Below are 57106 nucleotides of genomic sequence, written 5' to 3' on the forward strand. Positions count from 1 at the left end.
TCCTTGCGGTCGAGCGCGTAGGCGATGTTGGCGGTGAGGAAGCCGAGCTTGGAGCCGGTGTCGTAGGTGCGGCCTTCGTAGTGCATGCCGAAGAAGTCCTGCTCGGCCATCAGCTTGATCATCGCGTCGGTGAGCTGGATCTCGCCGCCCGCGCCCTTCTCGCCATGCTCGAGGATGCCGAAGATCTCCGGCTGGAGGATGTAGCGGCCCGAGATGATGAAGTTCGAAGGCGCGGTGCCCTGCTTCGGCTTCTCGACCATGCCGGTGACCTCGAAGGTCTGGCCGAAGGTCTCGCCGACGCTGACGATGCCGTACTGATGCGTCTCCTCCGGCGCGACCTCCTCGACGGCGACGACGTTGCCGCCGTGGCGCTCGTAGGCAGCGAGCATCTGGCCCATGCAGCCGCGGCTAAGCATGTCCGGCAGCAGCACGGCGAAGGGCTCGTCGCCGACGATCTCGCGGGCGCACCACACCGCGTGGCCGAGGCCGAGCGGCGCCTGCTGACGGGTGAAGCTGGTCTGGCCGGCGGCCGGCAGGTCGCGCTTCAGCTCCTCGTAGGCCGCGGACTTGCCGCGCTCCTGCAGCATCCGGTCGAGCTCGAACGCGATGTCGAAATGGTCCTCGATCACCGCCTTGCCGCGGCCGGTGACGAAGATGAAGTGCTCGATGCCGGCTTCCCGCGCCTCGTCGACCACGTGCTGGACGACCGGCCGGTCGACCACCGTCAGCATCTCTTTCGGGACGGCCTTGGTGGCCGGCAGGAAGCGGGTGCCGAGGCCCGCGACGGGGAGGACGGCCTTTCGGATCGGTTTCATCGAGCAAAAACCCAAACGTGGGAGTTGGACGGGCCGGGCGTTCCGGGCAACACTAGCACGGCAAGCGGACGGCTTCGCGCCGTTGCGCGGCACGATTGAGCATTATCGGTTAAAAGCAAGCTTCCGCTTGCTGGTTGGCGCGGTTTCTTTCAGGGGCAACGATGGCGGTTCTGGTCACGGGTGGTGCCGGTTATATCGGCAGTCACATGGTTCTCGCCCTGCAGGATGCCGGGCGGGAGGAGACGGTCGTCCTCGACGACCTCTCCACCGGGTTCGACTGGGCCCTGCCGCCGGAGGTGAAGCTCGTGCGCGGCGACGTCGGCGACCCCGGCCTCGTCACCGAGACGATTCTGCAGAACCGCGTCGACGCGATCGCCCATTTCGCCGCCCGCATCGTCGTGCCGGACTCGGTCGCCGACCCGCTGCACTACTATCTCGCCAACACGGTGAAGACGCGCGCGCTGATCGAGACCGCGGTGCGCACCGGCGTGAAGCACATCATCTTCTCCTCGACCGCCGCGGTCTACGGCGAGCCGGAGACCGTGCCGGTGCCGGAGGACCTCGCGACCAACCCGATCAATCCCTACGGCCGCTCGAAGCTGATGAGCGAGTGGATGATCCGCGACGCGGCGGCCGCGCACGGCTTCAGCTACGTCATCCTGCGCTACTTCAACGTCGCCGGTGCCGACCCGCGCGGGCGCACCGGGCAGTCCACGCCGAACGCCACCCACCTGATCAAGGTCGCGACGCAGGCGGCCCTCGGCCAGCGCCCGCATCTCGAGGTGTTCGGCACCGACTACCCGACGCCGGACGGATCGTGCCTGCGCGACTACATTCAGGTCTCCGACCTCGCCGAGGCGCACCGGGTCGCCCTCGACCACCTGCGCGCCGGCGGCGAGAGCCTGACGCTGAATTGCGGCTACGGCACCGGCTATTCGGTGCTTGAGGTGATCGACACGGTGAAGCGCGTCTCCGGTCGCGACTTCCCGGTGCGCCTCTCGCCCCGCCGCCCCGGCGATCCGGCGCGGATCGTCGCCGAGGCGTCGCGGATCCGCGAGCAGCTCGGCTGGCGCCCGAAGCACGACGACCTCGACGCGATCGTGCGCCAGGCGCTCGACTGGGAAGACGCCCTGCCCAAGCGCAACCGGCACTGAGGCCGTGCGCCCGATCCGCGCCGCGCTCCTGGCCCTCTGCCTCTCCGCCGCTCCGGGCGGCTCCCTCGCCGAGCCTGCCGCCGTCGGGCAAGCCGGTCGGGCGGACACGTTTGCCGGCTTCGTCGCGGCTCTCCGCGCGGATGCGCTCGCGAAGGGCATCGCGCCGGCGACCTTCGATGCGGCGTTCCGCGGCGTCGTGCCCGACCCCGCGGTGCTCGCCCGCATCAAGGGCCAGAGCGAGTTCGGGCGGCCGGTGTGGGACTATCTCGTCGGGGCGGTCTCGCCGGCGCGGATCGCCCGCGGCCGGGCCCGTGGAGCGGCGCTCGGGCCGACCCTCCCGGCGATCGAGGCGCGCTACGGCGTTCCGGCCTCGGTGCTCCTCGCGATCTGGGGCATCGAGTCGGATTTCGGCGCGAGCGGCGGTTCGGTGCCGACGATCCGCGCGCTGGCGACGCTCGCCGCCGCCCGGCACCGCGGCACGCTGTTTCACGACGAGCTGCTCGCCGCCCTCGCGATCCAGCAGCGCGGCGACGTCGCGCCGGACCGGATGCTGGGCAGCTGGGCCGGCGCGATGGGACAGGTGCAGTTCCTGCCCTCGACGTTCCTGGCGCACGCGGTCGACTTCGACGGGGACGGCCGCAGCGACATCTGGGCGAGCGACGCCGATTCCCTCGCCTCGATCGCCGCCTACCTCAAGGACCTCGGCTGGAATCCCGCGATCGCGTGGGGCTACGCCGTCCGCCTGCCCGAGGGCTTCGACCTGACGCGCTACGCCGCTGACCTGCCTGAATTCTCGCGCCGCGGCGTCAGCCGGATCGATGGTGGCCCGTTGCCGGACAAGGGCGGAGCGTCCGTGTTCCTGCCCGGCGGCGCCGGCGGGCCGGCCTTCCTGATCACCGACAACTTCGAGGTGATCCGCGGCTACAACACCTCGGATTCCTACGCGCTGGCGGTCGGCCATCTCGCCGACCGCCTGGCCGGCGGGCCGCCCCTCGTCGCACCCTGGCCGAGCGCGGCGTCCCGCCTCGACAAGGCCGGCCTTCAGGCCTTGCAGACGGGCCTCGCCGCGCAGGGCCTCTATGCCGGCGAGGCCGACGGCCGCGCCGGGCCGAAGCTGCGCGAGGCGATCCGGCGCTACCAGATCCGCGAAGGCCTGACCGCCGACGGCTACGCCACGCCCGCCCTGCGCGACCGTCTCGCGGGCCGGATCGACGCCAGGCCGCGCTGAGGCCGACCCGTCGAGGCCCGGACCTCGCGCCGCACGGCGGCGGCGTTCCGCCGGGCCTCAGGGATTCCGGTCTATGCGATCCGGCATGACAGCCGTCCCTAAACGTCCGTCGCGCCGTTCTGGACACAGGAGGAGGCTCCGATGATCGGGCGTTTTATGAGGGGCACCCGCGTGTTGCATCGTCGCCCGCGCTTCGCGCGAGCCGGCATCCACCTCGCCTGAAGGCGCTCTCAAGACACGTCCGATCCGAGCGGGCATGACGTCGAACCGTCCGGCGATGCCGGCCGCCAAGGGCGCGGCATCATCGATCGCCGGCCCCGACGGCGCGTCGGCTCGAGATCCACACGATCAGGCGCCACGCCGATCCCTGGTCAAGATCACCCCCGTCATGCCGTCGAGGGTCCCGATGAAATCGATGCCGGCGCCTTCCAGGGCTCGACGCATCGCCAAGCGGGTTCGCGACTGCACCGTCCCGACCTCCTCCTCCAGGCGCCGGATGCTCGAGACCGAGACGCCGGCGGCCCGAGCCAGATCCACGACGGACCAGCGCAGCATCGCGCGGGCTCCGCGCACGAGCGTCCCGGTGATCTCAGGCGACGAGAATCGACCGCTGGGCGGCATCTTCTGCATGATCCCGATCCACTCGCGCACCGAACCATCGGCATCGTGGAGGGGTATGGTGTGGTTGCTGTACCAATGGACCGTGCCGTCCGCGCAGAGAACGCGGTGATCCGCCTCGTAAGGCGTGCCGTGCTCCATCGCCGTTCGCCATGCCGTCTCGATCCGTGCCCGATCCTCCGGGTGGATCGCGGCGAGCCAACCGTCGCCCTGCATCTCCGGGCCCGTCTGCCCGATCAGGACCTGCCATGTCGGGCTTGGCCGCGCCTTCCCGTCCGGAGCCGTCGTCCAGACCACGGCCGCGATGGCATGAACGAGGCCGCGATAGCGTGCGGTGCTCTGCTCGGCGAGCAGACGCGCCTCGTGCGGGCCGGTCACGTCGAAGGCGATGCCCTCGGCACGCATCGGCCGATGGGCGTCGTCGAGAACGATCTGGGCCTTGACCGAAACCCAGCGCACGGTGTGGTCGGGACGCACAAGCCGGACCGTGCGGTCGATCGCCCGGCCGCTGTAGAGCATGTCGAACAGCTCGCCGAGGGCTTCGCGATCGTCCGGGTGGAGAAGTCGGTCGAGCAGGCCGAGGAGGCTCTCGTCCGAAGGCAGGCCGGTGATGTGGGCGAGACCCAGCGAGCCGCTCATTTCGCCGGTCCGCAGGTTGAGGGACCAGACGCCGACCTGGCCGGTCGCCTCGAGAAGGTTGAGCAACTGGTAGGAGGATGCATGGCGTCGGGCGGGCATCGCCCGACTTGGCCAGACGCTCCGTCGGAACGCAACGTCGAGCCGGGGCGAAAGAGTGCAGATCGCTCTTTTATTCATCGCTCGAAGTCGAACCGAGCGGTTTGCGCTCTCGGACGGTGTCGTTCGCAAGCCGGAAACGCGCATTGTGAGACGTGTGGTCAATCATGCATCCATGAAACTCTCCTATCTTCCGAGACGTCCGTGATGGTCGTCGCGATGTCGCGTCGTAGGTCTGTCGTCCGGATTGTTGATGTTCTCAAGAATTCGGGGGATTTGTCATCATGCGTTGGACGATCGGAAAGAAACTTGGTGCTTCGGGCGTGATCGGAGTCCTGCTCGCCACGGCCCTCGTCATGAACCAGTGGATCAGCGCCCAGCATATCATCGACGCCAACGCCGCGGCCGGACGCGAGCAGATCATCCTTGCAGGCATCCAGCAGACCCGCCTCTCGCACGCGGAGCTTCAAGCGGCGGTCGGCGACATCCGCACCGCGGAAACCGCCGAGCAGGTCGCCCGCGTCGCCGAGCGCATCCGCGCCGGCAAGGCTACCGGCGCAGCGGCGCTCGACGAGCCGATCCGGATCGCGCTGATCCCGGGCGTTCTTCAGGACCTTCGGACGAATCTCGTCACCTATGCCGACCTCGCGGCATCGCTGGCCGACGTCAACCGCTTCGAGAATGGCGCGCGGTCCGTCGACGGGAACAGGCTGTCGCGGATCGTCGCCGAGCAGCAGCGCGTGAACACGCTGTTGAACGAGGCGGGAACGGAATCGGTCGCCAATGCCCAGCGCTTCGCGGACGAGGCGCGGCGGAACACGGTCGCGACCGCCGAGTCCGCCAACCGGATCGGGCTCGCCATCGGCGGCACCGTCATCCTCGTCCTGATCGGCTCGGCCGTGTTCTCGGCCCTCATGATCGGCCGCCCGATCCGCCAGCTCGCCGCCTGCGTGAGCGCCATCGCGCGGGGCGACACGGCGACCGAGGTGCCCGCGACCCGGCGCGGCGACGAGCTGGGGGCGATGGCCGTCTCGGTGCAGGTGTTCAAGGAGAACTTGATCCGCACGGAGGCCTTGGAGGAGGAGATGTCCCAGGGGCGGCTGGCGGCGGAGCGGCAGCGCCAAGCCGGGATGCGGCAGATGGCCGACGCCTTTGAAGCGGCCGTCGGCGGCATCGTCGGGCAGGTCTCGTCGGCGGCCACCGAGTTGCAGGCGACGGCCCAGCAGATGACCGCGACCGCCGGCGACACGGCAGCGCAGTCGGGCACCGTGGCAGCGGCGGCCACGCAGGCGGCGGACAACGTGAGCACGGTAGCCATCGCTGCCGAGCAACTCGGATCCTCGGTGCAGGAGATCGGACGGCAGATGTCCAGCTCGTCCGAGCTGGCGCGAGCCGCCGTGGTGGACGCCGATCAGACGGCGCGGCTTGTGCAGGAGCTCAGCCACACCGCCGAGCAGATCGGGGCCATGGTCGGGATGATCTCCAACATCGCCTCGCAGACCAACCTGCTCGCTCTGAACGCCACGATCGAGGCCGCGCGTGCCGGTGAGGCTGGCCGCGGCTTCGCGGTCGTCGCGACGGAGGTGAAGGAGTTGGCCGGCCAGACGGCCAAGGCCACCGAGGAGATCAGCCAGCGCATCGGGCACGTGCAACACGTGACCGATCAGGCCGTGAGCGCGATCGGCGGCATCACGACCCGGATCCGCGAGATCAACGCGGTGGCCGCAACGATCGCGGCGGCCGTCGAGGAGCAGGGAGCGGCGACCCAGGAGATCGTGCGCAACGTTGCGCAGGCCTCGGCCGGTGCGAGCGAGGTCACGGCCCACATCGCGGGCGTGGCGCGCGCGTCGGAGGACACGGGCGCTGCCGCGACCCAGGTCCTGGCGTCGAGTTCCGAGCTGTCGCGCCAATCCGAACGCCTCGGCGCAGAGGTCGCGCACTTCCTGGCCACCGTCCGCGCCGCCTGAAACCCCGTCGACGCGTTCGTCGGCCCGTTTCCCTCATCCTCGCGGTGCCGCTTCGGCGGCTGCGAAGGATGAGGGGGACGAACGATCGTCGGAAGACCGACGCTTTCAGGGTCGAATGGCCGCCCGTCATCCGTCGCAGGACCGCCGTCGCGCCATGCCTGGCACTGGAGACCGCCGGCGCTCGGGAGGTTTTGCGGGAGGCTCTTAGACGCGGCGCGGCCGCTCCGCTATGGTCGCCTGCGGGTCGAGACCCGCGGCACCGGAGGGCGCATGAGACGCGACGCGACAAACCGAGCCGACGCGGCAGCCGCCAAGGCGCGCCGCCTCGTTCTGGCGCTCGGGGCCGGCCTCGCGCTTCCGCTCGTCCTCCTGCCGCCGTCGCCGGCCGAGGCGCAGTGGGGCGACAGCTACGACCAGCCGCGCCGACGCGGCCGCGACGCCTATTACCGCGAGGACGACGGCTATGCCCGCGCGCCGCGCCGCGCCGCGCCGGAGCCCGAGCAGCGCCAATTCTACTGGCCGTGGGAAGACCGGCCGAGCCCGCCGGAGCCGCGGCAGGCGGCCCCGACCTATCGCCCGCCGCGCGTGCGGCCGCCCGCCAGCGCGGAGACCGGCCGCCAGCTTCGGCGTCCGCAGACCCGGCCGGCGCCCACCGTCGCGGTGCCGGCGCCGGCCGTGAAGAAGACCGAGGCGAAGGTCCAGATCGCGGTGTTCGGCGATTCGCTGGCCGACCATCTCAGCCGCGGGCTGGACGACCTGTTTGAGGACACCGCCGACGTCGCGGTGATCGATCGCGCCAAGGCCGACAGCGGCCTCGTGCGCAGGGACGTCGTCGATTGGCCGAAGGCCGCCGAGGACTACCTGAAGGCGAACCCGAAGGTCGGCTATGCCGTGGTCATGCTCGGTGCCAACGATCGCCAGCCGATGCGCGACGGGGACCAGACCCTCGATCCGCTCTCCGACCGCTGGCGCGAGGTCTACCGCACCCGCGTGGACGCCCTGGTGAAGGTCTTCACCGACCGGAAGATTCCGCTCGTCTGGGTCGGCGCCCCGCCGATGCGCAGCGAGAGCCTGACGCGCGACCTCGGCAGCCTCAACGAGATCGTCCGGGATGCCGTGACCAAGGCGGGGGGCACCTACGTCGATGTCGGGCCGGGCTTCTCCGACGACCGCAACCACTACACCGCCACGGGACCGGACCTCGACGGGCAGAGCGCCAAGCTCCGCACCGCCGACGGCGTGCACTTCACCCATGCCGGCGCCCGCAAGCTCGCGCATTTCGCCGACGTGGAGCTGAAGCGCCTGATGGGTGCGACGGCGCCCACCGCGCCCGAGCAGCCGGCCGCCGCCGTCTCGGCCCTGCCCGCGACGCCGCTCGACGGGGCACCGGCGACGACCCTCGACGACGTCACCGCGATCGACAGGCAGATCACGGCGATGCTGCCGAGCCTGCCCGAGCCGCCCGGCGTCCCGGCCCTCCCCGTCAAGCCGGCGGCGGGGCCGGTCGTCCCGCTCGGCCGGATCGAGCTGTCGCCCGGCGGCGTCCTGGTCAGCGGTCGACCGCGCGACGGCGACGCCACCGGCACGGTCGAGCGCGCGCTCCAGCGCGGGGCGGCACCGCTGCCGCAGCCCGGCCGCGCCGACGATTTCCGCTGGCCGCCGGGCTGAACGCCCGGCGAAAACCTCAGCGCGGGAGGATCGAGGCACCCATCAGCGTCTCGTCGATCGAGCGGGCGGCCTGACGGCCCTCGCGGATCGCCCAGACGACGAGGGACTGGCCGCGCCGCATGTCGCCGGCCGCCCAGATCTTCGGGTCGGAGGTGCGGTAATCCTCCTCGTTGGCGGTGACGTTGCCGCGCTTGTCAACCGTGATGCCGGACTGCTCGAGCAGACCCTTCTGGATCGAGCCGGCGAAGCCGATCGCCATGAAGACCAGGTCGGCCGGCAGCACGAACTCGCTGCCCTCGATCGGCTGGCGCTTGGCGTCGACGCGCGCGCAGACGACGCCGGTGAGCCGGCCCTTCTTGTTGCCTTCGAGCCGGAGCGTCGCCGCCTGGAACTCGCGCTCGGCGCCCTCGGCCTGGCTCGACGAGGTCCGCATCTTGGTCGGCCAGTACGGCCAGACCGAGAGCTTGTCCTCGCGCTCGGGGGGCCGCGGCCGGATGTCGAGCTGCGTCACCGACAGGGCGCCCTGCCGGAAGGCGGTTCCTACGCAATCGGACGCGGTGTCGCCGCCGCCGATCACCACCACGTTCTTGCCCGATGCCAGGATCGGCGCCTCGCCGTTGCCGCGCATCGGCTCGGCGCCGACGCGGCGGTTCGACTGGATCAGGTAGGGCATCGCGTAGTGCACGCCCTCCATCTCCTGCCCCGGCAGCTGCGGGTTGCGCGGGTCCTCGGCGCCGCCGGAGAACAGCACCGCGTCGAACTCCGCGGTCAGCTCCTCGACCGGCTTCGTCACGCCGACGTTCTGGTTGTAGTGGAAGACCACGCCCTCGGCTTCCATCTGCTTCACGCGTCGGTCGATGTGGCGCTTCTCCATCTTGAAGTCGGGAATGCCGTAGCGGAGCAGGCCGCCGGCCTTCGGCTCGCGCTCGTAGACGTGCACCGCGTGCCCGACCCGGGCGAGCTGCTGCGCCGCCGCGAGGCCGGCCGGGCCCGACCCGATCACCGCGACCTTCTTGCCGGTGCGGATCGACGACGGCTCGGGCTTGACCCAGCCCATGTTCCAGGCGCGGTCGGCGATGGCCTGCTCGATCGTCTTGATCGCGACCGGCTGGTTCTCGAGGTTCAGCGTGCAGGCTTCCTCGCACGGCGCCGGGCAGATGCGGCCGGTGAATTCCGGGAAGTTGTTGGTGGAGTGCAGGTTGCGGGCGGCTTCTTCCCAATCCGACTGGAACACGAGGTCGTTCCAGTCCGGGATCTGGTTGTGCACCGGGCAGCCGGTCGGCCCGTGGCAGAACGGAATGCCGCAATCCATGCAGCGGGCGGCCTGCTTCTTCAGGTCGTGCTCGTCGAGCGGCAGGGTGAACTCGCGGAAGTGCCGCACGCGGTCGGCCGCTAGCTGGTACTTCTGGTCCTGCCGGTCGAATTCGAGGAAGCCGGTGATCTTGCCCATCGGGATGCTCAGCGTCGGTAGCGAAAAATCGGTGGTGCCGCGATCGGGTCAGCGACCGGCGGCGGTGGCGATAGCGTCGGGTTCGATCCGGAACGCGACCTTGCATCGGTCGAGCCAATCCCGGATCGCGGGCCTCGCGGCCAGATCGAATCCACCCTCGTCGGCCCACTGGGTGTAGGCGAACAGGGCGACGTCGGCGATGGTCGCGTCGTCGCCCACGAACCAGCCCGTTCCGGCGAGATGCCGCTCCATCAGGTCGAGCGCCGCCTCGCCGCGCGCGACCCTGGCGGGATCGCGGGCCTCGCGCGGCACGCCGCGGAACTTCATCTCCGCCCGGCAGACCGCGACCGCCGGCTCGTGGCTGTACTGCTCCCAGAACAGCCACTGGTCGACCGTCGCCGCCGCGAAGGCATCGTACGGCAGCAACGCGCTGCCGCGGGCGAGGTAGCGGATGATCGCGTTTGACTGCGCGAGCCGACGCCCGTCCGCGAACGCCACGCCCGGGATCTGGCCTGCCGGAAACAGGCCGAGGTAGGCGGGCGTCCGGCTCTCGCCCTTCAGCGCGTCGACCGGCACCCATTCGTAGGCGAGGCCGAGCCGATCGGCGACGATCTTGATCTTCAGGCAATTGCCCGAGGTGAGATCGCCGTAGATCCGCATGGCGGCAGGTGGGATCGTCGCAAGCGTCGCCGTCATGTCGTCCCCCCTCGCAATGTCCGCCATCGCTCGCGTGTTTCGTCCGGGCCGTCCGTCGGCCGGCTCAGAGCCGGTCGGAATGCTCGCGCAACCATTCCTTGAGCGCGGTCTCGATCCGTATCTGCCAGCCTGGCCCTCCGGCTCTGAACCGCTCGACGAGATCGGTGGGAAGCACCAACCGTTCAGTCTCGCCGGGACGGTGCCCGCGCTCGATAAGGCGGCCGCCGACGAAACGATCGGCCTTCTCGAACCAAGCCTCGTCCAGTTCCGGCGCGTCGTCCGGGTCCCAGCCGATCTCGTCGGGGTTCAGCGGTCGGTCAGCCGCGTTCGCGATAGCGCGCTTGCTCTCGGTCATTGGCCTTCCTCATGCTGATGATCCGGCGAGTATGATCCCGTTCGGTCCAAACGACGACCACCATCCGTCCGTCGAGCATTCCCACCGTGATCGATCGCGCTTCGCGGTAGTCCATTCGCTCGTCCCGGAAGGTCGTCACCGCGGCGGCGAAGACTTCAGGGGTGCGTGCGAAATCGAGGCCCCTCTTGCGCAACGTCACCAGACGCTTCGCGGGATCGAACGTGATCTCCATCGACCGGCTTGAGGCCGGCGCGCGCCTACTCGGCCGCCACCGGCATCCGTGCCATCTCCATCTCGCGCAACGCCCGGCGGTACTCCACCGGCATCACCTTGACGAACTTGGTGCGGTAGCCCGCCCAGTCGTCGAGGATCGCCTTGGCACGCGGGCTGCCCGTGTATTTCAGGTGATTGGTGATGAGCTGCGACAGGCGCTCCTCGTCGTGGCCGGACATGTCGGCGAGGATGTCGACGCGGCCCTTGGTCTCCAGGTCGCCGTCCTGGTGGAAGCGGCGCATCAGGTCGTCCTCCTCCTCGACCGGCTCGAGATCGACCATCGAGAGGTTGCAGCGCGCCGAGAACGAGCCGTCCTCGTCGAGCACGTAGGCGATGCCGCCGGACATGCCGGCGGCGAAGTTCCGCCCGGTCTCGCCGATCGACACGACCACGCCGCCGGTCATGTACTCGCAGCCATGGTCGCCCATGCCCTCGACGACGGTGATCGCACCGGAGTTGCGCACGGCGAAGCGCTCGCCGGCCGAGCCGCGGACGTAGCACTCGCCGGCGATGGCGCCGTAGAGCACGGTGTTGCCGACCATGATGGTCCTGTCGGCGGGCGCCTTCAGCGCGTCGCTCGGCCGGATGATCAGCTTGCCGCCCGACAGGCCCTTGCCGACGTAGTCGTTGCCGTGGCCGGTGAGCTCGATCGTCACGCCGGCCGCGACCCAGGCGCCGAAGCTCTGGCCGGCCGTGCCGGAGAGCTTCACCACGATGGTGTCGTCGGGCAGGCCCTCGTGACCGTGCGCCTTGGCGACGGCGCCCGAGAGCATCGCGCCCGCGGTGCGGTCGGAATTGCGGATCACGTCGTGGAGCACCACCGGCTCGCCGGTGTCGATCGCGTTCTGCGCGCGGGCGATCAGGCGCCGGTCGAGGACGTGGTCGATCGGGTGCTTCTGCGTCTCGACCCAGCGGATGGCGACCTCCGGCCCGACGTCGGGACGGTGGAACAGCTTCGAGAAGTCGAGCCCGCGCGCCTTCCAGTGCTGGATCGCCTCGACCTTGTCGAGGAAGTCGGAACGCCCGACGAGGTCCTCGAGCTTGGTGAAGCCCATCGTCGCGATCAGCTCGCGCAGCTCCTCGGCGACGTAGAAGAAGTAGTTCACCACGTGCTCGGGGGTGCCCTTGAAGCGCTTGCGCAGCACCGGGTCCTGGGTCGCGACGCCGACCGGGCAGGTGTTGAGGTGGCACTTGCGCATCATGATGCAGCCGGCCGCGATCAGCGGCGCGGTCGAGAAGCCGAACTGGTCGGCGCCGAGCAGGGCCGCGATCAGCACGTCGCGGCCGGTGCGGATGCCGCCGTCGGCCTGCAGCGCGACGCGGCCGCGCAGGTGGTTCATCACCAGCGTCTGCTGCGTCTCGGCGAGGCCGGTCTCCCACGGGCCGCCGGCATGCTTGAGCGAGGTCAGCGGCGCCGCGCCGGTGCCGCCGTCGAAGCCCGAGATGGTGATGTGGTCGGCCCGCGCCTTGGCGACGCCGGTCGCGACCGTGCCGACACCGACCTCGGAGACGAGCTTGACCGAGACGTCGGCCGCCGGGTTCACGTTCTTCAGGTCGAAGATCAGCTGCGCCAGATCCTCGATCGAGTAGATGTCGTGGTGCGGCGGCGGCGAGATCAGGCCGACGCCGGGCGTGGCATAGCGGACCTTGGCGATCTTGGCGTCGACCTTGTGGCCGGGCAGCTGTCCGCCCTCGCCGGGCTTGGCGCCCTGCGCGACCTTGATCTGCATCATGTCGGCGTTGACGAGGTACTCGGTCGTGACGCCGAAGCGGCCGGACGCGACCTGCTTGATCGACGAGCGGCGCGAGCGACCGTCCGGCAGCGGCTTGAAGCGCTCGACCTCCTCGCCGCCCTCGCCCGAGTTCGAGCGACCGCCGAAGGAGTTCAGGGCGATCGCCAGGGTCTCGTGCGCCTCCTTCGAGATCGAGCCGTAGGACATCGCGCCGGTGGCGAAGCGCTTGACGATGTCGGCGGCCGGCTCGACGCTCTCCACGGGCACCGGCTCGCGCCCGATCTCGCCGGCGAGCTTGATCCGGAACAGGCCGCGCAGGGTCTTGAGCTGCTGCTCCTGGTCGTTCACCAGCTTGGCGTATTCGCGGTAGCGCTCGGGCACGCCGAGGCGCACCGCATGCTGCAGCGTCGCAACGGTGTCCGGGGTCCAGGTATGGGCCTCGCCGCGGAGCCGGTAGGCGTACTCGCCGCCGACATCGAGGGCGTTGCGATAGATCGGCGCGTCGCCGAACGCGTCGGCGTGGCGGCGCACGGTCTCCTCGGCGATCTCGGCCATGCCGACGCCCTCGACCATCGTCGCGGTGCCGAAGAAGTCGCGCGCGACGAAGGCCGAGTTCAGCCCGATCGCGTCGAAGATCTGCGCGCCGCAATAGGACTGGTAGGTCGAGATGCCCATCTTCGACATGACCTTCAGCAGGCCCTTATCGATCGACTTGATGTAGCGGTAGATGATCTCCTCGTCGACGAGGTCCGGCGGGAACTCGTGCTTCATCGCCACCAGCGTCTCGAAGGCGAGATACGGGTTGATCGCCTCGGCGCCGTAGCCGGCCAGGCACGCGAAGTGATGGATCTCGCGCGGCTCGCCCGATTCGACCACGAGCCCGACCGAGGTGCGCAGCCCCTTGCGGATCAGGTAGTTGTGCACGGCCGCCGTGGCCAGCAGCGCCGGGATCGGGATGCGGTCGGGGCCGACCGCGCGGTCGGACAGGACGATGATGTTGTAGCCGCCGCGCACCGCGACTTCCGCGCGGTCGCAGAGCCGGTCGAGCGCGCCGTTCATCGCCGCCGCGCCGGTCTCGGCCGGGTAGGTGATGTCCAGCGTCTTGGTGTCGAAGCGGTCCTCGAAATGGCCGATCGAGCGGATCTTCTCGAGATCCGTGTTGGTCAGGATCGGCTGGCGGACTTCCAGGCGCTTGCGGCGCGAGGCACCTTCCATGTCGAGCAGGTTCGGGCGCGGGCCGATGAACGAGACGAGGCTCATCACGGCCTCCTCGCGGATCGGGTCGATCGGCGGGTTGGTGACCTGCGCGAAGTTCTGCTTGAAGTAGGTGTAGAGTGACTTCGACTTGTCGGACAGAGCGGAGAGCGGCGTGTCGGTGCCCATCGAGCCGACCGCCTCCTGGCCGGTCACGGCCATCGGCGCCATAAGCAGCTTGAGGTCTTCCTGGCTGTAGCCGAAGGCCTGCTGCCGATCGAGCAGCGACACGTCGGTGCGGCTCTCGCGGGCGGTGACCGGCTTGAGGTCCTCGAGCACGATCTGGGTGTTCTTCACCCACTCCGCGTAGGGGTGCGCGGCGGCGAGCTCGCCCTTGATCTCCTCGTCGTCGACGATGCGGCCCTTCTCGAGGTCGATCAGCAGCATCCGGCCCGGCTGCAGGCGCCAGGACTGGACGATCTTCTCGTCCGGGATCGGCAGAACGCCCATCTCCGAGGCGAGCACGACGAGGCCGTCGTCGGTGACGACGTAGCGGGCGGGGCGGAGGCCGTTGCGGTCGAGGGTCGCGCCGATCTGCCGGCCGTCGGTGAAGGCGACGGCGGCGGGCCCGTCCCACGGCTCCATCAGCGCGGCATGGTACTCGTAGAACGAGCGCCGATCTTCGCCCATCAAAGGGTTGCCGGCCCAGGCCTCGGGGATGAGCATCATCATCGCGTGGGCCAGCGGGTAGCCGCCCATCACGAGGAACTCGAGCGCGTTGTCGAAGCACGCGGTGTCGGACTGGCCCTCGTAGGAGATCGGCCAGATCTTCGAGATGTCGTTGCCGAACAGCTCCGAATCGACGCTCGCCTGGCGGGCCGACATCCAGTTCACGTTGCCGCGCAGCGTGTTGATCTCGCCGTTATGCGCCACCATCCGGTAGGGGTGCGACAGGCGCCAGGTCGGGAAGGTGTTGGTGGCGAAGCGCTGGTGCACCAGCGCGATTGCCGAGACGAAGCGCTGATCCTTCAGGTCGAGGAAGTAGTTCCCGAGCTGGTTCACCAGGACCATGCCCTTGTAGACGATGGTCCGGCTCGACACGGAGACGGGGTAGAACTCCATCACCCGCGGGTCCTTCAGGCCGTAGACGCGGCCGGAGATCACCTTGCGGGCGACGTAGATGCGCCGCTCGAACGCGTCGCCGTCGGTCGCCGAGGCCGGGCGCCCGATGAAGAGCTGGCGGTGATGCGGCTCGGTCGCCTTCACGGCGATGCCGAGGTCCTCGGGGTCGACCGGCACGTCGCGCCAGCCGAGCAGGGGCAGCCCTTCCGACGCGAGCGCTTCCTCGACGATGGCCTCGATGATCGCGCGCGGCTCGTCGGCCTTCGGCATGAACAGCTGCGCGATGGCGTAGTCGCCGGCCGGGGGCAGCTCGAAGCCGAGGCGCGAGCATTCCTCGGCGAAGAAGGCGTGCGGGATCTGCGTGAGGATGCCGCAGCCGTCGCCCATCTTCGGGTCGGCTCCGACCGCGCCGCGATGGTCGAGGTTCTCCAGGATCTTCAGGCCCTGTTCGACGATGGCGTGGGTGCGCCGGTCGTGCATGTCGGCGACGAAGCCGACGCCGCAGCCGTCCCGCTCGTTGCGGGGATCGTAGGCGCCCTGCGCCACCGGCATCGCCGGATCGCGCACCACCAGCGGCGCGACGCCGTCGCGGGCCGCCGGCGCCGTGTCGGCGTTGAGGTTCCCGCTCACGGCCATGTCCGCATTCCCGAAAGCCGCCATGCCCACCATCCCCGAAAGATCGACCAGACCCGTTCGAACGCCCATGCCCGACAGGCGAGCATGTTTCATGCCCGGCGCTCAAGCGAGGCCGGGCCACTCATCTTGTCTCGTCGGGTCTCGGGAGGGTCCTCGGTGGAGGAAGCGCCCGCTACCCGCGGGCTCGCACCGGCCCGATGTCAGCCGGCGTGGGCCCGGATCGCCTCTGCGGCGACCGGCTCGCGATCTCGTTTCGACGTCACGATGGTCACGTCCCGAAACCCTCTGCCCAGGCCTGAACGGCCCCACCGCGCGGCATCGTTCGCACGCGCGCACCGGAAATGGGACAGTCATACTGTCCTAACGCTGCAAACTGGCAGATTTCAAAAATTCCAGCAAGGGCCCCGCGGGACCAAAAGCGGCGTTTCGATGCCGCATCCCATGACGGATCCCATGTCCGGTCCCATGTCCGCCCCCACGCCGGATCGGCAGGCGACCCAATTCCCCGTCGTGCGAGGGGCGATGCGAACGGGTGGATCGGCGTCGAGATCGGCCCTTCGCTGCCCGCTTTCTCCCGCAATTGCGCCCAAATCCTCCGCTCAAAGGCGAGCGCCGAGCACAAGCGGCATGCGGGGCAACGACCCTGCCGGAATGGCCGAAGGACACGCGGGACGCGGTCCTTCGGCGCGGGGCCCGGGCCGGATCGTCGGCAGGTCCCGATCGGGACTCCCCGGCGCGGGGCGAGCGCCTGCGGAGAATCGGGCGATCTTGAGAATGCGACCGGGAGGTCAGCCGTGAACCGATCCTATCGTCGTCTCCGTGCGGGCCTCGCCGCCTGCGCCCTGCTGATCGGTGCCGCCGACGCGGCGCGGGCGCAATACGCGTACGACGAGGCGATCATGCCGCCGCGCGCCGTCGCATGGCGCCTGAGCGAGCGCGGCTTCAGCGGCATGAGCCGCCCGCGCTTCGACGGACGCGCCTACATCGTCGAGGCCTTCAACCCGATGGGTGCCCGCGTGCGCCTGTTCGTCGATGCCCGGGACGGCGCGATCCTCGGCCGCCAGCGCCTCGACGACGGCCCGATCGCCCTTGCCCGCCCGGCGCCCGGCTACGGCTGGACCGAAGAGGACGAGATGCCGCGCCAGCCGATGCGGCAGGCCGAGCGCCTGCTCCCGCCGGCCGACATCCCGTTGCCCGAGGCGCGCGGAATGCCCCTGCGCCGTGCGCCGGCCGAGGCCGATTATACCCGACCCGACGGATCGAACGGCATGCCGGGGCGCACGCTCGCGGACCCGAACCCGCAGGGCATCAACCCCGATCGGCGCGGCCCCGCCGAATCGCCGCGCAAGCTCGCCCGAGTCGCCAACCCGCCCCGGTTGTCCGAGACCAAAGCGCTCGACGAGAAGGCGCGCGATGGCAAGGCGATCGAAGGAAAAGCGCAGGCGCGCACCGTTCCCGAGGCGCCCAAGCTCCGCCCGGTGGACGCCGCCAAGCCCGAGGCGAAGCCGGAGGCTCCCGTCGCCGCCGTGGATCAGCCGAAGGCCGCGCCGGTTCCCGGCGTCACGCCGACTCCGGCAGCGGTCCAGCCGCCCGCCGACGGGACCTTGGCCAAGTCAGTCGAATCGAAGCCGGGCGAATCGAAGCCGGCGGACGTGAAGACCTCGGAGGTCAAACCCGCCGACCAGAGCTGGAAGAATCCGCCCGAGGCCAAGCGCAACGTCCGCGTCATCGGTGGCGCGACCCTCGTGCCGGGCGCGCCGGACAAGGACGCGCCGACACCCTGATCGGCCGCTACCCTGCGCGGCCGACCACGCGCTCTTCCCCGCAGAACAGCGTGAACGAATCGGCCCGGGCGATGGCGCAGAGCGTCATGTCGTGCAGGCGCGCCCGCTCGATCGCGAGCGAGGTCGGGGCCGAGATCGCGACCAGGACCGACGCGCCGAAATGCGCAGCCTTCTCGACCATCTCGAACGAGCACCGGCTGGTGATCACCAGGAAGCCCGCGGCCGGGTCGGTTCCCGTCCGGATCAGCGCCCCGATCAGCTTGTCCAGCGCGTTGTGCCGGCCGACATCCTCGCGGACCGCCACGAGGCTCCCGTCGAGGCGCGCCCAGGCGGCGGCGTGCACGGCCCGCGTCTCGCGCCCGAGCACCTGGGAATCGCCGAGATCCAACAAGGCCCGCGCGATCGCCTCCGTCCCGACGCGCACGCGGCCCGACGCGGCCCGGGTCTCGGCCCGCGGCAGGGCGGCGAGATCCTCGATCCCGCAGACGCCGCAGCCGGTGCGCCCGCTGATCGCGCGCTTGCGGGCGAGATGCTCGCGCAGGCGCCCGGGCGCCAAATCCACCAGCAGGCGCAGCCCGCCGTCGCCCGGCTCGACCGCGGCGCCGCGAATCTCGTCGGCCGCCGCGACGATGCCTTCGGTCAGGCTGAAGCCGTAGGCGAAATCCTCCAGGTCGGCCGGCGTCGCCATCATCACCGCATAGGGCACGCTGCCGTAGACGAGGTTCACCGGCATCTCGACGGCGAGCGCGCGGTGATCGTCGCGCGGCTCCGGCGCGGCGTAGGCGACGACGCGGGTCGCCACCTGCAAGGCCGTCTCCTGCAAGGCCGTCTCACGCAGGCCCGTCTCCGAAGTGGCCTGAACCGGCCGCCGTCCGTCCGTCATGGGCTGTTCCCGCCGCTCGACCCGAGCACGCCCTATAGCAGGCCGCGGGCCGAGCCGCCCCTGCGGCGATCGCCCGGGTGACGGAGCGGAGCGTCCGGAAAGCGTGCGATGCGACGCTTGTGCGGTTGCGCCTTTCACGACCTTGTGGTCTGACACCGCGATCGGATACCCGGGCCACGCGCCTTCGGGGCGTCCATTCCGTCGAGCGACACCGCAAACCTCGTTCAAGCAAGATGCGGGCGGTCGACGGAGCGTAACGTGACCAAGGGGAGCCACGAGAGGCACATGCGGACGGCGCAGACGAAACACCGCTCCATGAGGGGGCTCGCCGCGTTCGGCGCGCTGCTCCTGACGTCGTCGCAGGCCCTGGCCGCCGGCATCGGCCAGCCCGAGCCCTGGCAGATGGACCGCCAGGTCCCCGTGACCGAGAACGCCCGCGACATCCTCCAGTTCGAGTCGTGGGTGCACTGGCTGTCGCTGGCCATCTGCGTGTTCGTGCTCGGCCTGATCCTGTGGTGCATCTACCGCTTCAGCGAGAAGCGGAACCCGACGCCCTCGAAAACCACCCACAACACCCTGATCGAGGTGGCCTGGACCATCGTCCCGGTGCTCATCCTCGTCGCCGTCGCGATCCCGTCGTTCCGCCTGCTGCGCGTGCAGCTGTCGGATCCGAAGTCCGACGTGATGATCAAGGTCACCGGCCACGCCTGGTACTGGTCCTACGAGTACCCCGCCGACCAGGGCGGCGGCTTCTCGTTCGACGCCAACATCGACGAGGACAAGCAGCCGCGGCTGCTGCAGACCGACAACGAGATGGTCGTTCCGGTGAACAAGATCGTCAAGATCCAGGTCACCGCCGCCGACGTCATGCATTCCTGGGCGATGCCGTCCTTCGGCTTCAAGATCGACGCCGTCCCCGGCCGCCTCAACCAGTTCTGGTTCAAGGCCGACCGCGAGGGCACCTATCACGGCCAGTGCTCCGAGCTCTGCGGCCAGCGCCACGCCTACATGCCGATCGTCGTCCGCGTCGTGAACGACGAGGCCTACGCAGCCTGGCTCGGCGAGGCCAAGACCAAGTACGCCCGCATCGACGACGGGTCCAAGCTCGCCGACGCCCGGTAGCGGGCGCGCCTCGGGCCGGCGCCGCGACGGCGCCGGCCCGACCCACCGAGATCTCGAGAGACACGCACAAGGCTCAGCTCAGATGGCAACCGCCGCAGCGCATGCAGGGGCCCACGAGGCCCACGACCACAAACCCTCGTTCTTCGCCCGCTGGTTCCTGTCGACGAACCACAAGGACATCGGCACGCTCTACCTGCTGTTCGCGTTCTGCGCGGGCATGATCGGTGCGTTCCTGTCCTTCGGCATCCGGATGGAGATGGAGGCGCCCGGCCTCCAGTACTTCTCCAATCCGCAGACCTACAACGTCTTCGTCACCGGCCACGGCCTCATCATGGTATTCTTCATGGTGATGCCCGCGCTGATCGGCGGGTTCGGCAATTGGTTCGTGCCGCTGATGATCGGCGCGCCGGACATGGCCTTCCCGCGCATGAACAACATCTCGTTCTGGCTGACGGTGGCGGGCTTCTGCAGCCTGATCTGCTCGCTGTTCGTCGAGGGCGCGCCCGGCGCGTCCGGCGCCGGCACCGGCTGGACCGTCTACCCGCCGCTCTCCACCGCCGGCCATCCCGGCCCGGCCGTCGACTTCGCGATCTTCGCGCTGCACCTCTCCGGCGCCGGCTCGATCCTCGGGGCGATCAACTTCATCACGACCATCCTCAACATGCGCGCCCCCGGCATGACGCTGCACAAGATGCCGCTCTTCGCCTGGGCCGAGCTCGTCACCGCCTTCCTGCTGCTGCTGTCGCTCCCGGTCCTCGCCGGCGCGATCACCATGCTGCTCACCGACCGCAACTTCGGCACGACCTTCTTCGACCCGGCCGGCGGCGGCGACCCGATCCTGTACCAGCACCTGTTCTGGTTCTTCGGTCACCCCGAAGTGTACATCATGATCCTGCCGGCCTTCGGCATCGTCTCGCACATCATCGCCACGTTCTCGCGCAAGCCGGTCTTCGGCTACCTCGCGATGGCCTACGCGATGGTCGCGATCGGCGTCGTCGGCTTCGTCGTGTGGGCGCACCACATGTACACCGTCGGCCTGTCACTTCAGACGCAATCCTACTTCGTGTTCGCCACCATGGTGATCGCGGTGCCGACCGGCGTGAAGATCTTCTCCTGGATCGCGACGATGTGGGGCGGCTCGATCCGCTTCACCGCGGCGATGCACTGGGCGGTGGGCTTCATCTTCCTGTTCACGGTCGGCGGCGTCACCGGCGTCGTGCTCGCGAACTCGGCGGTCGATAAGTACCTGCACGACACCTACTACGTCGTCGCGCACTTCCACTACGTGCTTTCGCTCGGCGCCGTGTTCATCATCTTCGCCGGCATCTACTACTGGTTCCCGAAGATGACCGGCCACATCATCCCCGAATGGGCCGGCAAGCTGCACTTCTGGCTGGCCTTCATCGGCGCGAACATCCTGTTCTTCCCGATGCACTTCCTCGGGCTCGCCGGCATGCCGCGTCGCTACGCCGACTACCCGGAGGCGTTCGCGGGCTGGCACAAGGTCTCGACCTACGGCGGCCACATCTTCGGCCTCGGCATGATGGTGTTCGTGATCGGCGTCATCCTCGCCTTCCGCTCGAAGGAGCGGGCCGCGGACAACCCCTGGGGTCCCGGCGCGACCACCCTGGAGTGGACGCTGTCGTCGCCGCCGCCCTTCCACCAGTTCGAGACGCTGCCCCGCATCGTCGACGAGCCGGGTCACCACTAACCACTTCGCGGGGGCCGCATCGCGCGGCCCCCGCCCTTCCCCGGATCCTTCCCGCGAAGGGTCCCGGCAAGGGCGGTGCGACGGTCCGGTCTGAGCGGCGCTCGGCAGGATCCCCCCTTTTTCCGGGCGTGCGACGCCCGGACGTTTGGAACTGTTCCGGTTCGCGACTTCCCGTGCCGGATCGAGCGCTCCCGCCGCGCGGGCCCGAGCGCGAAAAGCAGAATGGTTGCGGTGTCCATGACCACCCTGTCGAACAGCCTGCCCGCCGGCGCGACGCCGGTCTCGGTCGTCGGCGGAGACGTGCCCGACTACTTCGCCCTGCTGAAACCGCGGGTGATGGTGCTGGTGATCTTCACCGCCCTCGTCGGCATGGTGGTGTCGCACGGCCACGTGCCGCCGGCCGTCGCGGTGATCTCGCTGCTGATGATCGCCATCGGCGCCGGCGCCTCGGGCTGCCTCAACATGTGGTGGGACGCCGACATCGACGCGATCATGACGCGCACCGCCAAGCGCCCGATCCCCGACGGCCGCATCCAGCCGAACGAAGCCCTAGCCTTCGGCCTCGTGCTCTCGGTCGGCTCGGTGATGGTGCTCGGGCTCGCCGCGAACTGGCTCTCGGCCGGGCTGCTCGCCTTCACCATCGTGTTCTACGCGGTGATCTACTCGATGTGGCTCAAGCGGGCGACCGCTCAGAACATCGTCATCGGCGGCGCCGCCGGTGCCCTCCCCCCGGTGATCGGGCAGGCGGTGGTGACCGGTTCGGTCGGCGTCGAATCGCTGGTTCTGTTCGCGATCATCTTCATCTGGACGCCGCCGCACTTCTGGGCGCTGGCCCTGGTGAAGGCCGGCGAGTACGCCAAGGCCGGAATCCCGATGATGCCGAACACCGCCGGCCCGACCTCGACCCGCCGCCAGATCATCTACTACACGCTGCTGCTCGCGCCGCTCGGCCTCTTGCCGGTCTGGCTCGGCTTCGCCGGCCTGCTCTACGCGGTGGTCGGCGTGCTGGGCGGCCTCGGCATGCTGGCCTTCAGCGTGCAGGTCTATCGCAACCGCGAGGGCGAGGCCGAGAAGAAGGCCGCCATGGGGATGTTCGGCTTCTCGATCCTCTACCTCTTCGTTCTGTTCTCGGCGCTGCTCGCCGAGCAGAGCCTCGGCCTGTTCCGCCCGGTCTTCGCCTGATGGAATACGATCCGCACGGCTTTCCCAAAATCGAGATGCGCCCCCTCACCCCCGAGGAGGAGGCGCGCCGGCGCAAGCGCTCGATCGCGATCGCCCTGGCGCTCGGCGCCATGGTGCTGCTGTTCTTCGTCCTGACGATCGCCAAGCTCGGGCCGCAGATCCTGAACCGGCCGCTCTGATGAGCACACCGAACACCGACAGGACGATGCTGCGCACCGCCTTCGCCTGCGGCGGCATGGCCGTGGGCATGATCGGCCTCGCCTTCGCGTCGGTGCCGCTCTACGACGCGTTCTGCAAGGCGACCGGCTACGACGGCACGCCGCGCCAGGGCCCGGCGCTCACCGCCGGCGTCGCCACCGACGACAGCATGGTCGTCCACTTCGACACCAACGTGTCTTCCTCGCTGCCGTGGCGGTTCAAGGCCGAGTCGCGCCGGGTCCAGGCGCATCTCGGCGAGACGAAGACCGTCTTCTTCCAGGTCAAGAACACCGGCACGACGCCGTCCACCGGCGTGGCGACCTTCAACGTGCAGCCCGGGCTGATGGGCAGCTACTTCGTCAAGATCGAGTGCTTCTGCTTCAAGGAGCAGATGCTCCAGCCGGGCGAGACGCTCGACGTGCCGGTGGTGTTCTACATCGATCCCGAGGTGCGCAAGGATACGAACACCGCGCATCTCTCCGAGATGACGCTGTCCTACACCTATTTCGCCTCGAAGAACGGCGAGCCGGTCACGGCTGCGGTCGCCAACACGAGCACACCCGGAAACAAGCGGGATTTCTGACCGCGCCGGGATTTCCCGGTGCGCGAAGCGTGACAACACGCGCCCGCCTCCGCTAAGGGTGCGGGTAGACCGGACGGGCCGGACGGCCCGAATTCGGCGTTCAGGGTAAGCGGACCGCGAGCCGGCGACGGCGCAGGACCGACGGGGTCGAGGAGAGACGGGTAAGATGGCCGAGGCGCACGCCAAGAATCACGACTTCCACATCCTCGCACCGAGCCCTTGGCCGCTCATCGGCGCCTTCTCCGGCTTCGTGATGGCCTTCGGCGCCGTGTTCTGGATGAAGAGCCTGCAGATCGGCACGCTCACCCCCGGCCCCTACATCTTCGGCGCCGGCTCGCTCGGCGTGCTCTACACCATGTTCTCGTGGTGGAAGGACGTGGTCCACGAGGCCAACCAAGGCGACCACACCCGCGTGGTGCAGCTTCATCACCGCTACGGCATGATGATGTTCATCGCCTCCGAGGTGATGTTCTTCGTCGCGTGGTTCTGGGCCTATTTCGAGGCGGCGCTCTACACCGCCGACCCGATCCAGGCCTCGCGCGTCGGCTTCACCGGCGGCGTCTGGCCGCCGAAGGGGATCGAGGCGTTCGACCCCTGGCACCTGCCGCTGCTCAACACCCTGATCCTGTTGACCTCCGGCACCACCGTGACCTGGGCCCACCACGCGCTGCTCCACGACGACCGCAAGGGCCTGAAGTACGGCCTGTGGCTGACCGTGATCCTCGGCGTGCTGTTCACCGCCTGCCAGGCCTACGAGTACGGCCACGCGCATTTCGGCTTCGCCGGCAGCATCTACTCGTCGACCTTCTTCATGGCGACGGGCTTCCACGGCGCGCACGTCCTCATCGGCACGATCTTCCTCGGGATCTGCCTGTACCGCGCTTATCTCGGCCAGTTCACGGTCAAGCAGCATCTCGGGTTCGAGTTCGCCGCCTGGTACTGGCACTTCGTCGACGTGGTGTGGCTGTTCCTGTTCGCGGCGATATACGTCTGGGGCTCGGGCGCCGGGCACGCGGCGCACTAAGCGCGATCGGGCAGGATCCCCTGTGACGCAGGGGGGACATGCGTCGAAGGGCGGCTCCGGCCGCCCTTTTTCGTGTCCGGGCACCCATATCCTCGGTGAAGCCGACACGTGGTGCATCGCTGCGGGGCTTCACGTCATGCAAGGAACCTGAGCTTGGCCCGGACCTACACGCCACAAGCACCGATCTCGACCGGCCTGCGCGGCCGCTGCCCGCGCTGCGGCGAAGGCCACATGTTCAAGGGGTTCCTCACCGTCGCCCCCGCCTGCGAGGTCTGCAGCCTCGACTACGGCGCGTTCGATTCCGGCGACGGGCCGGCCTTCTTCGTGATGTCGATCGTCGGCATCCTCGTGGTCGGCCTCGCCCTGTGGATGGAGATCACCTACCAGCCGCCGATGTGGGTCCACGCGCTGGTGGCCGGATCGCTCTCGATCGGCCTCAGCCTGATCCTGGTCCGCCCGCTGAAGGGCATGCTGCTGGCCCTGCAATACACCAACAAGGCCGAGCAGGGACGCTTCGAGCCGTGACCGCGGCCGAGACCGCCTCGCGGACGCGCCCCGGCGCGATCCGCGACCTTGTCCCGCCGGCGCTCGCGACGCTGATGGCACTCGCGATCCTCCTCGGCCTCGGAGCGTGGCAGCTCGAGCGCAAGGGCGAGAAGGAGGCGCTGATCGCCCGCATCGTCTCGCGCTCGCAGGCCGAGCCGGTGCCGCCGCCCGCCGACTGGAACCCGGCGCGCGACGAGTTCGAGCATGTCCGCGTCGGCGGCCGCTTCCTCAACGATCGCGAGACGCTGGTCCACGGGCTCGCGGCCGGCGAGACGCCGGGCCGCGCGCTGCAGGGCTACTACGTGATCACGCCGTTCCGGCGCCACGACGGCTCGATGGTGCTGGTCAACCGCGGCTTCGTGCCGACCGAGCTGAAGAACCAGGCCGACCGCCGCGACGGGCTCGTCGAGGGCGACACCACGATCGTCGGCCTGATGCGCGGCAGCGAGCCACGGACGATGTTCGTGCCGGCGCCCGATCCGGTGCGCAACGAGTGGTTCAACCGCGACGTGCCGGGCATCGCCGCGGCGCGCGGCTTCCCGGAGGCCGCCCCCTACCTGATCGAGGCGGATGCCGCGCCCGGCAGCCGGACCTGGCCGCGCGGCGGGCAGCTCCGGGTCGACCTGCCCAACAACCATCTGCAATACGCCTTCACCTGGTTCGGCATCGCCGCCTGCCTGCTCGGCGTCTTTTCCGTGTTTGCCTGGAAGCGCCTGCACGAGCCGGACGCGCCTTCCGGCGCCTGAGGCCGGGCTTGCGGCGGCGGCGACGCCGGCTACACTCGCTGCGTCCCATGGCGGAGTGATCCGATGCGCAGCTGGCTCGCCCTGTTCCTCGCCCTCGCGTTGACGTCGGCGCACGCCGCCGACGACGGCGCCCGCGAGGCGGCCCGCGCGGCGATCACCCGGCAGGCCGAGGCGCTGGTGCGCGACGACGCCGCCACCGCCTACGCCCAGGCCGCCCCGGCGATCCAGGGCATGTTTCCGACCGCCGACGTGTTCCTCGGCATGGTGCGCAACAACTACCGGCCGGTCTATCGGCACCGCACCTTCGTGTTCGGGCAGATGCAGGACCTCGGCGACGGGGCGCTTTCGCAGGACGTTGCGATCCAGGATGAGGACGGCGTCGACTGGACCGCCGTCTACAGCCTCGAGCGCGGCGCCGACGGAGCGTGGCGCATCAGCGGCTGCCGGCTGGTCAAGGCCGAGGGCACGAACGCCTGAACCCGCCTCGGCGGTCTTCGACACGCCCGACCGCATCGTGTAGAGGGGGCGCCTTCCCCGGAGGCCCCCGTGCTGCACGTCTCGACCCGCGGATCCGCCGCGCCGCTCTCGTTCTCCGATGCCCTGCTCGCCGGGCTCGCCCGCGACGGCGGCCTCTACGTGCCGGAGGCGTGGCCGACCTTGTCCGCGAGCGAGATCGCGGGGCTGGCCGGCAAGCGCTACGCCGACGCCGCCAAGCTGGTGCTGCGCCCCCTGATCGACGGCGAGATCGCGGATGCCGACCTCGACCGGATGATTGAGGAGGCCTACGCCACCTTCCGCCACCCGGCGATCTGCCCGCTGACCCAGCTCGACGACAACCTGTTCCTGCTTGAGCTCTTCCACGGCCCGACGCTCGCGTTCAAGGACGTGGCGATGCAGCTGCTTGGGCGGCTGATGGACCACGTGCTCCGCGCCCGCGGCAGCCGCGCCACCATCGTCGGCGCGACCTCGGGCGACACCGGCAGCGCCGCGGTCGAGGCCTTCGGCGGGCTCGACCAGGTCGACATCTTCATCCTGTTCCCGCACGGCCGCGTCTCGGAGGTGCAGCGCCGGCAGATGACCTCGGTCGACGCGCCGAACGTCCACGCGCTCGCGGTCGACGGCAACTTCGACGACTGCCAGAACATGGTGAAGGCCATGTTCCAGCACGCCGACTTCGCCGACGCGGTGAAGCTCTCGGGCGTCAACTCGATCAACTGGGCCCGCGTCGCGGCGCAGGCCGTGTACTACTTCACCAGCGCGGTCGCGCTCGGCGCGCCGCACCGCAAGGTGTCGTTCGCGGTGCCGACCGGCAACTTCGGCGACGTGCTGGCCGGCTGGGTCGCCAAGCGCATGGGGCTGCCGATCGAGCGCCTGATGATCGGCACCAACGCCAACGACATCCTGGCGCGCACCCTCGAGCACGGCGTCTACGAGCTGCGCGGCGTCCAGGCCACGACCTCGCCCTCGATGGACATCCAGATCTCGTCGAACTTCGAGCGGCTGCTGTTCGAGGCGCTCGATCGCGACACCGCCTCGCTCGGCCGCCTCATGTCCGGGCTCAAGCAGTCCGGCGGCTTCAGCCTCGACGAGGGAGTGCTCGCCAAGGTGCGTGCCGAGTTCGACGCCACCGCCGTGTCGGAGCCCGACGTGATGGACGAGATCGCCCAGACCCACGCCGCCACCGGGCACGTGCTCGATCCCCACAGCGCCATCGGCGTGCGGGCCGCCCGCCGCCTGCTGCGGCAGGACCCGGCGACCCCGGTGGTGGCGCTGGCGACCGCGCACGCCGCCAAGTTCCCCGACGCGGTGAGCCGCGCCACCGGCGGCCTTCGCCCCGCCCTCCCCCCGCATCTCGCCGACCTGATGGACCGGCCCGAGCGCATGACGCGGGTCGGCAACGACCAGGCCGCGGTCGAGGCCCTGATCCGCGACCGCGCGCGCATCACGAGGGGCGCATGAACCAGCACTTCGCCACCCACGCCGCCTCTCCGGGCCTGCGCATCACCACCCTCGACAACGGCGTCACCGTCGCGACCGAAGCGATGCCGGGCGTGGCCACCGCGACGCTCGGCGTCTGGGTCGGGGCGGGATCGCGCCACGAGCGCCCAGACGAGAACGGCCTGAGCCACCTCATCGAGCACATGGCGTTCAAGGGCACGCGCACGCGCTCGGCCCGGGCCATCGCCGAGGACATCGAGAACCTCGGCGGCGAGATCAACGCCGCGACCTCGGCCGAGGGCACGAGCTACACCGCGCGGGTGCTCGGCGAGGATGTCGGCACCGCGCTCGACGTGCTCGGCGACATCCTGACCGATTCCGTGTTCGACGCGGGCGAGCTCGCCCGCGAGAAGGGCGTGATCCTGCAGGAACATGCCGGGATCGAGGACACGCCGGACGACGTGGTCTACGACGCCTTCACCGAGGCCGCCTTCCCCGGGCAGCCGATCGGGCGCCCGATCATCGGCCGGCCGGAGACCATCCGGAGCTTCGACGAGGCCGGCATCCGCGCCTACCTCGCCCGCGAATACACCCCCGACCGCTTCGTGGTCGCCGCCGCCGGCGCCGTCGAGCACGAGGCCTTCGTCGCGTCGGCCGAGCGCCATTTCGGCGCCATGCCGAGGTCGAGCGCGCCCGAGGCGATCCCCGGGACCTATGCCGGCGGCGAGCGGCGCATGCCGAAGAAGCTCGAGCAGGCCAACGTGGTGATCGGCCTGCCCGGCCTGTCGTTCCGCGACGACGCCTACTACGCGCTGCACATGTTCTCGCAGGTGCTCGGCGGCGGGCTGACCTCGCGGCTCTGGCAGGAGGTGCGCGAGACCCGTGGCCTCGCCTACGAGATCCAGGCGTTTCACTGGCCGTTCTCCGATTGCGGGCTGTTCGGCATCGGCGCGGCGACCTCCGGCGCGGACCTGCCCGAGCTCGTCGAGGTGACGCTGTCGGCGACCGCGCGCGCGGCACGCGACCTCGACACCGTCGAGATCGCCCGCGCCAAGGCGCAGCTGAAGGTCTCGCTGCTCTCCGCGCTGGAGACGCCCGGCGGCCGGATCGAGCGCAACGCGCGCCAGATCCTCGCCTGGGGCCGCGTGATCCCGGCCGAGGAGGTGATCGCCAAGGTCGACGCCGTCACGGTGGACCACGTGCGCGCGGCCGGCCTCGCGGTCCTCGCCGGGGCGCCGACGCTCGCCGCCATCGGCCCGATCAAGAAGCTCCCGTCCCTCGACCGGATCACGGCGGTGCTGCGCGCCGCCTGAGCGAGACCGGGGACGACACGCCCGCGCTGCGACCGAAAACTTGTTTTGGCCGCAAAAGCGGGCGATCCCCGGCCCGGACGATCGCGTATGCCAGCGGTGGGTGACGCCGGCCGCCGGGCCTCTGCCGCCTTGCTCCAGGTTAATCCCGCCTCTACCACTGCGCGGAACCTGAGCCGTACTCGCCGCCGTACCCGGCCGGAACACTCGCCCGTTGCGCATCCTCGCCCTTTATCTCGCACTCTTCTGCGGCCTTCTGCTCAGCGGTTCCGCTCGGGCCGTGGAGGCGGTGCGGGTCACCCTCGACGCGCCGGTGATCGACCTGACGACGGCGATCGAGCGCTACCGCTCGGACGGCGACCTGATCCAGATCTCGACGGCACCGGGCAAGGACGGCATCGTCCGCCGCATCGTCGTGAAGGCGCGCGATGCCGGCGCGCGGCCCGACTGGATGGTGTTCGCGCTCACCAACGACACCGACGAGCAGATCGAGCGCATCCTCGTCGCGCCGCATTTCCGGCTGGTCGATTCCGGCGTGGTCTGGCCCGATCTCGGCGGCTCGCGCATCGCGGCGATCACCGCGAGCCAGGGCATCCGGCCCGAGCGCAACGAGAACCCGGAAGCCGACGAGTTCGTCATCACCCTCGATCCCGGCACGACGATCACCTACGTCGCCGAGCTGCGCGGCCCGAACATCCCGCAGGTGCACCTCTGGGATCAGGACGCCTACCGCAAGAAGGCCGCCGGCCTGACGCTCTACAAGGGCATCATCATCGGCATCAGCGGCCTGCTGGCGCTGTTCCTCACCATCGTCTTCGTGGTCAAGGGCGCGATCATCTTCCCCGCGGCGGCCGCGCTCGCCTGGTCGGTCCTGGCCTATGCCTGCATCGATTTCGGTTTCCTGCAGCGGGTCTTCCCGGTCACCGAGCTGGCGGAGCGGGTCTACCGCGCCTCGGCGGAGGCGGTGCTGGCCGCGACGCTGCTGGTGTTCCTGTTCGCCTACCTCAACCTCTCGCGCTGGCACGTGCGCTACAGCCACGTCGCGTTCTTCTGGCTGACCTTCCTGGCAGGGCTCGTCGGCCTCGCCCTGTTCGATCCGCCGGTGGCGGCGGGCGTCGCGCGCATCTCGATCGCCGCGGTCGCCGGGGTCGGGCTGCTGCTGATCGCCTACCTCGCCGCCCATAACGGCTACGACCGCGCCATCCTGCTCGTCCCGACCTGGACGCTGCTCGTCGTCTGGGTCACGGCCGCCGGCTTCGCGGTGACCGGCCAGATCGGCAGCGAGCTGACCCAGCCGGCGCTGATCGGCGGCCTCGTGCTGATCGTCATGCTGATCGGCTTCACGGTGATGCAGCACGCCTTCGCCGGCGGCGGCCTCACCCACGCCCTCGTCTCCGACACCGAGCGGCGGGCGCTGGCGCTCACCGGCGCCGGCGACGTGGTGTTCGACTGGGACGTGCCGGGCGACCGGGTCTTCGCCGGCCAGGAGATCGAGGTCCAGCTCGGCCTCAAGCGCGGCGCATTGGAGGGGCCGGCCGCGAACTGGCTCGGGCTGCTGCACCCGTTCGACATCGAGCGCTACTCGGCCACCCTCGACACCATGATCGAGGAGCGGCGCGGCCGCATCGTCCACGATTTCCGCCTGCGCACCTCGGGCGGGGCCTATTACTGGTACCGCCTCAAGGCCCGCCCGGTGATCGGCAACGACGGCGAGGTGATCCGCATCGTCGGCACCATCGCCGACGTCACCGAGATCAAGACCGCCGAGGAGCGCCTCCTGCACGACGCCGTGCACGACAGCCTCACCGGCCTGCCGAACCGCGAGCTGTTCGGCGACCGTCTCGATGCCGCGATCGCCTTCGCGAGCCAGGACCCGCGGCTGAAGCCGACGGTGATCGTCCTCGACATCGACCGGTTCAAGGGCATCAACGACGCGATCGGCCTCTCGGCCGGCGACTCGATCCTGCTCACCCTGTCGCGCCGCCTCGGCCGCCTGCTGCGGCCGCAGGACACGCTGGCGCGCGTGGCCGGCGACGAGTTCGCGGTCATCCTGCTGTCGGAACGCGATTCGGACCGCATCCTGGCCTTCGCGGAGATGATCCGCCGCGCCATCGCGACGCCGATCACCTATGCCGACCGCGAGATCTTCCTCACCGTCTCGATCGGCCTGGCGCTGCACGAGACCGGCGCCAGCCTCAAGCGCGACGAGGTGTTCAAGAACGCCGAGACCGCGATGGTCCAGGCCAAGCGCGGCGGCGGCGACCGCATCGAGGTGTTCCGCGCCGACATGCGCGCCGAGCGCTCGGACCGGCTGATGCTGGAGAGCGACCTCCGCCGCTCGCTCGAGCGCAACGAGATGAAGGTGCTGTTCCAGCCGGTCGTCCGCCTGGAGGACCGCACGGTGGCCGGCTTCGAGGCGATCCTGCGCTGGGATCACCCCAAGCTCGGGCGCATCCCGCCGGCCACCTTCATGCCGGTCGCGGAAGAGAGCGGGTTCGTCGTCAACCTCGGGATCTTCGCCCTCGAACGGACCGCGCTGGAGCTCGCCGCATGGCAGCGCTCGCTCGAGGTCGACCCGCCGATCTTCGCCTCGGTCAACGTCTCGTCGCGCCAGCTGCTGCGGCACGACCTGCTGCACGACGTGAAGACGGTGCTCGCCCGCTCCGGCGTGATCCCGGGCTCGCTCAAGCTCGAGCTCACCGAGAGCCTGGTGATGGAGAACCCCGAATACGCCGCGCAGATGCTGACCCGCATCCACGATCTCGGCGCCGGGCTCTCGCTCGACGATTTCGGCACCGGCTACTCGGCGCTGTCCTACCTGCAGCGCTTCCCCTTCGACACGATCAAGATCGACCAGTCCTTCGTCCGCCAGATGGCCTCGGGCAAGACGGCGATCCTGCGCTCGATCGTGCGGATGGCCAACGAGCTCAACCTCGCCATCGTCGCCGAGGGTGCGGAGTCCGAGGCCGACGCCCAGGCCTTAGCCGAGCTCGGCTGCGACTACGCGCAGGGCTACGCCTTCGGCGAGCCGATGACGATGCTGCAGGCCCGCCAGCTCGTGGGGGCGGCACCGGAAGCCGCCTGATCGCGGTTTCATCCCCAGGTCGATTGCTCCGGCGTCCCGAACTCTTGCACCCCCGTCCCGTGGTCGCCCTTCGCGTTGAAGCTAAGCTTTCGGCAGCCTACGGCTCGATCGCCGGCCGATCCCGCAGAACCATGCGCGAACGGAGGGCCGATGGGGCTGTCGACATCATGAAAAAACTTCTCTTCTCCGCCGAAGGCCGGATCGGGCGCGCGACCTTTTGGAAGGGCATCCTCGGCTCGGTGTTCGGCGCCATCATCGTCGCGTCCGCGCTGAACTACGTGCTGGCCCAGATGATCCCGAACGAGGCCGCCGCAGGGGAAGGCTTCAAGGTCGATGGGCCGGCAGCGATCCCGTTCGTAATCCTGAACCTCCTCACCACGGTCTTCATCGTCTGGTCGTCGGTCTGCCTCGGGATCAAGCGCTACCACGACCGCGACAAGCCCGGCGTCTGGGTGCTGCTCTCGCTCATTCCGCTCGGCAACCTCTGGTACTTTATCGAGACCGGGTTCCTGCGGGGCACGGTCGGCCCGAACACGTTCGGCCCCGACCCGCGCGGCCGCGGCCTCGCGACGTCCGCGGGCCTGTCTCCGGCGATCTGACGCCGCGCGATCGACGCTGCGACGATCGCGAATCGGTGACGTCGCAGCGTTTCCGCGCGACGATGCGCACCCATTTCGGTCGGCGCCGGGTGCGCAGCCGAATTTTTAGAAGGCGGACGGGCGCCATGCTCGCCCGTCGCCGACCGGAGGAATCGGCGCGTGACAACCGCGATTTAAGCCTCCCTTAACCATGCCGACGGAAGGTTGTGTGGAGAAATGGCAGGGCGCACGACGCCCCTGCCGCGTGCTGGAGAACGGTGATGGCCGAAGCGGCAAGGCGGTTTCGCGAGACGAGCGGATCCGATGTGGTACGCCGGCTGATCGCGCGCCCGATCCGCCTCGACCCGCCGCGAAGCGCCGCGCCGACCGCGTACGCAATGCCGGCTTATGAGCCGGCCGACGCCCGGCTCGAGACCGCGTTCGCCACCTCGGAGCACGAGATGGCGGCCCTCGAAGACCTCGAATTCCAGGACGGGACCTTCGACGGCGAGCCGGAGGAGGACGTCGTCGAGCGGCTTCAGGCCGAGATGGCGGTGATGAAGGCCATCCTGATGGCCGAGCGGGCCGAGGCGGCTTCCCTGCGCGCCCGGATGGCGCTGCACGTCGAGCCGGAGCCGATCGGCGCGGAGGCGCGTGCCACCCGCGAGCGCTGGGCCGGCATGGTCGATCGCCTGCTGATGTCCCCGCGCTGATCGCCGCCATCCTCATGACATTCGGGAGACGACCATGAGCGCGCGCTGCTCGCTCGTCGTCAACGGCAAGTCCGTCCGCATCGCCACCGGCGACACCCCGCTCGATGCGGCGGTCGCCGACGGCATGATCGCGACCGCCCAGGCGACCCACGGCGCCGCCGTTCCGGGACAGGGAGCGACTCCCGGGGCGCGCCGCGTCCCGGGCCGCCGCGAGCGGGTCGACCCGATCAAGCTGGCGCTTCCGGCCGGCCCGTCGATCCACGCGCACGCGGAGGAGCCGGCCCCGGCGGTCGCGATGCGCACCGGCACCGTCACCGAGGTCCGCGCGCTCACCGCGCATGTGATCGAGCTCGTTGTCACGGTGAGCAAGGACCTGCCGCTCGGACCCGGCGCCCAGGTCGCGCTCGCGCTCGACGGCGTCGGCCTTCGCACCCTGTGCCCGACGCTGCGCGTCGACGGCTCGGCGGAACTCAACGAGCTGGTGTTCCATCTCGCGCGGGACGAGGACGGCTGGTCGCTCGCCGATTCGCTGCCGCTGCATTCCGAGGTGAAGATTCGCGGCCCGGTCGGACGGGCGCAGTACCGCCCCGGCGGCGGGCGCCTCGTGCTGGTGTCGGCCGGCTGCGGCTTCGGGCAGATCTGGTCGATCGCCCGCGCCGCCCGCTACATCGAGCCGACACGCGACCTCTGCGTCGTCGTCGGCGCGCGCGATCCGCTGGATCTCTACATGCGCGAGAGCCTGGAATGGCTGCGGGCCACGGGCGTCGGGCGCATCGTGCTCAGCGCCGATCGCAGCCGCCAGCGGCCGCCGGACGTGCGGCCCGGACCGCTCACCGCCCACCTGCCGGCTTTGCGCGCCACGGACGTGGTGCACGTGGCCGGCGACAGCTCGACGGTCGGCGCGGTGCAGGTTCTCGCGGCTGCCGTCGGCGCACGATGCTATCCGGTCCTGGTCGACGCGTAGATCGCCCAGGCGCCCGCCTCGTTCTCGCTTTGCGACACGAGCCACCCTGAGCCTGAGCGGCTGGCGTGTGCAGCGATTCTCTTGAAGGCGCCCGCCCTTCCCTCCCCCGCAGAGGAGGAGGGAAAACCGCGGCGAGAGGCGTCCCCCTAGACCTGCACCCGCCAGATCTCCTGCGCGTATTCCCGCATCGACCGGTCCGACGAGAACCAGGCCATCCGCGCCGTGTTGCGGATCGCCTTGGCCCACCAGCCGGCCTGGTCCTTCCAGGCGGCGTTGATCTCGCGCTGGACCCGCCAGTAATCGTCGAAGTCGACGGTGAGCAGGTACTGGTCACGGTGGCGCAGGTCGTCGGTCAGCGGCCGGAAGCGGTTCGGCTCGTCCGGCGAGAACCGGCCCGAGGCGATCATGTCGAGGGCGGCGGCCAGGCGCGGCGAGGCCTGGATCGCGTCGCGCGCGTAGTTGGTCTCGGCGATGCGGGCCTGAACGCCGGCGGCGTCGAGCCCGAAGATGAAGATGTTGTCCGCACCGACATGGTCGCGGATCTCGATGTTGGCGCCGTCGAGCGTGCCGACCGTGAGCGCGCCGTTGAGCGCCAGCTTCATGTTGCCGGTGCCCGACGCCTCCATGCCCGCGGTCGAGATCTGCTCGGAGAGGTCGGCGGCCGGAATGATCGCCTCGGCGAGGCTCACCGAATAGTTCGGCAGGAACACCACCTTCAGGCGGTCGGCGACCTCGGGGTCGTCGTTGACGGCCTTGGCCACGTCCAGCGCCAGCTTGATGATCAGCTTGGCCTGGCTGTAGCTCGGGGCCGCCTTGCCGCCGAAGATCTTGACGCGGGGCGTCCAGTCCTTGTGGGGCTCGGCCTTGATCGCCTGGTAGAGCGCCACCGTCTCGATGACGTTGAGAAGCTGGCGCTTGTATTCGTGGATGCGCTTGATCTGCACGTCGAACAGCGCCGAGGGGTCGACGTCGATCCCGGTGCGCTCGGCGATGATCCCGGCCAGCGCCTGCTTGCGGCTGAAGCGGGCCGCCGCGTAGCGCTTCACGAAGGCCGGATCCTCGGCGAAGGCGTCGAGCCCGCGCAGCAGGCCGGGATCGTCGAGGACGCCGGGCCCGACCGCTTCCACCGCGAGGCGGGTCAGGCCGGGATTGGCGTTGTGCAGCCAGCGGCGGAAGGTGATGCCGTTGGTCTTGTTGACGATCTTGTCGCCGTCGAGCGCGTGCAGGTCGCGGAACACCGTCGAGCGCATCAGATCGGTGTGAAGCGCCGAGACGCCGTTCACCCGACGCGCGCCGTGGAAGGCCAGGTGCCCCATCCGCACCCGGCGCCCCTGCGATTCGTCGATCAGCGAGACCGAGGCGAGGTGGGCGGCGTCGTGGCGGCCGTGGCGGCCCTGCTCCTCGAGGTGCATCCAGTTGATCAGGTAGATGATCTGCATGTGGCGCGGCAGCAGCCGCTCCATCAGCTCCACCGGCCAGGTCTCGAGCGCCTCCGGAAGCAGGGTGTGGTTGGTGTAGTTCAGCGTGTTGGTCGTGACGTGCCAGGCATCGTCCCACTGCAGCCCGTGATCCTCCAGCAGGATGCGCATCAGCTCCGGCACGGCGATGGCCGGGTGCGTGTCGTTGAGCTGGATCGCGGCGTGGTCGTGCAGCGAGCGGACGTCGCCGCGCTCGGCCACGTGCCGCCGGACGAGGTCCTGCAGCGAGGCTGAGGTGAAGAAGTATTCCTGGCGCAGGCGCAGCTCCTGGCCGGCGGTCGACGAGTCGCTCGGGTACAGCACCCGCGAAATCGCCTCGGCGCGCATCCGGCTGGAGACCGCGCCGACGTGGTCGCCGCCGTTGAACTGCGCCAGATCGACCGGCGCCTCACTCTCGGCCTTCCACAGGCGGAGCGTGTTCACGGTCTTTCCCCGCCAGCCGACCACGGGCACGTCGTGCGCCAACGCGAGCACCGTCTCGGCCGGATGCCAGTGCCGGCGGATCACGCCGTCCGAGACCGCCGCCATGGTGACGTGGCCGCCGAAGCCGATCGCGTAGGTCGCGTCCGGACGCACGAACTCCCAGGGGTTGCCCTCCGCGAGCCAGGTCTCGGGTGCCTCGCGCTGCCAGCCGTCCTCGAAGGTCTGGCGGAACAGGCCGTGGTCGTAGCGGATGCCGTAGCCGATCGCCGGGATGCCGATGCTCGCCATGCTCTCCATGAAGCAGGCGGCGAGGCGGCCGAGGCCGCCATTGCCCAGAGCCGCGTCGGGCTCGGCGACCTCGACGGTGCCGAGGTCGACGCCCAGGCTCTGCAGGGCGGCACGCGTGGTCTCGACCAGGCCGAGATTGTTCATCGCGTCCGACAGGAGCCGGCCGATCAAGAATTCGAGGGAGAGATAGTAGACCCGCTTGTTCGGTACCGACGGGTCTGCGGCCTGGCAGGCGTCGACGATCCGGTCGCGCAGCGCGAGGGCGGTGGCCGCGAACCAGTCGCGCTCCCGTGCCGTCTCGGCAGACTTGCCGATCGCGTAGGCGAGCTTGGCGCGGATCGCTTCGCGGAGGTCGGCGACGGCATCGCCCGAGGCGGGCTGCGCCGGCTTGTCCCACACCTGCGGTTCACGGAACGGCACGGTGCTCGTCCGATCCGGCGCGTCGGATCGCTCGTCGCCGGGTACGGGTGCCAAGATAGCGTCTTTCAGCACGTGCAATCCCCCATCGTCGGCCCCGGCGCGTCTTCGCGTCTCGGGAGCGCCGCTTGCGTTCGTCGGCGGCGATCGACCCCTGTCCCGGATCGACGATCCTGCGGTCGCTCACCGGTCTTGTCGAGGCGTCGCTGGGGCTCGATCCCGTCGATGGCGGCGATCTGATTCGCCTTTGTGTCCTTTCAGACACAAGCACCGTCGCACCGAAACCCGACAGAACTTTGTCACGCCGGTGTTGAACTCCGGGTGAACCGTACCCCCGTCGCCTCCCGCCGGCGAAAACGCTAAAGCCGAGCCTGTCAACTTCGGGGATATCGCTCATGGCCGGCACGGTCTGGTGGAAGCGCGGCACGGTCTACCAAGTCTATCCGCGCTCCTTCCAGGACACGGACGGCGACGGGATCGGCGACCTGCCCGGCATCACCGCCCGGCTCGAGCATCTCGCCTGGCTCGGGGTCGACGCGGTTTGGATCTCGCCCATCTACCCGTCGCCGATGGCCGACTACGGCTACGATGTGTCCGACTATTGCGGGATCGATCCGCTGTTCGGCACGCTGGCCGACTTCGACGCCCTGGTCGCGGAAGCGCATCGGCGGCGGCTGAAGGTGATTCTCGACTTCGTGCCGAACCACAGCGCGATCACGCATCCCTGGTTCGCGGAAAGCCGCGCGTCGCGCACGAACCCGCGGCGCGACTGGTACATCTGGCGCGATCCGGCCCCGGATGGTGGGCCGCCGAACAACTGGCTCAGCAACTTCGGCGGACCGGCCTGGACCCTCGATCCGGCCACCGGGCAATACTACTATCACGCCTTCCTAAAGGAGCAGCCCGACCTGAACTGGCGCAACCCGGCGGTGCGGACGGCGATGCACGACGCCCTCCGGTTCTGGCTCGAGCGCGGCGTCGACGGGTTCCGCGTCGACGTGATCTGGCACCTGATGAAGGATGCCGGATTCCGCGACAATCCGGCCAATCCCGACTTCTCGCCCGAGCAGCCGGAGATCAACCGCTTCGCCCAGGTCTACTCCGCCGACCGCCCCGAGGTACTCGACGTTATCGCCGAGATGCGCGCGGTGCTGCGCCCCTACGGCGAGCGGGTGCTGATCGGCGAAATCTACCTGCCGATGGAGCGGCTGATGGCCTATTACGGCCCGGACCTCTCCGGCGCCGACATGCCGTTCAACTTCCAGCTGATCCAGACGCCGTGGAGCGCGGAGGCGGTGTCCGACCTCGTCGAGAACTACGAAGCCGCGCTGCCCGACGGCGGCTGGCCGAACTGGGTGCTCGGCAACCACGACCAGCCGCGCATCGCGGCCCGCGTCGGGGCGGATCAGGCGCGGATCGCGGCGATGCTGCTGCTGACGCTGCGCGGCACGCCGACGCTGTATTACGGCGACGAGATCGGCCTGGCCCACGTGCCGATCCCGGCCGACCGCGTCCGCGATCCGTGGGAGCGGAACGAGCCCGGACACGGCCGCGATCCCGAGCGGACGCCGATGCAGTGGGACGGCGAGGTCCATGCCGGCTTCTCGACGGTGGAACCGTGGCTGCCGCTCTCCGACGATGCGGCAACCCGGAACGTCGACGCGCTCCGCGACGATCCGACCTCGATCCTCACCCTGTACCGGCGCCTCCTCGCGCTGCGGCGCGAGCACGCGGCGCTTTCGGTCGGCGCGTATCGCGGCATCGCGACCGAAGCGGCCGACGTGTTCGCCTATGAGCGGTTCGGCGATGACGGCGCGTTCCGCATCCTGCTGAACTTCGGCGGCGCCTCGCACACGCTGGCCCTGCCCGCCGACGAGACCTGGACGGTGCTTCTCTCGACCCGCGGGCATCGTGGCGGCGATGGCGCGGTCGCTTCCATCGCGCTCGGGCCGGACGAGGGGCTGATCCTGCAGAAGCGCTGAAACCGCGAACCTAAATGCCGCAGTGCAATGCGATGAACCGCGCATTAACGATCTGCCTGGCCTAGATTGTGCGTCGCAGCGGAAACCCGGCGGAGCACGAGGGCGTTGGCAATGTCGAGATCGGCTGCGGATGGAACGGTGCGCCAGGACCGATCCGCACGGCGCGGAAACCCATCGATGGTCGAGCCCCACGCGTACCACCCGGCCGCCGCGAACCTCGATCGGCCGATCCTGACGCCGTCGCACGCCCTGCCCGACCTTCGCACCGCACTCCAGCCCCGCATCCTCTACGCGACGCCGGAGATGGCCGATTTCGTGAAGACCGGCGGTCTCGGCGAGGTCGCCGGCGCGCTGCCGCGGGCGCTGCGCAAGCACTACGACGTCCGCGTCCTGATCCCCGGCTACCGGCAGGTGGTCGACGCGTTTCCAAACATGCCCGTCGTGGCGCGGCTCGACGGCTTCGCCGGCGTCCCGCCCTGCGACCTCGGCCTCGTCGAGACCGGCGACGGACTACGCATCTACGTCCTGCTCAGCCCCGGCCTCTACGAGCGCGACGGGACCCCCTACGGCAACGCCGACGGCGACTTCCCCGACAACGACCTGCGCTTCGCCCGGCTGAGCCTCGCCGCCGCCGAGATCGCGCAGGGCGCCGACCCGGCCTGGGCGGCCGATCTCCTCCACCTCAACGATTGGCAGTCGGCCCTCGCCCCGGCCTATCTCGCCTGGCGCCGGATCCGCGTGCCGAGCGTGCTGACGATCCACAACCTCGCCTACCAGGGCCTGTTCCCGCGCGAGACGATGGCGCGCCTCGGCATGCCCGAGGACGCCTTCGACATGAACGGCGTCGAGTTCTACGGGCAGCTCTCGTTCCTCAAGGCCGGCCTGTACTACGCCACCCACGTCACCACCGTGAGCGAGACCTACGCCCGCGAGATCCTGACGCCGGACTCGGGCTGCGGACTCGACGGGCTGCTGCGCACGCGCGCGGCGCAGGGGCGGCTCGCCGGCATCCTCAACGGCATCGACGAGAGCTGGGACCCGCGCACCGATCCGCACCTCGCGACGCGGTTCGAGGCCGACGACTGGAAGGGCAAGCGCGCCAACGCGGAATCGGTGCGGCGCCAGTTCGGGCTCGCGGTCTCGCGCGGGCCGCTCTTCGCCATCGTCTCGCGGCTCGTGCACCAGAAGGGCATCGACCTCTCGATCCAGGCGGCCGAGACCATCGTCGCGGAGGGCGGGCAGCTCGTGGCCATCGGCCAGGGCGAGGCGCGGTTCGAGGATGCGCTGCGCGGCCTTGCCCGGCGGCACCCCGATTCGGTCGGCGTCCATGTCGGGTTCGAGGAGCGCGACGCGCGGCGTATGTTCGCCGGAAGCGACTTCCTGCTGATGCCGTCGCGTTTCGAGCCGTGCGGCCTCGCGCAGATGTACGCCCAGCGCTTCGGCTCGCTGCCGATCGTGCGCCGCACGGGCGGCCTCGCCGACACGGTCGAGGACGGCGTCACCGGCTTCACCTTCGCCGACACCTCGTCGAAGGGCTTCACCGGGGCCGTCCGCCGGGCGCTCGACACCTTCGGCCAGAAGAAGCGCCTGAACGCCATGCGCCGCACGGCGATGTCGCGCACCTTCGGCTGGGACGATGCCGCGGCCAATTACGGCACCCTCTACGGCCGCGCCTTCGGCAACGGCGCCGCCCTGCGCTGGCGCGCGGCCTGACCCGAGCCGCCGCTCACAAAGCCACGATCGGGACCACGACGAGGCCGAGGGCCGCGACGGCGACCGCCGCGTAGCGGACGAGGCATCGGGGGGGCGCGACGCCCGCCTCGGCATCGGGCCTCAGGACCAGCGCGAAGATCGGCAGGATCGGCAGCAGGTAGCGTCCCTGGGGCCCGTCGATGCGCGGATCGCCGACATTGGTCCAGCTAAGATACTGCGAGATCAGGACGAGCCATAGGGCGAGCGCGGCGGCGAGCACCAGCAGCGCGAGGGTGGCGCCGCTTCCGGGGGCTCGCCCGGTGCCGGCCAGGGCCGCCGCGAGGGCGAGGATCCACAGCGCGTGCAGCACTGCCGGAAGGTGGCGGTCGTGCCAGCGCAGGATGCCGACGACGCCCTCGGTCATCGTCGCGGCGTGCTTCACCGTCAGCAGGAAGCGCGCCGGCACGGTCAGGAAGCGCATCGGCTCCGCGATCAGCACCCGAAGCTGCGCCGCCGGGTCGGTGCCGTGGAAGGTGGCCGGACGGTCGCCGGGCCAGAGTGGGCCGGCCTCGTAGGGCGGCCGGGGAACCGGGGTCGCGATCGTCGCGGTGGCGTATGCGGTCCAGAGCACGGCCGGCAGGACGACCGCCGCGACCGCAGCCAGGCGCGAAAGCAGGCCGGCGCCGATCCGGCGCCCGGTTCCGCGCGGGAGCGGCAGGAGCAGGATCAGCGCGATCGGAGCGTAGGGCGGCTTCGCCAGGAGGATCAGCGCGATCAGGATGGCGGCGCCGGCGAAGCGTCGCCGCGCCCGCGGGTCGTCCGGCTCATGGGTGAGCAGCGCGACGGCCAGAATCGCGACGGCGACGATCAGCCCGTCCTGGTTGAACGAGGCGGCGAGCGACAGGGTCATCGGCAACACGAGGAGGGCGAACAGCCAGGCCCGGCCGCGGCGTGCCACCGCGAGGGCGCAGAGGCCGATCAGCGCATAGGCTGCCACGTCGAACAGGCGCCCGAGCCGGGCGGATGCCCGGGCCGACAGGTCGAGGGCATGACCGATCCCGAGGCCGGCGGCCGACGGCAGGTAGAAGACGGGGAAATAGGTGGCGATCGTGTAGAGCGGCGCGAAGGCGCCGGTCCGGCGCCAGGGCCCGGTGCCGATGGCCGGATCGACGGGCGGCGCCGCGATCTTGGCGTTGTCCGGCATGCGGGTGCGCGCCAGCTCTTCCCAGACCGGATCGACCCGGACGCCCGCCGCCATCGCGGATCGCCCGTCGGGGCCGACGATGGTCTCGCGATGCCCGACGATCTGCCCGTCGACGAGGCTCGCCGCGCGCATGAGGTGGGCGGGCTCGTCCGCCACCTCGCCGAGGGGGATCGCCAGCGCCAGCGCCAGGCTGAGCGGCATCGCCAGGAGCAGGAACGCACCGAGCCAGAGACGGAGGTCGTCGGCTGCGCGGCCGGAAACCGAGCCGAGGGTCATCGCTCGGCGCCCTCGAACGGCCCGAGCGCGCTGCGCAGCCTCATCGTCAGGCCGAGGGTCGCCGCGATCCCGATCCCGAGGAGGATCGGCGAGAGCCATGCCGTTCCGCCGGTCGCGGCCAGGACGCCGCTGCGCCCGGCCGCGCCCGTGAGGACGCAGACGAAGAGGCCGGGCAAGGCTGCGAGCGTGCCGATGGCGTAGGCGCCCGCGTGCACGGTGGTGAGGCTCAGGGCGAAGCTCGTCGGTGCGAACGGCAGGATCGGCGACAGGCGGATCAGGCCGACCGCCTTCCAACCGTCGGCAACGATCATCCGGTCGATGGCAGCCAGCCGGCGGCCGCCCGAAACCCAGCCCGCGAGGTGCGGGCGGAGCCACGACCGGCCGATGGCGAAGCTCGCGCTCGCGCCGAGCAGCGTCCCCGCCGTCGCGAGGGCGAAACCGAGGCCGGGCCCGTAGAGCGCGCCCGCCGCCACGCCGATGAGGGAGGCCGGCAGGATCCCGACGGTGGCGACGAGGGTCTGCGCGAGGACGAGGCAGGCCCATCCGGCCACGCCGAAGGCCGCACCGGCGCTCATCGCTGCGTGGAGCAGGTCGAGGATCGTTCCGGGGAAGACCGCTCCGAGCACGATCGGGACCGCGATCGCAGCCAGCAGCACCCCGCCCGCCAGGACGAGGCGGGTGCGTGCGGCGTTCATCGCCGCGGCGTCCCGGTGGGGGCGAAGAGCGGTTCCCGGCGGATTCCGAGGCGGTGCAGGCGGTAGGCGAAGGCCGTCCGCAGCACGCCGAAGCCGTAGACGACGCTGCGGCGGAAATTGATCGACGAGGCTTCGGGGAAGTACCGCGTCGGGCAGGAGATCTCGCCGATCCGGAACTCGGCCTGCATCGCCAGGGCGAGCATCTGGTTGTCGAACACGAAGTCCTCCGAGCAGCGGTCGAGGGGGATCGTCTCGATCACCGTGCGGCTCCAGGCGCGGTAGCCGGAGTGATATTCCGAGAGCTTCTGGCCCATGAGGAGGTTCTGCAGCAGCGTCAGCACGCGGTTGGCGACGTACTTGTACCGCGGCATGCCCCCGACGAGGGCGCCCTTGCCGAGGATGCGGGAGGCGAGGACCGCATCGTACTCGCCCGAGACGATCATCGAGGCCATCGCGGTGACCAGGCGCGGCGCGTACTGGTAGTCGGGGTGGAGCATGACGACGATGTCGGCGCCCCGCGCCAGCGCCGCCTCGTAGCAGGTCTTCTGGTTGCCGCCGTAGCCGCGGTTGCGCTCGTGCCGGATGGTGTGGATGCCGAGGCCCTCGGCGATGAGGGCGGTCCGGTCGCGGCTCGCGTCGTCGATCAGGATGATGTCGTCGACGATGTCCTTGGGGATGTCGTCGAACGTCTTCTGAAGGGTCGCGGCCGCGTTGTAGGCCGGGAGGACGACGGCGATCTTCTGTCCGTGAAGCATGGATCCTGCTGACGTCGGCGCGCTTCGGGACGGTCCGTCGCGCTTGTGTTCGGGTCAATCGGCGCGGCGCAGCCGCGCGAGAAGGGCGGGAACGGCGCCGCCGAGCAGCGCCGCCGCGTGGACGACCTGCCCGGCCTCGCGCAGGGACCGGCGACGCAGCGCCAGGGCGAGGCGCAACGGGATCTGGACCGCGAAGGTCGCCGCCAGCAGCGCGAGGGCGGTCGCCGCACCCTGGTGCTTGGCCGCATAGAGGATGCGGCTGCGCTGGATGTAGAACAGGCGCCGCGCCCTCACCTGCCGGGTCGTCCCTTGGCCGTCGTGCCGGACCGTCGCATCGGCGACGTGGCGCACCGTGAAGCCCGCATCCCAGGCGCGGGCGCAGAGATCGACATCCTCGTAATAGACGTGGAAGCGCTCGTCGAAGCCGCCGAGCCGTTCGAACAGCGACCGGCGGATCAGCAGGAAGGCGCCCATCACCTGGTCGACCGGACCGGACGCGGCATGGTCCCACTCCGTCATGAAATGCGTCGGCACCCGGCTCGGCATCACCCGGTCGAGATGAAGCTCCTGGCCGATCAGGCTGCCCGCGGTCGGGCGCCTTGCGCACATCCGCTGCACACGGCCGGCTTCGTCGACCAGCTGTGCGCCGACGACGCCGACCGTCGGATCGGCGTCGAGCGCCGCCAGCGCCAGCCGCAGCGCATCCGGTCCGACCTCGGTGTCGGGGTTGAGGAACAGGATCGCCGGCGCCCGGCCGACCGCCGCGCCCTGGTTGCAGGCGCGCCCGAACCCGGCATTGTCGGCGTTCCCGATCACGGTGAGGCGCAGGTCCGGCCGCTCCAGGCCGTCGGCGGAGCCGTCGGTCGAGGCGTTGTCGACCACGACCACGTCCGTGGCGGGATCGTCGCCGGCGGCGGCCAGGCTGGCGAGGCAGGCGCGCACCAGGGCGCCGCCGTTCCAGTTGACGATCACGACGTCGATGGCAGGCCGTCGATCGGTGCGGGGCGTCGTCATGGCGCGTCGAAGGGGCGGCCGAGGCGGCCGCGGAGACCATCGAGCACCGCCCCGGCCAGCCGCCGCAGCACCGCCGGGCGGTAGCCGCTGTCGCGCCAGTACAGGAGCGTCTGCACCGGGAGGTAGGCGATCTGGCGCAGCTTCCACGGCAGCGGGATGTGCCGCAGGCGCCAGCCGTAGACGGAGTTGCGCAGGTAGGTCGCCATGCGGAACAGCGGCTGGCGCGGCGTCTCGATGCCGAGCGCGCGGATCGTGCCGCCGCCGACGCGGTGGCCGATCGCGGCGTCCTGCGCCATCCAGCAGCCGTAGCCCGCATCCCAGGCGCGAAAGCACCATTCGAGCTCGACCCCGTCGATGAAGTAGTCCGCCCGGAACGGCCCCACGGCGCGGAACGCTGGGACGTCGACGAGCGAGCCCGAGGTCGCAAGGAATTCCACCGGCACCAGCGTGCCGACGGCCGCCTGCCGGGGCCGGCGCCGAAACCGCGGCGGCTTGGACTCGGCGTTTGCGCGGCCCGGCACCGGTCCGATCACCGCACAGGGCCGATTCTCCGCACGGAGCCGCGTGCGGGCATCGGCGAGCGCGCCGATCATCTCCGGCCCGACCTGCGCATCCTGGTCGAGCAGGAGGACGCCGTCCGCGCCGACCCGCGTCGCGGCCTCGACGACGCCGTTGAGGGCGGCCGCGATGCCGACGTTGCTCCCGGCCGACAGCAAGCGCACGCCGGCCGCCTCGAGCTTCATCCGATCCACGGGGCCGAGGCCGCCATTGTCGAAGGCGAGGACCGGATGCCGGCTGCCGGCATAGCGTCGGACGATGTCGTCGACCTGGTCTCGGCTCGGGTGGAACAGGGTCAGGCCGATGGCCAGCATCACGCACATCCAGGACAGGCCGCGGCCGGCCTGCGGCCCGAGCCGATAACGGAAACGCACGCCCGAGGCGAGGCCCGGGCCGAGGCTCGGGCCCAGGCTCAGGTATAGGTGCGATCAACGCTGGCCGAAGGTCGGATCCTTGAACAGGTCCTTGTGCTCGCGGGGCTGCGAGCGCCAGTACTGCTTGGGCGCGCGCACCGTCTCGCCGAGCGCGGCCGCCGCGTGCCAGGGCCAGCGCGGATCGTAGAGCAGGGCGCGCGCGAGCGAGATCGCGTCCGCCCGGCCCTCGGCGAGGATCGCCTCGGCCTGGTCCGCTTCGGTGATCAGCCCGACGGCGATGGTGGCGAGCCCGGTCTCGGCCTTGATCCGCTCGGCATAGGGCACCTGGTAGCCAGGCCCGAGCTTGATCGCCTGCTTCGGCGAGACGCCGCCGGTCGAGACGTGGATCGCGGGGGCGCCGGCGCGCTTCAGGCGCTGGCCGAGCTCCACGGTCTCCTCGAGGTCCCAGCCGTCCTCGACCCAGTCGGTCGCCGAGACCCGCATCCACACCGGATGGCCTGCCGGGACGACCGCCCGCACCGCCTCGAACAGCTCGAGCGGGAACCGCATCCGGTTCTCGAGGCTGCCGCCGTAGGCGTCGGTGCGCTGGTTGGCCAACGGCGAGAGGAACTGGTGCAGCAGGTAGCCGTGGGCGCCGTGCAGCTCGAACGCCTCGATCCCGAGGCGCACCGCGCGCTTGGCGGTCGCGACGAAGTCGTCGCGGATGCGCTTGAGGTCCGCGCCGTCGAGGGCGTGCGGGGCCACCTCGCCGTCGCCGTGTGCCAGGGCGGACGGGGCTTCGGTGCGCCAGCCGTAGGGATGATCCGGCGCGATCTGCTGGCCGCCGTCCCAGGGCGCCCGGCTCGACGCCTTGCGGCCGGCATGGGCGATCTGGATGCAGACCGGGATCGGCGCGTACTCGCGGATCGCCGCCAGAACCCGACCGAGCGCGCGCTCGCAGCCGTCGGAGTACAGCCCGAGGTCCCACGCGGTGATCCGCGCCTCGGGCGACACCGCCGTCGCCTCCAGCGTCAGCAGCCCGGCGCCCGACATCGCGAGCTGGCCGAGATGCATCATGTGCCAGTCGGTCGCCTCGCCGTCGCGGGCCGAGTACTGGCACATCGGCGCGATCAGGATGCGGTTCTCCAGCGTCAGGTCGTCGAGCGTCAGCGGTTCGAACAGGCGGGCGGTCATCGGCAACTCCGGGTTGCGGGGGCATCGGCTGTGTGCCGCACTCTTGGGACGGACGCCAGCTCGCCGCCACAAGCCGGCCCTTCGCGCCGTAGCCGGGCGCGGCTCACCCCTCCCCGATCCCGCGGGCCTTCAGGCTCTCGCCGATTTCGTCGAGCACGCCGGCATCGTCGATGGTCGCCGGCATGGTCCAGGGCTCGTGGTCGGCGATGCGCTTCATCGTGGCGCGCAGGATCTTGCCCGAGCGCGTCTTCGGCAGCCGCTGGACCGTCAGCGCCAGCTTGAACGCGGCCACGGGCCCGATCTCGTCGCGGACCTTGGCGACGAGCTCACGCTCGATCTCCGCCGGATCGCGCGCGACCTGGGCCTTGAGCACGACGAAGCCGCAGGGCGCCTCGCCCTTGAGCGCGTCGCGGATGCCGATGACGGCGCATTCGGCGACGTCGGGGTGGGCGGAGAGCACCGCCTCCATCCCGCCGGTGGAGAGGCGGTGGCCGGCGACGTTGATAATGTCGTCGGTCCGCCCGAGCACGGTGATGTAGCCGTCGGCGTCGATCACGCCCGCGTCCGAGGTGTCGTACCAGCCCGGGAAGGTCTCGAAGTAGCTCGTGCGCATCCGGGCGTCGGAGCCCCACAGGGTCGGCAGGCAGCCCGGCGGCAGCGGCAGGCGGATCGCGATGGTGCCCATCGTGCCGGCGGGCACCGGCTTGCCGCCCTCGTCGAGCACCTGCACGTCGTAGCCCGGCATCGGCACGCAGGTGCTGCCGTGCTTGACCGGCAGCATCCCGAGGCCGACCGGGTTGCCGGCGATCGGCCAGCCGGTCTCGGTCTGCCACCAGTGGTCGATGACGGGCCGGTCGAGCACCCGCTCGGCCCAGGCGACCGAATCCGGGTCGGCGCGCTCGCCGGCCAGGAACAGGGTGCGGAAGCGCGAGAGGTCGTGGCCGGCGACGTGGGTGCCCTTCGGGTCCTCCTTCTTGATCGCCCGCAGCGCGGTCGGCGCGGTGAACAGGCAGACGGTCCCGGTCTCGGCGACGACCCGCCAGAACGCGCCGGGATCGGGGGTGCCGACTGGCTTGCCTTCGTAGAGCACCGTGGTGCAGCCGTGCAGGAGCGGCGCGTAGACGATGTAGGAATGCCCGACCACCCAGCCGATGTCGGACGCGCAGAAGTAGGTCTCGCCGGGCTGGACGCCGTAGAGGTTCGGCATCGACCAGGCCAGCGCCACGAGGTAGCCGCCGGTGTCGCGCACCACGCCCTTGGGCTTGCCCGTCGTGCCGGAGGTGTAGAGCACGTAGAGCGGGTCGGTCGCCGTCATCGCGACGCAGTCCGTCGACCGTCCCGAGGCCGCGGCGACCGCCTCGGCCCAGTCGCGGTCGCGCCCCTCGACGAGGCTCGCGGCCGCTTGCGGACGCTGGAGGATCAGGCAGGCGGCGGGCTTGTGCTTGGCCGCGGCGAGCGCCGCGTCGAGCAGCGGCTTGTAGGCGACCACCCGGCTCGGCTCGATGCCGCAGGAGGCGGCGAGCACCACCTTCGGCGCCGCGTCTTCGATCCGGACGGCGAGCTCGTTGGCGGCGAACCCGCCGAACACCACCGAATGCACCGCGCCGATCCGGGCGCAGGCCAGCATGCCGAACAGGGCTTCGGGCACCATCGGCATGTAGAGGATCACCCGGTCGCCGCGCACCACTCCGAGGTCGCCGAGTACCGCCGCCAGGGCGGAGACCTCGCGGAGCAGCTCCGCGTAGGTGATCGCGCGCTTGGTCCCGGTCACCGGCGAATCGTACCGGATCGCGACCTGGTCGGCCCGGCCGGCCGCGACGTGGCGGTCGACCGCGTTCCAGCAGGCGTTCAGCGATCCGTCCGGGAACCAGCGGCCGTAGGGGCCGGAGGCGGCGTCGAAGGCCCGCGTCGGCCGGGTCGCCCAATCGATCGCCCGCGCCGCGTCGAGCCAGAACCCCTCGGGATCGCGCATCGCGGCGGCGTGCACGTCGGCATAGCGCGACGGCGCATCGGCGGAGGGGTCGGTCGGCATGGCGGCTCCTCGGGGCGCCCTCTTCACGGGGGGCCTTACGGGGCGAGCCTAGCAGACTCGCGCTCGCCGCAGGATCGGCGGACCGCACAAAAAAGCCGCGCCGTCAGGGACGGCGCGGCGGACCTCGGTGCCGTGCTGGGGATCAGGCGCGTCAGTGCAGCGTGTCGACGTCGGCCTGCAACCGGTTGATCTCGTCCTTCAGGAGAAGCTTTCGCCGCTTCAGCTCCGCGATGCGAAGGTCGTCCTCGGACGGCCTCAGCGTCGCCTGGTGGATTTCCCGTTCGAGGGCTTCGTGCTTCCGGGTGAGCTGGCTCAGATGCGTCTGCAGCGACATGAGTCGTGTCTCCTGTCATCGTTCCGACCGGTCGAATCTCGCACATGTCGAGCCGGCTGTCGAAGGCAATCCTCAGCCTATGCCTCACGAATGCTTGCCGCTCGGGCGTGCCTGACGCATGCTCGCCCCAGGCACGCGGCGGGTTTCGAAGGCGACGATGACGGTTGAGTTGGTCCCGGATGAGCAGTCCGAACTGGACGTCGAGCTGGCGCGGCTGAGGCAGGAGCACCGCGACCTCGACGACGCGATCGACGCCCTCGAGCGCAACGTCGCCGGCGATCAGCTGCAGATCCAGCGGCTGAAGAAGCGCAAGCTCACGCTGCGCGACCGGATCGCCTTCGTCGAGGACCAGATCACCCCCGACATCATCGCCTGATGCCGGTGGATGCCGCCGCGCCTCGCCTTGCCGCGTCGGGCCCGCGCCTGTAAGCGGCGAGCTTGCCAGCGGCGGATTCAGGCTCACGGGCCTCCTTCGCGCAGAGAATGGGTTTGACGCGGATGGTGCCGGCGCCTGCGGTCGCGATCATCATGGGCAGCCAGTCCGACTGGGCGACCATGCGGCACGCCGCCGAGACGCTCGACGCGCTCGGCGTCGCCCATGACGCGCGCATCGTCTCGGCGCATCGCACGCCGGACCGTCTGGTGGCCTTCGCCAAGGGCGCGAAGGCGGCCGGCTTCCAGGTGGTGATCGCGGGCGCCGGCGGTGCCGCGCACCTGCCCGGCATGGCCGCCGCGATGACGAGCCTTCCGGTCTTCGGCGTGCCGGTCGAATCCAAGGCGCTGTCAGGACAGGACAGCCTGCTCTCGATCGTGCAGATGCCGGCCGGCATTCCGGTGGGGACGCTGGCGATCGGCCGGGCCGGCGCGGTCAACGCCGCGCTCCTGGCGGCCGCCGTGCTCGCGCTGTCCGATGACGACCTCGCCGCCCGCCTCGATGCGTGGCGCGCGGCCCAGACTGCATCCGTCGCCGAACGGCCGGAGACCGAGACCCCGTGACCACGAAGACCATCGCGCCCGGCAGCACCCTCGGCATCGTCGGGGGCGGCCAGCTCGGCCGCATGATCGCGCTCGCGGCGGCGAATCTCGGCCTCAAGGTCCACGTCTACTGCCCCGACGCCGACAGCCCGGCCTTCGACGTCGCGGCCGCGACCACCTGTGCGGCCTACGACGACGCCGAGGCGCTGGCGCGCTTCGCTCGGAGCGTCGACGTGGTTACCTACGAGTTCGAGAACATCCCGCGCGAGACCGCCGACCTGCTGGCGGCGCACGCGCCGCTCCACCCGAGCGCCTCGGCGCTGGCGACGACGCAGGACCGGCTGTCGGAGAAGGACTTCATCAACCGCCTCGGCATCCCGACGGCGCCGTTCCGCGCCGTCGACACGCCGGACGACTTCGCCCGTGCGCTCGACGCCATCGGCCGCCCGGCGGTGCTGAAGACCCGCCGGTTCGGCTACGACGGCAAGGGCCAGCGCATCATCCGGACGGAGGCCGAATCGGATCGCAACGCGATCTTCGCCGAGTTCGGCGGCGCGGCGCTGATCCTCGAAGGCTTCGTCGCGTTCGAGCGCGAGGTCTCGGTGGTGGCCGCGCGCTCGGCCGACGGAAGCTTCGCCGCCTTCGACCTGTGCGAGAACGAGCACCGCAACCACATCCTGGCCGTCACCCGCGCGCCAGCGCCGGGGATCGCGCCGGAGACGGCGCAGGCCGCCTTCGCCATCGCAAGGACGATCGCCGACGCCCTCGACTACGTCGGGGTGCTCGCCGTCGAGATGTTCCTGGTGCGCGAGGCCGACGGCGGCGAGCGGCTCGTCGTCAACGAGATCGCGCCGCGGGTGCACAATTCCGGGCACTGGACGATCGAGGGCGCCGCGACCTCGCAGTTCGCCCAGCACGTGCGCGCGGTCTGCGGCTGGCCGCTCGGCGATCCGTCCCGGCCCGGCGGACTGCGTGCCGAGATGCGCAACCTCATCGGCGACGAGGTTTCGGGCTGGCGGTCGCTGCTGGCCGAGCCCGGCGCGCATCTGCATCTCTACGGCAAGGGCGAGGCCCGACCCGGCCGCAAGATGGGCCACGTCACCCGCCTCGAGCCCTGAAATCCGATGCATCCGCACAACAGCGGATGCTTCGCGTGCGCCCTGCTCCCAAGATCGCAAGGTCTTTTCCAGTCGAGCCATATGTTCGCCACATCGGCCCGCATCAACGGGTCCGTCGCCCGTGCTTAATCGGGCGTTCACCGCGATGCGCGAACGTGCCGGAGCCTACGCGACCGGATCGGACCGGTTCCGTGTCGGCCGCGCCGCTCGGGGTGCGTGGATCAAGGTTCGGGCGTGCTGCAGACTTGAGCACCGTGCCGAGGGGAATGGGGCGATGACGTCAGACAGCGTGCGGTTTCAACGGTCGGCCCTGCTCGGCCTCGCTGCGCTCGCGAGCGTGGCGCTCGCCGGCTGCGAGACCGTGGGGAGCGCTGCCGGCCCACGGCAATTCGCGGTGCTCGAGGCGGACACCACGGGCGCGACCAACGTCAACATCGCCTCGCTGACCGAGGTGGTGCAGCGCAACCCGAACGACGCCGCCGCCTACAACACCCGCGGCGCGGCCTATGCCCGCGCGGGCCAGTTCAACGACGCGATCGGCGACTTCACCAAGGCGGTGCAGATCGACCCGAATTCCGGCTCGGCCTACAACAACCGCGCGCTGGCCTATCGCCAGACCGGCCGCAATGACGCGGCGCTGCAGGACTTCACCAAGGCAATCGCCTCCGACCCGAATTACGGCCCCGCCTATATCGGCCGCGCCAACGTGCTGCGGGCGCAGGGCGACCTCGACGGCGCGATGAGCGACCTCAACGTGGCGATCCGCCTGATGCCCGAATCAGCCGAGGCGTATCATGCCCGCGGCCTGGTCCGGCAGAAGCAGGGCCAGAACACCGCCGCCATCGGCGACTTCGACGCCGCGATCGACCGCAATCCCTTCGTCAGCGCGCCCTACGCCGCCCGCGGCCAGAGCCTGATCGCCACGAACCAGTACGACAAGGCGATCGAGGACTACAACGCGGCCCTCAACGTGAACAACAAGGACGCGACCTCCTGGGCCTATCGCGGCCTCGCCTACGAGAAGTCGAACCGCAAGAAGGAAGCGATGGAGAACTACCAGCGCGCCTCCACCATCGACCCGAGCAACCCGATCGCCCGCCAGGGCCTCGGCCGGGTTCAGGGCGGCGTCGGCTCGCTGTTCAACTGAAGCCCGGGGTTTGCTCGAACGAAGAACGCCGCGCGAGAGGGCGGCGTTCTTCGTTTCGGATCGCGATGACTACCACCGCGCGAACAGCCGAGACAACCAAGACCGTAGGGTGAAAGCGACAGGAAAATGACGACCTTTGCCGCCATCGGACCGAGGAACACCCATGGCGCCGGCGCTCGAAACCTGTCACACTTCGTCGGATGCCGTACTTCTACTGTCATCTACGTGGCCCGAGCGGTTATGAACGCGACGAGATCGGGCTGGAATTCGCCGACCTCGATGCGGCGTATCTCGAGGTCTGCCGCGCCATCCTCGACATGGCGGCGGAGCTGGCACGGTCCGGCCACGACCCGATGCCCTACGCCTTCGAGATCACGGATGACGACGGCCTCCTGCTCATGGACGTCCCGTTCCGCGAGATGCTGAGCAAGGGTCTCCGAAGCAGGCGTCGGCTTCTTCCCGTCTCGTCGGCTACGCAGCGCCGCGAGATGGTGCGGGCGGTGCATCTGCGCGCAGCCGTCTCCGACTCGATCGATCGCCTGAGCCAGACGATCCGCATGTCCCAGCTGATCGTCGCCCGGTCGCGCGCGAGCGGCGCGGCCGATCCATGGGGCGCCTCGCCGCGATCGGGTGCCGTCGCCTCTTAGGTCAAATCACGCCGAGCGCAGGGCGGCGATGCCGTCGGCCAGCGCGTCCACCTGCGCCGCGTCGTGCGCCGCCGAGAACGCCACCCGCAGCCGCGCGGTGCCGGCCGGGACGGTCGGCGGCCGGATCGCCACCACGAGGAAGCCCTGCGCTTCGAGGGCGGCCGAGCGCGCGAGCGCGGCCTGCGCCTCGCCGACCATCACTGGCACTACGGCGCTTTCGGCCTCCGGCAATCCGAGCCGCGCGGTGAAGCGGCGGGCGAGCGCCAGGGGCTTGGCACCCCGCTCCGGCTCCGCCTCCAGGATCGCCAGCGCTTCGAGGGCGGCGGCCGCGGAGGCCGGCGGCAGCCCGGTGGTGTAGACGAAGCTGCGGGCGCGGCTGGTGAGCAGGTCGATCACCGCCTGCGACGCGCAGAGATAACCGCCGTAGGAGCCGAGCGACTTCGACAGGGTGCCCATCTCCAGCGGCGCCCGCGGTCCGCCTTCGACGACGCCGAGCCCGTGCGCGTCGTCCACCAGCGTCCAGGCGTCGTGGTCGTCGCCGAGCTCGAGGATGTCGCCGAGCGGCGCGCGGTCGCCGTCCATGCTGAACACCCGCTCGGTCAGGATCGTCGCCCGGCGATGCTGCGCGCGATGCGCCGAAAGCAGGCGGCCGAGGTCGGCGACGTCGTTGTGCCGGAACGTCAGGATCGTCGCGCCCGAGATCCGCGCACCGCCCCACATGCAGGCATGGGCGAGTTCGTCGACGAGGATGAGGTCGCCCGCACCGACCAGCGCCGGGGTGATCCCGAGGTTGGCGAGGTAGCCGCTGCCGAACACCAGCGCCGCCTCGGTGCCCTTGTGCGCGGCGAGCCGCGCTTCGAGCGCGGTCAGCAGCGGATGGTTGCCGGTCACCAGCCGCGACCCGCCGGAGCCGGCGCCGTAGGCGGCGACGGCAGCTTGCGCGGCCGCGATCACCCGCGGGTCGTGGCTCAGGCCGAGATAATCGTTGCAGGAGAACGAGACGAGCCGGCGCGCGCCGCGCTCGGCCATCGCGTCGGCGGCGCGGATCGTCGGCACCAGGCGGCGGCGGAGGGCGGCGGCATCCAGGCCGGAAAGCTTGTCGCGGGCGAAGGATTCGAGGCTCGACATCGGGCCTCAAAGCCCCGCGGCGCCGGCCGGAGTCAAGTCCGGCGTCGCGCCCGGTTGACCGTCGCGCGGCATGCCCGCATCGATCTGCGGATGCCGACCGACGATCCGAGCGCCGCGCCCCTGTGGCGCCCCTACACGCAGATGAAGCATGCGGCGTCCCCGCTGGAAGCGGTGCGCACGCACGGCTCGCGCATCGTGCTCGCCGACGGGCGAGCGCTGGTCGACGGCATCGCCTCGTGGTGGACGGCGGTGCACGGCTACAACCATCCCCACATCGCCGCGGCGGTCTCCGAGCAGCTCGGCACCATGCCGCACGTGATGTTCGGCGGCCTGACGCACGCCCCGGCCGAGCGTCTGGCGCGCCGGCTCGCCGGCTTGCTGCCCGGCGACCTGAACCACGTGTTCTTCACCGATTCCGGCTCGGTCGCCGTCGAGGTCGCCCTGAAGATGGCGGTGCAGCTCTGGCTGAACCGCGGCGAGGCCGGCCGCACCCGCATCCTCGCGTTCCGCGGCGGCTACCACGGCGACACGGTCGGGGCGATGTCGGTCTGCGACCCCGAGGAGGGCATGCACCGCCGCTTCGGTGCCTTCCTGCCGACCCAGCTCTTCTCCGACCTGCCGCGGACCGAGGCGGAGGCGGCCGCCCTCGACGGCATCCTCGCGCGCCACCGCACCGAGCTCGCCGCGGTGATCGTCGAGCCGCTGGTGCAGGGTGCGGGCGGCATGCGGATGCATCCGCCCGAGGTCTTGGCGACGATCGCGCGCCTCGCCCACAGCCACGGCCTGCCGCTGATCGCCGACGAGATCTTTACCGGCTTCGGCCGCACCGGCACGCTGTTCGCCTGCGAGCAGGCCGGCATCGTGCCCGACATCCTGTGCCTGTCGAAGGCGCTGACCGGCGGCACGATGGCGCTCGCGGCCACGATCGCCACCAGCGAGGTGTTCTCCGCCTTCTGGTCGGACGATCCCGGCGCCGCGCTGATGCACGGCCCGACCTTCATGGCCAACCCGCTCGCCTGCGCGGCCGCCAATGCCAGCCTCGACCTGTTCGCGCGCGAGCCGCGGCTCGAGCAGGCCCGCGCGATCGGCACGCGCCTCGCGGAAGGGTTCGAACCGCTCCGTGGGCGGCCGGGCATCGCCGACATCCGCACGCTCGGCGCGATCGGCGTGGTGCAGTTCGCCGAGCCGCCCGACCTCGCGACGCTCAAGGCGCGGCTCGTGGAGCGCGGCGTCTGGGTGCGCCCGTTCGGCGACGTCGTCTACCTGACGCCGGCGCTGACCATCGGCCGGGACGACCTCGAACACCTGATCGAATCCGTCGTCTCGGTCGTCGGATCGGTCTCGATATCGAGCTGATCGAGCGCTGTCGGCAACCCCGCCCGGCACTGCAACCGGAACGCCCCTCTGCCGTTGGACATCCAGGATGAGGGTGCGGCGGGGGGCGTGTCCCGGCGACGCTCCCGGACCGAAACGCTGGAGATGCATATCGTGACGAGCGAGCAGACGAGTCCCCAGGAAGACCGGCCCGTGATCCTCCTCGTCGAGGACGAAGCGCTGACCATCATGGATCTCGGCGACGTTCTCGAGGGTGGCGGCTACGAGACGGTGCAATGCGCATCGGCCGAGCGGGCGATGAGCATCCTTCAGGCGCGGCCGGACATCTGCGGCCTCGTCACCGACGTGGAGCTTTCGGGCAAGGCCAACGGCTTCGACCTCGCCAGCTCCGTGGCCGAGGCGCGGCCGAAGCTGCCGATCCTGATCGTCTCCGGCCGCGCCGCGCCCGACCCGGCCCGGATGCCGGCCGGCGCGCACTTCATCGCCCGCCCGTGCAGCGGCGAGGACATCCTCGACCAGCTCCGCCGCCTCATGCCCTGCTGAGGCCTCATGCCCTGCTGAGCAGGGGATCGCCGCCCCGACCGTCATCCCAGCTTCACACGCCCGAGGCACAGCCGGCCGCGAACGAGGCCGGTCCCGTTTCCGGGGCCGGATTTTCGGCGTGTTCGGTCGTGCAGCGCGGGGTATGGGATGTCAGCGGCGGACGAGATCCCGGCAGCCGCGCCGGTCATCGAGAACCCGGGGCTGCCCGTGAACGGCAAGGCGAAGAACCGGAAGGACGCGCGGCCCGCTCCCGACGCGGCGCGGATCAAGCGCAAGAGCCGCGACGCCTCGGCTGAGCGCCCCGGTGAGGTCCCGGCTCCGAGCCCCGAAACGGCGGCCGCGAAGCGGCCCGGATCGAAGCCACCGGGCGCCAAGAGCGTCGGCTGGGCGCTGGTCCAGGCCGCGCGCCTGCATCGCGCCCGCATCGGCGACCGGCTGGCGACGCTCGACCTGTTCGCCGGCCAGGAGCAGGTCGTGCAGGTGCTCGCGGCCTCCGGCACGATGACGATGGGCGACCTCGCCGCGACCTTGCGCGTGCGCCCGCCGACCGCATCGAAGACGATCTCGCGGCTCGCCGCCCTCGGCTTCGTCGAGCGGCGCGCGGAGGCCGGTGACGGCCGCATCGTGCGCGTGCGCCTCACCGAGGCGGGCCTCGCCAAGGCGGAGGCGATCGAGGGCATCTGGGACGCGGTCGAGGCGGAGCTGCTCGCCGGCCTCGACAACAAGGAGCGGCGACGCCTGCGCAAGCTTCTGCGCAAGGCCGCCAAGGGACTCGCCGAGGCCGGCGGGCTGACCGGGCACGAGACCGAAGCCGATGCGGAGATCGAGGCCGACGAGGACGAAGCCGACGCGCTCGCCCCGATCCCGGCGCACTGACGCGGCGCCGTTCGGAGCCGCTGCACACGATGGCCGCGGGCGATACGCTGCGGGCACGCCCACGCCCCTCGCCGTCGCCGTCGTGATCGCCGCACGCCTTGCCGGACCCACCGTCGCCGGCGATGCGATGCCGAGGCGGGTCGGGGCCTGCGCGACGACGGTGATTCCCGCGATCGGGAGGCGCTTCGGCGCTCCGCTGATGAGACCCAAGAGCAAGGCCACCGACGACGGCACCGGCGTCGAGCTTGGAAACGGCGTCGAAGCGTGTCCTACGTCTTCGTCCCGGCGGTCGCGGACGCGAAGGTCGGCGATCCTGTGAAGACCTGCCCGGTCTCGATCCCGAGGGGCGATGACCGCGGCAAGGTCTTCACGACGACCAACCTGCGCACGCAGGATTTCCGGACGCTCGGCGATTCCCGGCACCTGTGCGGCGGCGCCGGGCCGAACCGCCGCGAGGGCAGGTCCGGCCCGGCGAGCTAGGTCCGGCCCGGCGACGGCGAGTCGCCTATCGGCCGAGCGGCTGGATGCTGTTGGCGATCGCCTTGAGCTGCGCCGCGTACTTCGTCTCGCCGGCGGGCGAGCCCCAGTAGGACAGCATGCCGACCTTGGTCTCCGACAGCACGATGATCGA

At 70.5% G+C, this 57106-nt stretch carries 50 protein-coding genes (1 of these 50 cut by a window edge); 31 read left to right on the forward strand and 19 right to left on the reverse strand.

From position 1 onward, the window contains the following. Positions 1-815, reverse strand: an 815-nt coding sequence (locus tag MKK70_RS03035) for a UTP--glucose-1-phosphate uridylyltransferase (protein ID WP_243945762.1), incomplete at its 3' end; no start/stop codon positions are given. A 161-nt stretch (positions 816-976) separates the two neighbouring features. Here MKK70_RS03035 and galE point away from each other — a divergent pair. Both galE and MKK70_RS03045 read left to right on the forward strand, forming a co-directional pair. Continuing rightward, entirely contained in the window at positions 977-1969 is a 993-nt protein-coding gene (gene galE, locus MKK70_RS03040) for a UDP-glucose 4-epimerase GalE (RefSeq protein WP_243935341.1), read from the forward strand. A gap of 4 nt (positions 1970-1973) precedes the next feature. Further along, entirely contained in the window at positions 1974-3197 is a 1224-nt protein-coding gene (locus MKK70_RS03045) for a lytic murein transglycosylase (protein ID WP_243945764.1), read from the forward strand. Between the two features lie 348 nt (positions 3198-3545). Here the strand turns inward: MKK70_RS03045 and MKK70_RS03050 are convergent, their stop codons facing one another. Further along, entirely contained in the window at positions 3546-4553 is a 1008-nt protein-coding gene (locus tag MKK70_RS03050; protein ID WP_243945766.1) for a PAS domain-containing protein, read from the reverse strand. A 281-nt stretch (positions 4554-4834) separates the two neighbouring features. On the opposite strand from MKK70_RS03050, the gene MKK70_RS03055 reads away from it, so the two are divergent. Together MKK70_RS03055 and MKK70_RS03060 are read left to right on the forward strand one after the other, a co-directional pair. Continuing rightward, positions 4835-6517, forward strand: coding sequence for a methyl-accepting chemotaxis protein (locus MKK70_RS03055; protein ID WP_243945769.1), 1683 nt, complete (start codon positions 4835-4837; stop codon positions 6515-6517). Positions 6518-6787: 270 nt separating this feature from the next. After that, entirely contained in the window at positions 6788-8185 is a 1398-nt protein-coding gene (locus MKK70_RS03060; protein ID WP_243945771.1) for a DUF459 domain-containing protein, read from the forward strand. A 16-nt stretch (positions 8186-8201) separates the two neighbouring features. Here the strand turns inward: MKK70_RS03060 and MKK70_RS03065 are convergent, their stop codons facing one another. From MKK70_RS03065 to gltB, 5 genes are all read right to left on the reverse strand, one after another. Beyond that, positions 8202-9635: a glutamate synthase subunit beta gene (locus MKK70_RS03065; RefSeq protein WP_147725179.1), complete on the reverse strand. Its 1434-nt coding sequence runs from the start codon at positions 9633-9635 to the stop codon at positions 8202-8204. Between the two features lie 48 nt (positions 9636-9683). Further along, entirely contained in the window at positions 9684-10295 is a 612-nt protein-coding gene (locus tag MKK70_RS03070) for a glutathione S-transferase family protein (protein WP_243945813.1), read from the reverse strand. Positions 10296-10395: 100 nt separating this feature from the next. Further along, a complete protein-coding gene (locus tag MKK70_RS03075) occupies positions 10396-10686 on the reverse strand; it encodes a BrnA antitoxin family protein (protein WP_147725183.1) in 291 nt (96 codons plus the stop codon). Further along, entirely contained in the window at positions 10649-10918 is a 270-nt protein-coding gene (locus MKK70_RS03080; RefSeq protein ID WP_243945773.1) for a BrnT family toxin, read from the reverse strand. Before MKK70_RS03080 ends, MKK70_RS03075 begins: the two co-directional genes overlap by 38 nt. A 25-nt stretch (positions 10919-10943) precedes the next feature. Then, on the reverse strand, positions 10944-15644 hold the full coding sequence (gltB, locus tag MKK70_RS03085) for a glutamate synthase large subunit (RefSeq protein WP_243945776.1): 4701 nt from the start codon (positions 15642-15644) through the stop codon (positions 10944-10946). 794 nt (positions 15645-16438) lie between these two features. Between gltB and MKK70_RS03090 the strand changes: the two genes are divergently transcribed. After that, a complete protein-coding gene (locus tag MKK70_RS03090; RefSeq protein WP_243945778.1) occupies positions 16439-17428 on the forward strand; it encodes a hypothetical protein in 990 nt (329 codons plus the stop codon). Positions 17429-17435: 7 nt separating this feature from the next. Here the strand turns inward: MKK70_RS03090 and fdhD are convergent, their stop codons facing one another. Beyond that, positions 17436-18311, reverse strand: a complete 876-nt coding sequence (gene fdhD / locus MKK70_RS03095) for a formate dehydrogenase accessory sulfurtransferase FdhD (protein ID WP_243945780.1) — start codon at positions 18309-18311, stop codon at positions 17436-17438. 285 nt (positions 18312-18596) lie between these two features. On the opposite strand from fdhD, the gene coxB reads away from it, so the two are divergent. The 15 genes from coxB (at position 18597) to MKK70_RS03170 (ending at position 34011) form a co-directional block, all read left to right on the forward strand. After that, positions 18597-19433 carry a cytochrome c oxidase subunit II gene (coxB, locus tag MKK70_RS03100; RefSeq protein WP_147725192.1) on the forward strand — a complete coding sequence of 279 codons (837 nt, stop codon included), beginning with the start codon at positions 18597-18599 and terminating at the stop codon, positions 19431-19433. Positions 19434-19515: 82 nt separating this feature from the next. Beyond that, positions 19516-21144, forward strand: a complete 1629-nt coding sequence (gene ctaD / locus MKK70_RS03105) for a cytochrome c oxidase subunit I (protein ID WP_147725193.1) — start codon at positions 19516-19518, stop codon at positions 21142-21144. A gap of 237 nt (positions 21145-21381) precedes the next feature. Further along, positions 21382-22326, forward strand: a complete 945-nt coding sequence (locus MKK70_RS03110; RefSeq protein WP_147725226.1) for a heme o synthase — start codon at positions 21382-21384, stop codon at positions 22324-22326. Positions 22327-22361: 35 nt separating this feature from the next. After that, positions 22362-22505 (forward strand): hypothetical protein, encoded by a 144-nt coding sequence (locus MKK70_RS03115; protein ID WP_243945782.1) that lies wholly within the window; start codon positions 22362-22364, stop codon positions 22503-22505. Beyond that, positions 22505-23107: a cytochrome c oxidase assembly protein gene (locus tag MKK70_RS03120; RefSeq protein WP_243945784.1), complete on the forward strand. Its 603-nt coding sequence runs from the start codon at positions 22505-22507 to the stop codon at positions 23105-23107. Before MKK70_RS03115 ends, MKK70_RS03120 begins: the two co-directional genes overlap by 1 nt. Before the next feature lie 166 nt (positions 23108-23273). Beyond that, positions 23274-24131: a cytochrome c oxidase subunit 3 gene (locus MKK70_RS03125; protein ID WP_147725199.1), complete on the forward strand. Its 858-nt coding sequence runs from the start codon at positions 23274-23276 to the stop codon at positions 24129-24131. 153 nt (positions 24132-24284) lie between these two features. Further along, entirely contained in the window at positions 24285-24656 is a 372-nt protein-coding gene (locus MKK70_RS03130) for a DUF983 domain-containing protein (RefSeq protein WP_243945786.1), read from the forward strand. A gap of 74 nt (positions 24657-24730) precedes the next feature. After that, positions 24731-25423: an SURF1 family protein gene (locus MKK70_RS03135; protein ID WP_243945815.1), complete on the forward strand. Its 693-nt coding sequence runs from the start codon at positions 24731-24733 to the stop codon at positions 25421-25423. A 63-nt stretch (positions 25424-25486) separates the two neighbouring features. Next, on the forward strand, positions 25487-25900 hold the full coding sequence (locus MKK70_RS03140; RefSeq protein ID WP_243945788.1) for a DUF4864 domain-containing protein: 414 nt from the start codon (positions 25487-25489) through the stop codon (positions 25898-25900). 69 nt (positions 25901-25969) lie between these two features. Continuing rightward, positions 25970-27382 (forward strand): threonine synthase, encoded by a 1413-nt coding sequence (thrC, locus tag MKK70_RS03145; RefSeq protein ID WP_243945789.1) that lies wholly within the window; start codon positions 25970-25972, stop codon positions 27380-27382. Further along, positions 27379-28674, forward strand: coding sequence for a M16 family metallopeptidase (locus tag MKK70_RS03150; protein ID WP_147841369.1), 1296 nt, complete (start codon positions 27379-27381; stop codon positions 28672-28674). Before thrC ends, MKK70_RS03150 begins: the two co-directional genes overlap by 4 nt. Positions 28675-28885: 211 nt before the next feature. Then, on the forward strand, positions 28886-31756 hold the full coding sequence (locus MKK70_RS03155) for an EAL domain-containing protein (RefSeq protein WP_147725207.1): 2871 nt from the start codon (positions 28886-28888) through the stop codon (positions 31754-31756). Positions 31757-31923: 167 nt separating this feature from the next. Continuing rightward, positions 31924-32355, forward strand: a complete 432-nt coding sequence (locus MKK70_RS03160) for a DUF805 domain-containing protein (RefSeq protein ID WP_187274633.1) — start codon at positions 31924-31926, stop codon at positions 32353-32355. A gap of 260 nt (positions 32356-32615) precedes the next feature. Then, complete coding sequence (locus MKK70_RS03165; RefSeq protein WP_243945790.1) at positions 32616-33047, forward strand: hypothetical protein; 432 nt, start codon at positions 32616-32618, stop codon at positions 33045-33047. Positions 33048-33081: 34 nt separating this feature from the next. Further along, positions 33082-34011 (forward strand): ferredoxin--NAD(+) reductase, encoded by a 930-nt coding sequence (locus tag MKK70_RS03170; protein ID WP_187274634.1) that lies wholly within the window; start codon positions 33082-33084, stop codon positions 34009-34011. 146 nt (positions 34012-34157) lie between these two features. Here MKK70_RS03170 and MKK70_RS03175 read toward each other — a convergent pair whose 3' ends face one another. Continuing rightward, positions 34158-36620: a glycogen/starch/alpha-glucan phosphorylase gene (locus MKK70_RS03175; protein ID WP_243945817.1), complete on the reverse strand. Its 2463-nt coding sequence runs from the start codon at positions 36618-36620 to the stop codon at positions 34158-34160. A 392-nt stretch (positions 36621-37012) separates the two neighbouring features. Between MKK70_RS03175 and MKK70_RS03180 the strand changes: the two genes are divergently transcribed. Continuing rightward, entirely contained in the window at positions 37013-38599 is a 1587-nt protein-coding gene (locus tag MKK70_RS03180) for an alpha-amylase family glycosyl hydrolase (protein WP_243945791.1), read from the forward strand. Positions 38600-38776: 177 nt separating this feature from the next. After that, positions 38777-40312, forward strand: coding sequence for a glycogen synthase GlgA (glgA, locus tag MKK70_RS03185; RefSeq protein WP_147725216.1), 1536 nt, complete (start codon positions 38777-38779; stop codon positions 40310-40312). A gap of 13 nt (positions 40313-40325) precedes the next feature. Here the strand turns inward: glgA and MKK70_RS03190 are convergent, their stop codons facing one another. From MKK70_RS03190 to MKK70_RS03225, 8 genes are all read right to left on the reverse strand, one after another. Further along, entirely contained in the window at positions 40326-41771 is a 1446-nt protein-coding gene (locus tag MKK70_RS03190) for a DUF2142 domain-containing protein (RefSeq protein ID WP_243945792.1), read from the reverse strand. Next, positions 41768-42466 carry a TVP38/TMEM64 family protein gene (locus MKK70_RS03195; protein WP_243945793.1) on the reverse strand — a complete coding sequence of 233 codons (699 nt, stop codon included), beginning with the start codon at positions 42464-42466 and terminating at the stop codon, positions 41768-41770. The genes MKK70_RS03190 and MKK70_RS03195 overlap by 4 nt, the downstream gene beginning before the upstream one ends. Beyond that, positions 42463-43221 carry a glycosyltransferase family 2 protein gene (locus tag MKK70_RS03200; RefSeq protein WP_147858102.1) on the reverse strand — a complete coding sequence of 253 codons (759 nt, stop codon included), beginning with the start codon at positions 43219-43221 and terminating at the stop codon, positions 42463-42465. The genes MKK70_RS03195 and MKK70_RS03200 overlap by 4 nt, the downstream gene beginning before the upstream one ends. A gap of 54 nt (positions 43222-43275) precedes the next feature. Then, on the reverse strand, positions 43276-44235 hold the full coding sequence (locus MKK70_RS03205) for a glycosyltransferase family 2 protein (RefSeq protein ID WP_243945794.1): 960 nt from the start codon (positions 44233-44235) through the stop codon (positions 43276-43278). Continuing rightward, positions 44232-45167 (reverse strand): glycosyltransferase family 2 protein, encoded by a 936-nt coding sequence (locus MKK70_RS03210; RefSeq protein ID WP_243945795.1) that lies wholly within the window; start codon positions 45165-45167, stop codon positions 44232-44234. Before MKK70_RS03210 ends, MKK70_RS03205 begins: the two co-directional genes overlap by 4 nt. Before the next feature lie 54 nt (positions 45168-45221). Then, entirely contained in the window at positions 45222-46340 is a 1119-nt protein-coding gene (locus tag MKK70_RS03215; RefSeq protein WP_147725552.1) for an NADH:flavin oxidoreductase/NADH oxidase, read from the reverse strand. Positions 46341-46443: 103 nt separating this feature from the next. Beyond that, positions 46444-48372, reverse strand: coding sequence for an AMP-binding protein (locus tag MKK70_RS03220; protein ID WP_243945796.1), 1929 nt, complete (start codon positions 48370-48372; stop codon positions 46444-46446). 151 nt (positions 48373-48523) lie between these two features. Then, complete coding sequence (locus MKK70_RS03225) at positions 48524-48706, reverse strand: YdcH family protein (RefSeq protein ID WP_147725554.1); 183 nt, start codon at positions 48704-48706, stop codon at positions 48524-48526. A gap of 157 nt (positions 48707-48863) precedes the next feature. Between MKK70_RS03225 and MKK70_RS03230 the strand changes: the two genes are divergently transcribed. The 5 genes from MKK70_RS03230 to MKK70_RS03250 all read left to right on the forward strand — a co-directional run bounded on the left by MKK70_RS03230 (position 48864) and on the right by MKK70_RS03250 (position 52593). Further along, positions 48864-49082, forward strand: coding sequence for a YdcH family protein (locus tag MKK70_RS03230; protein WP_147725555.1), 219 nt, complete (start codon positions 48864-48866; stop codon positions 49080-49082). Positions 49083-49204: 122 nt separating this feature from the next. Further along, complete coding sequence (gene purE / locus MKK70_RS03235; RefSeq protein WP_147841380.1) at positions 49205-49702, forward strand: 5-(carboxyamino)imidazole ribonucleotide mutase; 498 nt, start codon at positions 49205-49207, stop codon at positions 49700-49702. Further along, positions 49699-50799 (forward strand): 5-(carboxyamino)imidazole ribonucleotide synthase, encoded by a 1101-nt coding sequence (locus MKK70_RS03240; RefSeq protein WP_243945797.1) that lies wholly within the window; start codon positions 49699-49701, stop codon positions 50797-50799. The genes purE and MKK70_RS03240 overlap by 4 nt, the downstream gene beginning before the upstream one ends. 274 nt (positions 50800-51073) lie before the next feature. Next, positions 51074-51946, forward strand: coding sequence for a tetratricopeptide repeat protein (locus tag MKK70_RS03245; protein ID WP_147725558.1), 873 nt, complete (start codon positions 51074-51076; stop codon positions 51944-51946). Positions 51947-52146: 200 nt separating this feature from the next. After that, a complete protein-coding gene (locus MKK70_RS03250; protein WP_243945799.1) occupies positions 52147-52593 on the forward strand; it encodes a DUF6894 family protein in 447 nt (148 codons plus the stop codon). 6 nt (positions 52594-52599) lie between these two features. Here MKK70_RS03250 and MKK70_RS03255 read toward each other — a convergent pair whose 3' ends face one another. Next, the gene (locus tag MKK70_RS03255) at positions 52600-53721 is read right to left on the reverse strand and encodes an aminotransferase class I/II-fold pyridoxal phosphate-dependent enzyme (protein WP_243945801.1); all 1122 of its coding nucleotides are present in this window, start codon (positions 53719-53721) and stop codon (positions 52600-52602) included. A gap of 90 nt (positions 53722-53811) precedes the next feature. Here MKK70_RS03255 and MKK70_RS03260 point away from each other — a divergent pair, with 90 nt between their 5' ends. From MKK70_RS03260 to MKK70_RS03275, 4 genes are all read left to right on the forward strand, one after another. Further along, complete coding sequence (locus MKK70_RS03260; protein WP_243945802.1) at positions 53812-55077, forward strand: adenosylmethionine--8-amino-7-oxononanoate transaminase; 1266 nt, start codon at positions 53812-53814, stop codon at positions 55075-55077. Between the two features lie 123 nt (positions 55078-55200). Continuing rightward, positions 55201-55599 carry a response regulator gene (locus MKK70_RS03265; protein ID WP_147725563.1) on the forward strand — a complete coding sequence of 133 codons (399 nt, stop codon included), beginning with the start codon at positions 55201-55203 and terminating at the stop codon, positions 55597-55599. 147 nt (positions 55600-55746) lie between these two features. Continuing rightward, positions 55747-56475, forward strand: a complete 729-nt coding sequence (locus tag MKK70_RS03270) for a MarR family winged helix-turn-helix transcriptional regulator (protein ID WP_243935401.1) — start codon at positions 55747-55749, stop codon at positions 56473-56475. Positions 56476-56739: 264 nt separating this feature from the next. After that, complete coding sequence (locus MKK70_RS03275; protein WP_243945804.1) at positions 56740-56955, forward strand: hypothetical protein; 216 nt, start codon at positions 56740-56742, stop codon at positions 56953-56955. A gap of 25 nt (positions 56956-56980) precedes the next feature. Here MKK70_RS03275 and MKK70_RS03280 read toward each other — a convergent pair whose 3' ends face one another. After that, positions 56981-57106: the 3' end of a hypothetical protein gene (locus tag MKK70_RS03280; RefSeq protein ID WP_147725565.1), read on the reverse strand. The gene runs 381 nt beyond the window's last position; only the last 126 of its 507 coding nucleotides appear in the window; the start codon falls outside the window, past its right edge; the stop codon is at positions 56981-56983.

Source organism: Methylobacterium sp. E-041 (assembly GCF_022829665.1).
Lineage (GTDB): Bacteria > Pseudomonadota > Alphaproteobacteria > Rhizobiales > Beijerinckiaceae > Methylobacterium.

What these genes read in the sequence shown, in the direction of transcription:
- MKK70_RS03125 (WP_147725199.1), top strand. Translation starts at nt 23,274, where the DNA reads ATGGCCGAGGCGCACGCCAAGAATCACGACTTCCACATCCTCGCACCG.
- MKK70_RS03060 (WP_243945771.1), top strand. Translation starts at nt 6,788, where the DNA reads ATGAGACGCGACGCGACAAACCGAGCCGACGCGGCAGCCGCCAAGGCG.
- MKK70_RS03205 (WP_243945794.1), bottom strand. Translation starts at nt 44,235, where the DNA reads ATGACGACGCCCCGCACCGATCGACGGCCTGCCATCGACGTCGTGATC.
- MKK70_RS03070 (WP_243945813.1), bottom strand. Translation starts at nt 10,295, where the DNA reads ATGCGGATCTACGGCGATCTCACCTCGGGCAATTGCCTGAAGATCAAG.
- MKK70_RS03165 (WP_243945790.1), top strand. Translation starts at nt 32,616, where the DNA reads ATGGCCGAAGCGGCAAGGCGGTTTCGCGAGACGAGCGGATCCGATGTG.
- galE (WP_243935341.1), top strand. Translation starts at nt 977, where the DNA reads ATGGCGGTTCTGGTCACGGGTGGTGCCGGTTATATCGGCAGTCACATG.
- MKK70_RS03065 (WP_147725179.1), bottom strand. Translation starts at nt 9,635, where the DNA reads ATGGGCAAGATCACCGGCTTCCTCGAATTCGACCGGCAGGACCAGAAG.
- MKK70_RS03080 (WP_243945773.1), bottom strand. Translation starts at nt 10,918, where the DNA reads ATGGAGATCACGTTCGATCCCGCGAAGCGTCTGGTGACGTTGCGCAAG.
- MKK70_RS03255 (WP_243945801.1), bottom strand. Translation starts at nt 53,721, where the DNA reads ATGTCGAGCCTCGAATCCTTCGCCCGCGACAAGCTTTCCGGCCTGGAT.
- MKK70_RS03135 (WP_243945815.1), top strand. Translation starts at nt 24,731, where the DNA reads ATGGCACTCGCGATCCTCCTCGGCCTCGGAGCGTGGCAGCTCGAGCGC.
- MKK70_RS03250 (WP_243945799.1), top strand. Translation starts at nt 52,147, where the DNA reads ATGCCGTACTTCTACTGTCATCTACGTGGCCCGAGCGGTTATGAACGC.
- MKK70_RS03170 (WP_187274634.1), top strand. Translation starts at nt 33,082, where the DNA reads ATGAGCGCGCGCTGCTCGCTCGTCGTCAACGGCAAGTCCGTCCGCATC.
- MKK70_RS03150 (WP_147841369.1), top strand. Translation starts at nt 27,379, where the DNA reads ATGAACCAGCACTTCGCCACCCACGCCGCCTCTCCGGGCCTGCGCATC.
- MKK70_RS03260 (WP_243945802.1), top strand. Translation starts at nt 53,812, where the DNA reads ATGCCGACCGACGATCCGAGCGCCGCGCCCCTGTGGCGCCCCTACACG.
- MKK70_RS03225 (WP_147725554.1), bottom strand. Translation starts at nt 48,706, where the DNA reads ATGTCGCTGCAGACGCATCTGAGCCAGCTCACCCGGAAGCACGAAGCC.
- glgA (WP_147725216.1), top strand. Translation starts at nt 38,777, where the DNA reads ATGGTCGAGCCCCACGCGTACCACCCGGCCGCCGCGAACCTCGATCGG.
- ctaD (WP_147725193.1), top strand. Translation starts at nt 19,516, where the DNA reads ATGGCAACCGCCGCAGCGCATGCAGGGGCCCACGAGGCCCACGACCAC.
- MKK70_RS03195 (WP_243945793.1), bottom strand. Translation starts at nt 42,466, where the DNA reads ATGAACGCCGCACGCACCCGCCTCGTCCTGGCGGGCGGGGTGCTGCTG.
- coxB (WP_147725192.1), top strand. Translation starts at nt 18,597, where the DNA reads ATGCGGACGGCGCAGACGAAACACCGCTCCATGAGGGGGCTCGCCGCG.
- MKK70_RS03265 (WP_147725563.1), top strand. Translation starts at nt 55,201, where the DNA reads ATGCATATCGTGACGAGCGAGCAGACGAGTCCCCAGGAAGACCGGCCC.
- MKK70_RS03050 (WP_243945766.1), bottom strand. Translation starts at nt 4,553, where the DNA reads ATGCCCGCCCGACGCCATGCATCCTCCTACCAGTTGCTCAACCTTCTC.
- MKK70_RS03140 (WP_243945788.1), top strand. Translation starts at nt 25,487, where the DNA reads ATGCGCAGCTGGCTCGCCCTGTTCCTCGCCCTCGCGTTGACGTCGGCG.
- MKK70_RS03190 (WP_243945792.1), bottom strand. Translation starts at nt 41,771, where the DNA reads ATGACCCTCGGCTCGGTTTCCGGCCGCGCAGCCGACGACCTCCGTCTC.
- purE (WP_147841380.1), top strand. Translation starts at nt 49,205, where the DNA reads ATGGTGCCGGCGCCTGCGGTCGCGATCATCATGGGCAGCCAGTCCGAC.
- MKK70_RS03180 (WP_243945791.1), top strand. Translation starts at nt 37,013, where the DNA reads ATGGCCGGCACGGTCTGGTGGAAGCGCGGCACGGTCTACCAAGTCTAT.
- MKK70_RS03215 (WP_147725552.1), bottom strand. Translation starts at nt 46,340, where the DNA reads ATGACCGCCCGCCTGTTCGAACCGCTGACGCTCGACGACCTGACGCTG.
- MKK70_RS03245 (WP_147725558.1), top strand. Translation starts at nt 51,074, where the DNA reads ATGACGTCAGACAGCGTGCGGTTTCAACGGTCGGCCCTGCTCGGCCTC.
- MKK70_RS03270 (WP_243935401.1), top strand. Translation starts at nt 55,747, where the DNA reads ATGTCAGCGGCGGACGAGATCCCGGCAGCCGCGCCGGTCATCGAGAAC.
- gltB (WP_243945776.1), bottom strand. Translation starts at nt 15,644, where the DNA reads ATGGCCGTGAGCGGGAACCTCAACGCCGACACGGCGCCGGCGGCCCGC.
- MKK70_RS03220 (WP_243945796.1), bottom strand. Translation starts at nt 48,372, where the DNA reads ATGCCGACCGACCCCTCCGCCGATGCGCCGTCGCGCTATGCCGACGTG.
- MKK70_RS03075 (WP_147725183.1), bottom strand. Translation starts at nt 10,686, where the DNA reads ATGACCGAGAGCAAGCGCGCTATCGCGAACGCGGCTGACCGACCGCTG.
- MKK70_RS03115 (WP_243945782.1), top strand. Translation starts at nt 22,362, where the DNA reads ATGCGCCCCCTCACCCCCGAGGAGGAGGCGCGCCGGCGCAAGCGCTCG.
- MKK70_RS03055 (WP_243945769.1), top strand. Translation starts at nt 4,835, where the DNA reads ATGCGTTGGACGATCGGAAAGAAACTTGGTGCTTCGGGCGTGATCGGA.
- MKK70_RS03120 (WP_243945784.1), top strand. Translation starts at nt 22,505, where the DNA reads ATGAGCACACCGAACACCGACAGGACGATGCTGCGCACCGCCTTCGCC.
- MKK70_RS03200 (WP_147858102.1), bottom strand. Translation starts at nt 43,221, where the DNA reads ATGCTTCACGGACAGAAGATCGCCGTCGTCCTCCCGGCCTACAACGCG.
- MKK70_RS03230 (WP_147725555.1), top strand. Translation starts at nt 48,864, where the DNA reads ATGACGGTTGAGTTGGTCCCGGATGAGCAGTCCGAACTGGACGTCGAG.
- MKK70_RS03160 (WP_187274633.1), top strand. Translation starts at nt 31,924, where the DNA reads ATGAAAAAACTTCTCTTCTCCGCCGAAGGCCGGATCGGGCGCGCGACC.
- fdhD (WP_243945780.1), bottom strand. Translation starts at nt 18,311, where the DNA reads ATGACGGACGGACGGCGGCCGGTTCAGGCCACTTCGGAGACGGGCCTG.
- MKK70_RS03110 (WP_147725226.1), top strand. Translation starts at nt 21,382, where the DNA reads ATGACCACCCTGTCGAACAGCCTGCCCGCCGGCGCGACGCCGGTCTCG.